At 63.2% G+C, this 57671-nt stretch carries 50 protein-coding genes (2 of these 50 cut by a window edge); 46 read left to right on the top strand and 4 right to left on the bottom strand.

What is annotated here, in order from left to right; translation table 11 throughout:
• The 3 genes from AC1RT2_RS03060 to AC1RT2_RS03050 form a co-directional block, all read left to right on the top strand.
• Positions 1-736, top strand: partial view of an MATE family efflux transporter gene (locus AC1RT2_RS03060; RefSeq protein ID WP_493099355.1) — the 3' portion only. The gene continues 647 nt to the left of window position 1, outside the view; 736 of the gene's 1383 nt are visible here — the last part of the coding sequence; the start codon falls outside the window, past its left edge; the stop codon is at positions 734-736.
• Positions 723-1508 (top strand): 4'-phosphopantetheinyl transferase superfamily protein, encoded by a 786-nt coding sequence (locus tag AC1RT2_RS03055; protein WP_493099353.1) that lies wholly within the window; start codon positions 723-725, stop codon positions 1506-1508. Before AC1RT2_RS03060 ends, AC1RT2_RS03055 begins: the two co-directional genes overlap by 14 nt.
• A gap of 121 nt (positions 1509-1629) precedes the next feature.
• Entirely contained in the window at positions 1630-2157 is a 528-nt protein-coding gene (locus AC1RT2_RS03050) for an Rrf2 family transcriptional regulator (RefSeq protein ID WP_493099351.1), read from the top strand.
• Between the two features lie 6 nt (positions 2158-2163).
• On the opposite strand, the gene AC1RT2_RS03045 is transcribed toward AC1RT2_RS03050, so the two are convergent.
• Together AC1RT2_RS03045 and AC1RT2_RS03040 are read right to left on the bottom strand one after the other, a co-directional pair.
• Positions 2164-2631, bottom strand: coding sequence for an Rrf2 family transcriptional regulator (locus AC1RT2_RS03045; protein ID WP_493099349.1), 468 nt, complete (start codon positions 2629-2631; stop codon positions 2164-2166).
• 153 nt (positions 2632-2784) lie between these two features.
• Positions 2785-4170: a S8 family serine peptidase gene (locus AC1RT2_RS03040; RefSeq protein ID WP_493099348.1), complete on the bottom strand. Its 1386-nt coding sequence runs from the start codon at positions 4168-4170 to the stop codon at positions 2785-2787.
• 109 nt (positions 4171-4279) lie between these two features.
• On the opposite strand from AC1RT2_RS03040, the gene AC1RT2_RS03035 reads away from it, so the two are divergent.
• From AC1RT2_RS03035 to AC1RT2_RS02970, 14 genes are all read left to right on the top strand, one after another.
• On the top strand, positions 4280-4822 hold the full coding sequence (locus AC1RT2_RS03035) for an RNA polymerase sigma factor (RefSeq protein WP_493099346.1): 543 nt from the start codon (positions 4280-4282) through the stop codon (positions 4820-4822).
• Positions 4819-5562 carry an anti-sigma factor family protein gene (locus tag AC1RT2_RS03030; RefSeq protein ID WP_493099344.1) on the top strand — a complete coding sequence of 248 codons (744 nt, stop codon included), beginning with the start codon at positions 4819-4821 and terminating at the stop codon, positions 5560-5562. The genes AC1RT2_RS03035 and AC1RT2_RS03030 overlap by 4 nt, the downstream gene beginning before the upstream one ends.
• Before the next feature lie 155 nt (positions 5563-5717).
• Positions 5718-6398: a TetR/AcrR family transcriptional regulator gene (locus tag AC1RT2_RS03025; RefSeq protein ID WP_493099342.1), complete on the top strand. Its 681-nt coding sequence runs from the start codon at positions 5718-5720 to the stop codon at positions 6396-6398.
• The gene (locus AC1RT2_RS03020) at positions 6349-6885 is read left to right on the top strand and encodes a GFA family protein (protein ID WP_493099340.1); all 537 of its coding nucleotides are present in this window, start codon (positions 6349-6351) and stop codon (positions 6883-6885) included. The genes AC1RT2_RS03025 and AC1RT2_RS03020 overlap by 50 nt, the downstream gene beginning before the upstream one ends.
• Positions 6878-7180, top strand: coding sequence for a DUF6958 family protein (locus AC1RT2_RS03015; RefSeq protein WP_493099338.1), 303 nt, complete (start codon positions 6878-6880; stop codon positions 7178-7180). Before AC1RT2_RS03020 ends, AC1RT2_RS03015 begins: the two co-directional genes overlap by 8 nt.
• Before the next feature lie 94 nt (positions 7181-7274).
• On the top strand, positions 7275-7991 hold the full coding sequence (locus tag AC1RT2_RS03010; protein WP_493099336.1) for a DUF6065 family protein: 717 nt from the start codon (positions 7275-7277) through the stop codon (positions 7989-7991).
• Positions 7992-8169: 178 nt separating this feature from the next.
• Positions 8170-8514 carry a hypothetical protein gene (locus tag AC1RT2_RS03005; protein WP_069062537.1) on the top strand — a complete coding sequence of 115 codons (345 nt, stop codon included), beginning with the start codon at positions 8170-8172 and terminating at the stop codon, positions 8512-8514.
• A gap of 31 nt (positions 8515-8545) precedes the next feature.
• A complete protein-coding gene (locus AC1RT2_RS03000) occupies positions 8546-10024 on the top strand; it encodes an SLC13 family permease (RefSeq protein ID WP_493099334.1) in 1479 nt (492 codons plus the stop codon).
• A gap of 149 nt (positions 10025-10173) precedes the next feature.
• Positions 10174-11349 carry a glycerate kinase family protein gene (locus tag AC1RT2_RS02995; RefSeq protein ID WP_493099332.1) on the top strand — a complete coding sequence of 392 codons (1176 nt, stop codon included), beginning with the start codon at positions 10174-10176 and terminating at the stop codon, positions 11347-11349.
• 183 nt (positions 11350-11532) lie between these two features.
• Positions 11533-12807 (top strand): efflux RND transporter periplasmic adaptor subunit, encoded by a 1275-nt coding sequence (locus tag AC1RT2_RS02990; protein ID WP_493099571.1) that lies wholly within the window; start codon positions 11533-11535, stop codon positions 12805-12807.
• Between the two features lie 10 nt (positions 12808-12817).
• The gene (locus AC1RT2_RS02985; protein WP_493099330.1) at positions 12818-14761 is read left to right on the top strand and encodes a MacB family efflux pump subunit; all 1944 of its coding nucleotides are present in this window, start codon (positions 12818-12820) and stop codon (positions 14759-14761) included.
• 67 nt (positions 14762-14828) lie between these two features.
• The gene (locus tag AC1RT2_RS02980) at positions 14829-16700 is read left to right on the top strand and encodes a sigma-54-dependent Fis family transcriptional regulator (protein WP_493099328.1); all 1872 of its coding nucleotides are present in this window, start codon (positions 14829-14831) and stop codon (positions 16698-16700) included.
• Between the two features lie 151 nt (positions 16701-16851).
• On the top strand, positions 16852-18651 hold the full coding sequence (locus AC1RT2_RS02975; protein ID WP_493099326.1) for an NAD(P)/FAD-dependent oxidoreductase: 1800 nt from the start codon (positions 16852-16854) through the stop codon (positions 18649-18651).
• 102 nt (positions 18652-18753) lie between these two features.
• Entirely contained in the window at positions 18754-18987 is a 234-nt protein-coding gene (locus AC1RT2_RS02970) for a DUF2171 domain-containing protein (protein ID WP_069062544.1), read from the top strand.
• 57 nt (positions 18988-19044) lie between these two features.
• On the opposite strand, the gene AC1RT2_RS02965 is transcribed toward AC1RT2_RS02970, so the two are convergent.
• Positions 19045-19803: a DeoR/GlpR family DNA-binding transcription regulator gene (locus AC1RT2_RS02965; protein ID WP_069062545.1), complete on the bottom strand. Its 759-nt coding sequence runs from the start codon at positions 19801-19803 to the stop codon at positions 19045-19047.
• Positions 19804-20024: 221 nt separating this feature from the next.
• On the opposite strand from AC1RT2_RS02965, the gene AC1RT2_RS02960 reads away from it, so the two are divergent.
• From AC1RT2_RS02960 to fba, 29 genes are all read left to right on the top strand, one after another.
• Positions 20025-20936: a phosphotransferase gene (locus tag AC1RT2_RS02960; protein ID WP_493099324.1), complete on the top strand. Its 912-nt coding sequence runs from the start codon at positions 20025-20027 to the stop codon at positions 20934-20936.
• On the top strand, positions 20933-23374 hold the full coding sequence (locus tag AC1RT2_RS02955) for a GcvT family protein (RefSeq protein WP_493099322.1): 2442 nt from the start codon (positions 20933-20935) through the stop codon (positions 23372-23374). Before AC1RT2_RS02960 ends, AC1RT2_RS02955 begins: the two co-directional genes overlap by 4 nt.
• Before the next feature lie 335 nt (positions 23375-23709).
• On the top strand, positions 23710-24738 hold the full coding sequence (locus tag AC1RT2_RS02950; RefSeq protein ID WP_069062548.1) for a substrate-binding domain-containing protein: 1029 nt from the start codon (positions 23710-23712) through the stop codon (positions 24736-24738).
• A gap of 66 nt (positions 24739-24804) precedes the next feature.
• Positions 24805-26331, top strand: coding sequence for a sugar ABC transporter ATP-binding protein (locus tag AC1RT2_RS02945; protein ID WP_493099320.1), 1527 nt, complete (start codon positions 24805-24807; stop codon positions 26329-26331).
• Between the two features lie 22 nt (positions 26332-26353).
• Positions 26354-27343 (top strand): ABC transporter permease, encoded by a 990-nt coding sequence (locus tag AC1RT2_RS02940; RefSeq protein WP_069062550.1) that lies wholly within the window; start codon positions 26354-26356, stop codon positions 27341-27343.
• Between the two features lies 1 nt (position 27344).
• The gene (locus tag AC1RT2_RS02935; protein ID WP_493099318.1) at positions 27345-28352 is read left to right on the top strand and encodes a sugar-binding transcriptional regulator; all 1008 of its coding nucleotides are present in this window, start codon (positions 27345-27347) and stop codon (positions 28350-28352) included.
• Positions 28349-29344 carry an aldo/keto reductase gene (locus AC1RT2_RS02930; protein ID WP_493099316.1) on the top strand — a complete coding sequence of 332 codons (996 nt, stop codon included), beginning with the start codon at positions 28349-28351 and terminating at the stop codon, positions 29342-29344. Before AC1RT2_RS02935 ends, AC1RT2_RS02930 begins: the two co-directional genes overlap by 4 nt.
• A 12-nt stretch (positions 29345-29356) precedes the next feature.
• Positions 29357-31105, top strand: a complete 1749-nt coding sequence (locus AC1RT2_RS02925; protein WP_493099314.1) for a glycerol-3-phosphate dehydrogenase/oxidase — start codon at positions 29357-29359, stop codon at positions 31103-31105.
• Positions 31078-31920, top strand: coding sequence for a class I fructose-bisphosphate aldolase (locus tag AC1RT2_RS02920; protein ID WP_493099312.1), 843 nt, complete (start codon positions 31078-31080; stop codon positions 31918-31920). Before AC1RT2_RS02925 ends, AC1RT2_RS02920 begins: the two co-directional genes overlap by 28 nt.
• A gap of 78 nt (positions 31921-31998) precedes the next feature.
• The gene (locus AC1RT2_RS02915; RefSeq protein ID WP_493099310.1) at positions 31999-33528 is read left to right on the top strand and encodes an FGGY-family carbohydrate kinase; all 1530 of its coding nucleotides are present in this window, start codon (positions 31999-32001) and stop codon (positions 33526-33528) included.
• A gap of 2 nt (positions 33529-33530) precedes the next feature.
• Positions 33531-35150: a GMC family oxidoreductase gene (locus AC1RT2_RS02910; protein WP_493099569.1), complete on the top strand. Its 1620-nt coding sequence runs from the start codon at positions 33531-33533 to the stop codon at positions 35148-35150.
• A 63-nt stretch (positions 35151-35213) separates the two neighbouring features.
• Positions 35214-36215 (top strand): LacI family DNA-binding transcriptional regulator, encoded by a 1002-nt coding sequence (locus tag AC1RT2_RS02905; RefSeq protein ID WP_493099308.1) that lies wholly within the window; start codon positions 35214-35216, stop codon positions 36213-36215.
• 156 nt (positions 36216-36371) lie between these two features.
• Entirely contained in the window at positions 36372-37406 is a 1035-nt protein-coding gene (locus AC1RT2_RS02900; protein ID WP_493099306.1) for a sterol desaturase family protein, read from the top strand.
• The gene (locus tag AC1RT2_RS02895; protein WP_493099304.1) at positions 37403-37714 is read left to right on the top strand and encodes a MocE family 2Fe-2S type ferredoxin; all 312 of its coding nucleotides are present in this window, start codon (positions 37403-37405) and stop codon (positions 37712-37714) included. Before AC1RT2_RS02900 ends, AC1RT2_RS02895 begins: the two co-directional genes overlap by 4 nt.
• 78 nt (positions 37715-37792) lie before the next feature.
• Positions 37793-38737, top strand: a complete 945-nt coding sequence (locus AC1RT2_RS02890) for a substrate-binding domain-containing protein (protein WP_493099302.1) — start codon at positions 37793-37795, stop codon at positions 38735-38737.
• Positions 38738-38796: 59 nt separating this feature from the next.
• Positions 38797-40002: an NAD(P)/FAD-dependent oxidoreductase gene (locus tag AC1RT2_RS02885; protein ID WP_493099567.1), complete on the top strand. Its 1206-nt coding sequence runs from the start codon at positions 38797-38799 to the stop codon at positions 40000-40002.
• Positions 40002-40832 carry a sugar phosphate isomerase/epimerase family protein gene (locus tag AC1RT2_RS02880; protein WP_493099300.1) on the top strand — a complete coding sequence of 277 codons (831 nt, stop codon included), beginning with the start codon at positions 40002-40004 and terminating at the stop codon, positions 40830-40832. The genes AC1RT2_RS02885 and AC1RT2_RS02880 overlap by 1 nt, the downstream gene beginning before the upstream one ends.
• A 231-nt stretch (positions 40833-41063) precedes the next feature.
• Positions 41064-43358 carry an FdhF/YdeP family oxidoreductase gene (locus tag AC1RT2_RS02875; RefSeq protein ID WP_493099298.1) on the top strand — a complete coding sequence of 765 codons (2295 nt, stop codon included), beginning with the start codon at positions 41064-41066 and terminating at the stop codon, positions 43356-43358.
• Positions 43355-43672, top strand: coding sequence for a hypothetical protein (locus AC1RT2_RS02870; RefSeq protein ID WP_493099296.1), 318 nt, complete (start codon positions 43355-43357; stop codon positions 43670-43672). Before AC1RT2_RS02875 ends, AC1RT2_RS02870 begins: the two co-directional genes overlap by 4 nt.
• 244 nt (positions 43673-43916) lie before the next feature.
• Positions 43917-44948, top strand: a complete 1032-nt coding sequence (locus AC1RT2_RS02865; RefSeq protein ID WP_493099294.1) for an extracellular solute-binding protein — start codon at positions 43917-43919, stop codon at positions 44946-44948.
• A gap of 38 nt (positions 44949-44986) precedes the next feature.
• A complete protein-coding gene (locus AC1RT2_RS02860; protein WP_493099292.1) occupies positions 44987-46414 on the top strand; it encodes an amidase in 1428 nt (475 codons plus the stop codon).
• A 216-nt stretch (positions 46415-46630) separates the two neighbouring features.
• Positions 46631-47353 (top strand): FadR/GntR family transcriptional regulator, encoded by a 723-nt coding sequence (locus tag AC1RT2_RS02855; protein ID WP_493099290.1) that lies wholly within the window; start codon positions 46631-46633, stop codon positions 47351-47353.
• A complete protein-coding gene (locus tag AC1RT2_RS02850) occupies positions 47350-48522 on the top strand; it encodes a PLP-dependent transferase (RefSeq protein WP_493099288.1) in 1173 nt (390 codons plus the stop codon). The genes AC1RT2_RS02855 and AC1RT2_RS02850 overlap by 4 nt, the downstream gene beginning before the upstream one ends.
• A gap of 39 nt (positions 48523-48561) precedes the next feature.
• Positions 48562-49821, top strand: coding sequence for an ABC transporter substrate-binding protein (locus tag AC1RT2_RS02845; protein WP_069062569.1), 1260 nt, complete (start codon positions 48562-48564; stop codon positions 49819-49821).
• A gap of 87 nt (positions 49822-49908) precedes the next feature.
• Positions 49909-50832 carry a carbohydrate ABC transporter permease gene (locus tag AC1RT2_RS02840; RefSeq protein ID WP_493099286.1) on the top strand — a complete coding sequence of 308 codons (924 nt, stop codon included), beginning with the start codon at positions 49909-49911 and terminating at the stop codon, positions 50830-50832.
• Between the two features lie 4 nt (positions 50833-50836).
• Positions 50837-51670, top strand: coding sequence for a carbohydrate ABC transporter permease (locus AC1RT2_RS02835; RefSeq protein WP_493099284.1), 834 nt, complete (start codon positions 50837-50839; stop codon positions 51668-51670).
• Between the two features lie 11 nt (positions 51671-51681).
• Entirely contained in the window at positions 51682-52749 is a 1068-nt protein-coding gene (locus AC1RT2_RS02830; protein WP_493099282.1) for an ABC transporter ATP-binding protein, read from the top strand.
• 107 nt (positions 52750-52856) lie between these two features.
• Positions 52857-55532: a DNA translocase FtsK gene (locus AC1RT2_RS02825; protein ID WP_493099280.1), complete on the top strand. Its 2676-nt coding sequence runs from the start codon at positions 52857-52859 to the stop codon at positions 55530-55532.
• 243 nt (positions 55533-55775) lie between these two features.
• Positions 55776-56819: a class II fructose-bisphosphate aldolase gene (gene fba / locus AC1RT2_RS02820; protein WP_493099278.1), complete on the top strand. Its 1044-nt coding sequence runs from the start codon at positions 55776-55778 to the stop codon at positions 56817-56819.
• A gap of 38 nt (positions 56820-56857) precedes the next feature.
• Here the strand turns inward: fba and AC1RT2_RS02815 are convergent, their stop codons facing one another.
• Positions 56858-57671 carry the 3' portion of an HAL/PAL/TAL family ammonia-lyase gene (locus AC1RT2_RS02815; RefSeq protein WP_493099276.1) on the bottom strand. 674 nt of this gene lie beyond the right edge of the window, so 814 of the gene's 1488 nt are visible here — the last part of the coding sequence; the start codon falls outside the window, past its right edge; its stop codon occupies positions 56858-56860.

Raw genomic sequence — 57671 nt, 5'->3', positions numbered from 1 at the left:
GGTGTTGATGGCGCTGCTGTTCGGGCTCGCCCTGCTGCGGGAGCTCGGGCTGCGCGCGGATTTCCGCAGCCTGAAGACACATGTTGCAACGGTCCGCAGAATGCTTGTCCTGTCGTTCCCGAGTGTGTCGGATTACATCGGCTACGGCTTCTATCAGCTGGTGCTGCTCGGCTTCGTCGCCGGTTTCGGCGTCGAGAGCGTGCTGAGCCGCACCTATGTCATGATCGCCATGTCCTTCCTGGTTCTCGTCATCGTGGCTATCAGCCAGGGCAACGAGGTCCTGCTCGGATATCGCTGCGGGGAAGGTCGGCCGGAGCACGCCTATCGCCAGGCCCTGCGATCCAGCGTGATCGCCACGGCGGTGACGATGGCGCTCGCGACGTTGCTGTGGGTGCTTTCGGAGCAATTTCTCGGATTGTTCGGCCAGGAAGGCACTGTCCTTGCTCTTTCCCAGCGTCTCCTGCTGCTGACGATCTTTCTCCAGCCCGGCTTCGCCTTCAACACGATCCTGCTCCAGTCGCTGCGGGCCGTCGGCGATGTGCGCTGGCCGGTGGTCGCCAGCATCGGCATTACCTGGGGCTTCGGCCTTCCGCTCGCCTGGCTGCTGTGCATCCGAGCCGGCCTGGGCGTGGAGGGTGTCTGGTATGCCTTGATCATCGAGGAGACGATCAAGGCCGGTTTCATGCTGCAGCGCTGGCTGCGCCGTCGGTGGATGTCGCACCATGCCGTCGCCTGAGGTTCTTCCCTCCGACGAGATCCACCTCCACGTCGCGGATGACCCGGCCATCACCGCGCCGGCGCTTCTGGCTCGTTATGAAGCAATGCTCAACCCGGAGGAAACCGCGCGCCGGGACCGTTTTCGTTTCGAGCGGCATCGCCACCAGTTTCTCGTGGCCCGCGCCCTTGTGCGCAGCACGCTGTCGCTCTATTGCCCCGACATCAAACCTGCCGAATGGCAGTTCGCCGCCAATGCGTATGGGCGACCGCGCATTGCAGGCGCTGCTGCCGGCACGCTGGACTTCAATCTCTCGCATACGGACGGCAGGATCGTGCTGGCGGTCTGCCAATCGCAATCGCCCGGCGTCGATATCGAACGGCTCGACCGGCCGGAGACCGTTAGCGACATTGCCGCACAGTTCTTCGCTGAAACGGAAACGCGAGGGCTTTTCGCCCTTCCGCTCTCCATGCAACGCCGCCGTTTCTTCGATCTGTGGACGTTGAAGGAAGCCTATATCAAGGCACGGGGTATGGGGCTCTCCATTCCCCTGCAGGATTTCTCCGTCCACTTTCCGGCGCAAGGCGGGCCAAGCATCCACTTCGCCGATGGGGTCGATGACGATACGTCCCGGTGGCAGGTCTGGTCGCTGCATGCAGGGGAAGACTATGCGCTGTCGCTGGCAATTTCGGATGCCGTTCCCATGCGACCTCGGCAATTCCAAAGCATACCGCTGATGGATATCAAGGAAATCGCCTGCCGAATTCTTGCCCCTGCCAAGCTAGTCCTCTGAGCCTGTTAAACTTAATGGGCGGAATCCCGAGCTTGGTACATTTGACCATGGTCACGACTGACCAGATATGCGACAACCTAACCGTATATTAACCTGAAAGCACCCCCAGCGGGTAAATCCCATGCGTTTGAAACGGCAATCCGAGATCGCGATCGGAATATTGGCGGCCTGCGCCCGAAGCCCGGAAACGAAGTTCCCGGCGCAGCAGCTTGCGCGCGAAGTCGGCGCAACCAAGGACCATGCCTATCAGGTCGTGGCTCTGCTCGTGCGCAACGGCTTCTTGAACAGCGATCGCGGTCCGGGCGGCGGCGTGCGCCTCGCCATGGAGCCGGCAAACATCAAGCTCGTGGATGTGCTGCGGATCACCCAGCCTGAACTCGAAGGCGAAAGCGTCGAAGAGTCGATCGGGTTTCCGGGCACTCAGCCGCTGCTCGACAATATCGTCGCGGCGGCATCGTCCTTCTTCGTGCGCCTCCTCGACCGGTTTACCGTCGCCGACCTCGTGGCGCCGGCAGAGACGGTTGGCCTCGCCTGCCTCGATTGCAACCTCGTGGCCGGCCGACCTGTTCGAAATCTGCGGACACCGCCCATTGCGAACACAAACATTGCCGGGCAACCAGTGGACGACGTGTTGAAAACCAACGCCTGATATTGCTCAATTGCCACGGCAATCCTGCTGTCGTGGGGCGGGGGCGGCCTGCAATGCCGCGCTTCGGCCGCGTGCGGCATGACGACCGGGCAGCGTGCGCCCGTCGAGGAAATCGGCGACCGTATAGCGCTCTGCAAGCCGCAGGAAATTGGACGATGCTGCCTCGACCACGAGATTGAAGACCGTAGCGGCGCGTTTCTTCTCCCTTGCGGGGCGCAGGAGGCTTGGCTGCGTGATGTGCAGCAGTGCACCCAGACTGACGCTTTCGGGATCCACGGCAAGCTGTACGCCGCATTGCGGGTATGGGCTGCGCAACAGGCCGTTTCTGAGCAGCATGAACATGATGCGTTCGACAGATTCCGTGCTGGCAGAGATCTGCTCGGCGATCGCTCGGGAAGAAATGTAGCTGCCGGATTGCCGGGCGCAGAGCGTCAGAATGGAAATGGCAATCTCAGTCTGGCGAGTGAAATACATTGCGTCTTCTCCCAACCTCGTTGCGCGGGGCGGGCGTGCCGATCCGGCCAACCCTGCTTGCATTGCTGAAAGGGAGACGACCGGAGATGCGCTTTTGGGACTCCGGTCGGTAAAATAAACAAACGGCGCCGGCAGGGCATTCCTGTCAGGGGATTAGCCTTGGCAAAGCGCCTTTGCGTTGAGAAGCCCCCATCCATAGACGGGATCCTTGCCCGGCTGGCCGATATCTTCCGTGGATTTCATCAGTTCCGCCTCGATCTCCTTGGGGGTCAGGTCGGGCCTGGCGGCAACCAGGACGGACACCGCAGCCGTCACAAAGGGGGCGGCAAAGGATGTGCCGCTCTTCTGGCGGGCGCCGGAAACGGAGGCTGCCGTCCAGACATTGACACCGGGGGCGGCGATATCGATATGCCCGCCCCGCACCGCGCGACGATAGGGTTTGCGCGCTGCATCGACCGCCGTCACGGCGATCACGTCCTCGTAGGCGGCGGGATAGACCGGCTTGGCATTCGGCCCATCATTGCCGGCGGCGGCGACCAGGATCGTGCCCCGGCCGATCGCCGCCTTCACCGCCCGCTCCAGCAGCAGGTTCGAAGGCCCCGTCAGGCTGAGATTGATCACCTTGATATCGCGCTGCATCAGAAGGTCGAGTGCGCGCACGAGGTCATAGACATTGGCGACGTCCGAAGACTTGTGAAGCCGCTGGAACGCATCGACCGCGACGAGTTCCGATGCGGGCAGGAGGCCGGGCACGCGGCTGCCCGACGCGCCGACCAGAAGTGCCGCGACGGCGGTGCCATGCTGCGCTCCCGATTGCGTGCCATCCATCTCGTCCAGCCGCAGAATTTCCAGCCGTGCCTTTGCCAGGGAGCTGTGATCGGCATTGATGGCCGTATCGATGAGCCCGATGCGCTGCGGCGTCAGGCATCGTGGCCCATCGATATCCGCATCCGTCGGCCAGCCCACCATGTGGCGCACGAGCGCACAGGACGTGCCTGTGCAGGCGGCTTCACCCTTTGCCTGTGGCTGGTAGAAGTGATTGAAGTCCACCGTCGCTGCGGCATTGCGCGCGGCCACCGCGGTGCGCGCCGCGTCGATCGTCATGCCCTGCGGCGCGCGCAACCGCACCATCTCGCCGCCGGTCAGCGTGATCTGCGCGCGCTGTGCGATGACAAACCCATCCTGCGTCAGTGCGGCGATCGAAGCCTCGTCGAGGCCGATTGCGACGATCTCGTTTGGCGCGCGGTCGGGCAGGGCGGCGACGCGTCGTGCCGGCGCCCGCCGCACCTCACGGGAGGGCCAGCGGAAAAGCGTTCGCAGGTCACGCAGTGGCCTGCGCCCACTATCATAGTCGCCGGACCCTCGCCCGCCTCTGCTGCTACCACTGCTACTGCCGCCACCGCCATCGTCGTCGTCATCGTCTGCCAGGGCAACCGACACACTCTGGAACGGCACGGCCGGTGAAACGACCAGCCCGGATGTCGCAACGACGAGAAGGACGGCAAGGCGTCTGGATTCTTTTGCAAGGCGGCGCAGCATTTTCCGTCTCCGGCTGGGACTTTTCTTTCCACGATCCGTTTTGTGACCGCGGCACTTTCGACTTACGTTTGACTCGACAGCTTATTCCATCGCGTGTCAAAGAAATCGCATGACCCATGACATGCCGACGGTGCCGGAACGGCTTGTGGCCTTCCTGCCGAACCTCAGACGTTTTGCGATTTCGCTCTGCCGTTCGCGGGAGCTGGCCGACGATCTGGTACAGGCCGCCTGCGAACGCGCCATCCTGGCTGCCGGCAGTTTTGCGCCCGATAGCCGGTTCGATGCCTGGATGTTCCGCATCCTGCGGAACCTCTGGATCGACCATCTGCGCCGCCTGAAGACCGCCGGTCCGCACGATGATATCGACGAGGCGCGCGACGTTTCCGTGCCGTCCGGCGAGGCCGCAGCCCACGCCCGCATGGATCTTGCCGAGGTGATGGCCGCGCTCCAGAAGCTGCCGGAAGAACAGCGCGAAGTGCTGGTTCTGGTCTGTGTGGAGGAGTTCAGCTATCGCGATGCAGCCGATGTGCTGTCCATTCCGATCGGTACCGTAATGAGCCGTCTCGCGCGGGCACGGAAAAATTTGATGGAGCTGACGGGAATAAGTTTTGGCGAAGGACGTTCGCCCGATATGAAAGGCGGCGCTCTATGATCAAGCAGGAATTCGACGACGAAACATTGATGGCTTTCGCCGACGGGGAGTTGGACGAGGCGCAAAGCCAGACGCTCGAAGAGGCGCTTGCCGCCGACGATGCGCTTGCCGAGCGGCTCGCCGTCTTCCTCGACAGCCGCCGGCTGGTGGGCGATGCGCTGAAACCGCTGATCGACGAACCCGTGCCGGAGGCGCTTCTCGCGTCGGTTCGCCGGATGGCCGAAGATGCCCAGCGCGCGGCGGACAAGCCACAGGACAACGTTGTTGCCTTCCACCCGCGGCCGCAGCAGCCCACGGCACCGGTGGCACGACGCTGGCTGATGCCTCTTGCCGCAAGTGTCGTTGCGGCGATCACCGGCGTCGTCGGCTTTTCGATCGGACGGATGGGGCCGCCGGCCGCGGGCTCCGGTGCTGAGATAGCCTCAGTCCTCGACCGGGAGGCTTCAGGCAAGGACGTCGCGCTCGATGCTTCGGGCAAGGTTCTGCATGTCATCGCCACGTTTCGCGATGAGCGTGGCGACGTCTGCCGTGAATATGAGGTGAAGGAGCCGGCCGGCCGCACGCTCACCATTGCCTGCCGCCAGCAGGACGGCTGGACGACGCGGCTGGCGCTGACGGCCCCGTCGGCCGATGGGTATGTCCCGGCCTCCTCGCAGGAAACGATCGACGCCTACCTGGCTTCCATCCAGGCGGGCGCGCCGCTTTCTCCGGAGGAAGAGCGCAGCGCGCTCGCCCCATAAGCAGGATCACCTCACGCGATATGATCGTGTTTGCCGCGCTTGTGCAAACCGTTGATGGCCAGCGGTTACCGTCAGCCGCAGGGATGGACCAATGGCGAGATAGGTTGATATAAACTTATACTTGACGCATACCAACCGTATGGTATGTTTCCGTCATGCCGAGACCAACGAAACATTCGCCCGAACGCGGCAACGCCCGGATCCGCCTGCTGGAGGCGGCTCGTGACATTGTCCGCGAAAAGGGCTTTGCAGCCACGAGCGTCGACGATCTGTGCAGGGCCGCTGGCGTCACGAAGGGCGCGTTCTTCCATCACTTCGGGAGCAAGGAGGCTCTCGGCGTGGCGGCGGCGGAATTCTGGGCGGAGACGACATCGGCTTTCTTTGCCGCCGCGCCCTATCACGAACCGGGCGATCCGCTGGCGCGGGTTCTCGCCTATGTCGCCTTCCGCAAGGCGATCATCGCGGGCGCGTTGAAGGAGTTCACCTGCCTCGTCGGCACAATGGCGCAGGAGGTCTACGAAAGTGCGCCCGACATACGCGATGCCTGCGGCCGCAGCATATTCGGCCACACGGCGACGCTGGAAGACGACATCGAGATGGCACGAAAGGAACACGGCATTTCGGCAGACTGGACGGCCGAAAGCCTGGCGCGCCACACGCAGGCCGTCATCCAGGGCGGTTTCGTCCTGGCGAAAGCAGGCAATGACCCCGCGCTGGCACGGGAAAGCCTCGATCACCTAGAGCGATACATTCGACACTTGTTTAACGTCACGGAGGATGACGCAGATGAGCAGATTGACCCATATCGGATGCGCCTGCGGGCAGACACGCCTTGAAGTAGCGGGAAACCCGATCCTCGTTTCCGAATGCCTGTGCAGCAGCTGCCGAGCGGCGGCCGGACGCCTGGCGACACTTCCCGGCGCCCGCAACACCCTGACCGCCTACCATGCGACGCCCGCCGCGGAATACCGCAAGGACCGGATCCGCATCCTGTCGGGCGAAGAGAATCTCAAGGAATTCCGCTTGTCACCGACAGCCGGCTCGCGCCGCATTGTCGCCACCTGCTGCAACACGCCAGTCTTCCTGGAGATGAAGGGCGCCCACTGGCTCAGCCTCTACCTGCATCTCTGGCCGGTAGAGACGCGGCCGAAGGCCGAGTTGCGGAGCATGGTTGGCGATCTCGCCGATCCGTCCGGCCTGCCGTCCGACATGCCGAACCTCAAGACCCACACCGTCACCTTCTATGCAAAACTTCTGGCGGCATGGATTGCCATGGGTTTCCGCAATCCGAAAATCGCTATCGGGGGAACAATCGATGCCTGAAAAACCTGAGAAAATCGAAATCGAGAACATCAATGTTCCGGGCCGTACCGAACGGGTCGACCGGACGAAATACATGGCGATGCGGGCGGCTCTTATCGCCGCCCTGCCGGACAAGGCCCCCGGCCTGACTGTTGCGCAGGCACAGGATGCGTTGATGCCGTTCCTGTCGGAGACGGACTTTCCCGAACGACACAAGGCCGGCTGGTGGATGAAGGCCGTGCAGCTCGACCTTGAGGCAAAGGGCGTCATCAAGCGCGCGCCGAAGCGGCCGGTGCAACTCTACCGGCTCACCTGACGCCCATCCGCTCCCGGCAGAAATTTTTCGACCAACCGGGAATAGGACTTCGCCACCGCCGTTCTTCTCGCATCCAATGACGAGGAGAACAGCGATGGCACTTGCCCTTCTGAAGAAACCGCGGCCCCGGCTGATCTTTCTCTGCCGCAAGGAAGACGAGGGTGTCATCCCGGCCCCGATCCGCGCCAAGACCGCCTTGCCCGAATGGTTCCGCAAGCTGCCGCCCGTCGACGAGGCGCATGTCTCGCCGAACAACAGCGGCATCACCGTCAAGCGTTGCATGCCTTTCCTCGATGCCATGGCTGCGGGCTGGGTGATCGGGCTTGCGGCGAGCGTGCGCATGGAAATCTCCGACGGCGGCAGGCAGGTCGATTGCGGCTGGGATTTCGACCGCACGATCGTGAGCAACCATGCCAGCCATCAGGTCGCCGGCAATCCGCGCGAACCGCTGCCGCCGTGCAAGTTCCACAACTACTGGACCATACGCACGCCGCCCGGCTGGAGCTGCCTCTTCGTGCCGCCGCTCAATCGGCCGAATGGCATTTTCGAGATTGTTGCGGGCGTGGTCGACACCGATACCTACCAGTCGGAAATCCACTTTCCGTTCTTCGCCACCGGAGAGGATGGCCTGCACGTACTGGAGCGCGGCACGCCGATCGTGCAGGTCATTCCCTTCCGCCGCGACACATCCGACCTCGATGCGGATATCCGCGCCGAAAGTGAGGGCGAGAGCAGCGTTCGCCAGACGATCCTTCGCAAGACCCTCGCCTCGGATGGCTGGTACCGGAAATTCGCCCGCGCTCAGCGGTAGTCTGGAACCTGCATCAACCATTTTTCACCGCCGTTGCACGTCGCCACGGCGGTGATGCCGCGTGCGCCGGAAAATTCGTCCATCCCATTGAAAATATTTTCAGTTTTGTGGAATAGGTACCTCTCGCGGCCGTTTCTCCCTTGCAGCCAACGAGGCTGTCTTTCAAAGGAGAAACGCCATGAAGAAGGTCATCGCCATCCTGAGTGCATTCCTGGTGGTCGGTGCCGCCGCACCGACGCCTGCCGTCGCCGACGATCCGGTTTTTCGTTTTCTCAAGAAGATGACGCACAGCAGCAAGAGCCAGGCGCGCTACAAACGTGACCGGGACGACGACCGTCGTGGCGGCTGGAGTTCCAACCGCAACTCCAATTCGTCATCGAATTCCTCGCGGAATTCCAGCTCGAATTCGAACTCGAACCGCAGTTCGAATTCGTCGAGCAACTCCAATTCGAACAGTTCGTCCAACTCCTCGAGCAATTCGAGCTCGAACTCGTCCTCCAACTCCTCCTCGGACGACGACTGAGACCCCGGCAGAAAACTGAAAGGAGGGCATCGTGACCCTTTACGCAATTGCCCCTCCCGAGCCCCGCGCCGACCGGCGCGGGGTACCGTCCGCCGCGGCCGTGCCAACCATGCCGCTTGCCCGTGTCCGGCAGATCGTCGCGATGATCGTCCTCGCCTTCAGCGCCATGCTGATCTTTCTGGCGATCGATGGCCTCACCATGCCGATGCGGCTCACACTCGCGGTCTTCGTCGCGGCGATCACCGCCTGGACCATTCTGGAATTGCCGGATACGCCCGTAGCGCTTGCCGGTGCGGCGATCCTGCCGGTCGTCGGCGCCATTGACGAGGACGTGCTTTACCGCTCGCTCGGCAACGAGATCGTCTGGCTGATGCTGGCGGCGTTCGTCGTGGCGGCTGTACTGCGGCAGGTCGGCGTGGTCGAGCAGGTCATCGGCCGTCTGCTCGACCGTATCAACACCGTGCAGAGCCTGTTCTGGGCACTCACGCTCCTGATTTTCGCCACCGCCTTCATCATCCCTTCCACCTCCGCGCGCGCGGCCATCTTGGCGCCGATCTATCTCGGCCTTTCGGCAGCAATCGCCAATGCGCGGGTAAACCGGGCATTGGCGCTGCTCTTCCCGTCGATCATTCTGTTGTCTGCCGGTGCCTCGCTTATCGGCGCCGGCGCCCATCTCGTCGCTGCCGACATGATGGAGCGCGTGCGGGGCGAGGGGCCAGGCTTTCTGGCCTGGATAGCGCTTGCCGGCCCGTTTTCGCTGCTTTGCTGCCTGTTCGCTTGCGGCGTCCTCCTGCATGCCTTCCTGACGCGCGAGGAACGGACACTCGTGCTCGCGCAACGCCAGCAAGACGGAGGCCCAGTACCGGTCACACGGCAGCAATGGACGGTGCTTGCTGTTGCCGGCGTGATGATCCTGCTCTTCGCGACCCAGCCGCTCCACGGTATCGGCATGGCGTTGACAGCCATTGCCGCCGCTCTCGTGCTGGCGACCGAGCGGGTTTCCGGCCTTTCGCTCAAGACAGCGCTGAAAGGTGTCGAATGGAACCTTTTGCTCTTTCTCGCCGGCACCCTCGTCATCGGCGAAGCGCTGCTTGAAACCGGCACGGCGAAGGTGCTGGCTGACCGCCTGGTCGGGCTGCTGGGGCAAGGTGTGGCCGCTTGGCCCGTGGTCGTCATCGGTTTTGCCGCCGTCGTGGCAACGCTCTCCCATCTCGTCATCACATCCCGCACGGCGCGGGCGACGGTGCTCATCCCGGCCTTTGCCTTGCCGTTGGCGGGTCTCGGGGTCGATCCGCTCAATCTCGTGATGGTGGTGACCTTGGCGAGCGGCTTCTGCCAGACGCTGATGGTCTCCGCCAAGCCGGTCGCCCTGTTCGGCGCCATGGATCCTCCACCCTTTGGGCAGAGCGATCTGCTTCGGCTCGCCAGCTTCCTGATCGTGCCGTTCATCGCGTTGCTTCTCATCTTCGCCACGCTCGTCTGGCCCCAGCAAGGCCTGCCTCTGCGCTGAAGCGCCAGAGAACGAGACAAAAAGGTCGCCAGTGGCGGCCTTTTTTTTTATTGAGCCGGCTAAGTTTTTTTCGCCGTTGGTGGAATAGAAATCGAAGCGCGTCGTTCCTCTCCTGTCACAGCATTGTCACAATAGAAAAGGAACGATCCATGTCTTTCACGGTTCTTGTCGCCCCCTCCGGTTTCAAGGAAAGCCTCTCGGCGGACGAAGCCGCCGATTGCATCGAAAAGGGCGTACTCCGGGCGTTCCCCGAGGCCATTGTGCTGAAGGCACCGATGGCCGATGGCGGGGAGGGCTTCACCAAGGCCCTCGTCAAGGCAACAGGCGGCACGCTTCGTCACCTGACGGTAACCGGTCCCGTCAACGATCCGGTCGAGGCGCATTTCGGTTTTCTCGGCGGATGCAGCGAGCCGACGGCGGTCATCGAGATGGCGGCTGCTGCCGGGCTCAGCCTTGTTCCCCGCGACCGCCGCAATCCCTGCCTGACGACGAGCTACGGCGTCGGCGAACTCGTGCGCGCTGCGCTTGACCGCGGTGCCCGCCGCATCCTGCTTGGCTGCGGCGACAGCGGTATCAACGATGGTGGCGCCGGCATGGCCGAGGCGCTGGGTATCCGGCTTCTCGACAACGAAGGCGATCTTCTGCCGCGTGGTGGTGCAGCGCTCGCCGATCTCGCCGCGATCGATCTGTCCGGCCGCGATCCGCGCCTGGACACTGTCCGTATCGATGCCGCCGTCAACTGGCACAATGTGCTGCTCGGCGCGCGCGGTGTTGCCCGGGTTTTCGGCCCCCAGAAGGGTGCCGCACCCGAGCAGGTGGAGGTACTCGCTGCCGCGATGGAAACCTACGCCGCAAGCATCCGGCACACGACGGGCATCGAGGTGGGCACGGCACCCGGTTCGGGGGCGTCGGGCGGGCTTGGCGCTGCCGTTCTCGGTCTGCTCGGCGGCAAGCTGCATCCCCGCTACGATATCGTCATGCAATATCTGGAGCTTGACCGCTTCATTGCCGTGGCGGACCTCGTCATCACCGCGGAAGGGAGCCTCGACGGCCAGACACCATTCGGCAAGGTACCGGCAGAGGTGGCGCAGCGTGCAAAGCGTGCGGGCGTCCCCGTCATTGCGCTGGCCGGCACGATCGGAAAGGGTGTGCGGCTGAATTTCGAGCAGGGTATCGATGCCTTCGCCTCCATTCTGACGCGGCCTTGCTCGCTGGAGGACGCGATTTCATCCGCGCCGAAGCTGCTCGCGCACGCAGCGGAGGACGCCGCCCGCATGGTCATGGTCGGCATGAGCCTGCGAAACCGGGTGGAAAAAGCGGCGTGAGGCAGACGACCTTCCGCCGCCCTCGCGGAGGGGCGGCGCGGTCATCAGGCGCCTCCTGCCAGCGTCCCAATGAGGAAACATTACGAAAATATAATGATCCCAAGGGCTTCAACTTCGGGATAGGCGGTGTCACATGTCTATCAAAGGGACGGCAGAGGCATGACCTCGATCCGTGGAACGCTGATGACCAAGACCGCACGACCGAAGAAAGATGATACGCCCGGCGAAGAGGGTGGCCACGCCAATGTGACCTTCATGCCGGGCGCGACCCCGCCCGTCCGGCGCAAGCGACGGTCGCGCGCCTGGATCTGGCTTCCTGTGATCGCACTCATCGCCGGTGCCGGCTATTATGGCTGGCGCGCCTACGCGCCGGCCGAGACGACGACGGCGATCATCACGCAGCCCGTCGTGCGCGGCGACATCGAAAACGCGGTGACGGCGGTCGGCACGCTGGAGGCCGTGAAGTCGGTCGATGCCGGTGCGCAGGTTTCCGGCCAGCTCAAGGCGATGCATGTCGAGATCGGTGATGCGGTCACGAAGGACCAGCTGATTGCCGAGATCGACCCGGCAACAATCGAGAACCGTATCGAGATCAACCGTGCGGAACTGGCCAATCTCCAGGCACAGCTCGAATCCAAGAAAGCACAGCTCGTCTTCAAGCAGGCAAACATCGCCCGCCAGCGTAATCTGGTCGCCGGCAATGCCGCCGCCCAACAGGCGCTCGACCAGGCTGTCGCCGACCTCGCCGCCGCCGAGGCGGATGTCAACGCGACCGAGGCCCAGATCCGCAAGCAGCAGGCGACGCTCGCCGGCGACGAGGTCGATCTCGGCTATACCAAGATCTATGCGCCCATGGCCGGCACCATCGTCGCCAATCCGGTGAAGGAAGGCCAGACGCTGAACGCCAGCCAGACGGCGCCGACCATCGTCACGATCGGCGACCTCTCGACCATGACGGTGCGCGCCGAAGTCTCGGAAGCGGATGTCGGCCGCCTCAAGGTGGGCATGGAGGCCTATTTCACACTGCTCGGCCAGCCGGGAAAACGCTTCACCGGCACGCTCCGGCAGGTCGAACCGTCGCCGACGGTCGAAAACAACGTCGTGCTCTACAATGCGCTGTTCGACGTGCCGAATGCGGATGGCGAACTGATGATATCGATGAGCGCGCAGGTGTTCTTCGTGCAGGCTGCCGCGCGCGACGTGTTGGTCGTGCCGAGCGGGGCCGTGACGATGAAGCGCGGCGACGGCAAGCCCCGGGCGCAGGTGACGGTCGTCACGGCGTCCGGCGGCAACGACGTGCGCGACGTCGAAACCGGCATTCGCAACCGTGTGAGCGTCGAAGTGAAAAGCGGCCTTGCAGAAGGCGACCGGGTCATCGTTGGCTCCGGTTCTGCCGATGGCGGTGCCGCGAGCAATCGGGGTTCGCGGCGCAACATGCGCATGCCACCGATGTTCTGAGGAGGTTGCCATGACGGCGCTCATATCGCTCAAGGACGTCACGAAGACCTATTTCAACGACGGTTTCGCCGTGGAGGTGCTGCACGGCGTCTCTCTCGACATCGAGGCGGGGGAATTCGTCGCGATCATCGGCCAGTCCGGCTCCGGCAAGTCGACGCTGATGAACATTCTCGGCTGTCTCGACCAGCCGACCACCGGCACCTATCTGATCGATGGCGAGCCGGTTTCCGATTTCGAGACCGACGATCTGGCGGCCCTGCGCCGCCGCACCTTCGGCTTCGTGTTCCAGAGCTACAACCTCATCCCGACGGCCAGTGCCCGCGAAAATGTCGAGGTGCCGGCGATCTATGCCGGTATTTCGGCGCGCGACCGGCAGGAGCGGGCGGACATGCTGCTTTCCTCGCTGAAGCTCGGCGACCGGCTCGACCACCGGCCGAACCAGCTTTCCGGCGGCCAGCAGCAGCGCGTCTCGATCGCCCGCGCGCTGATGAACGGCGGCCGCGTCATCCTTGCCGACGAACCGACCGGCGCGCTTGACAGCCAGAGCGGCGAAGAGGTGATGGCCCTGCTGCACAGGATGCACCAGGATGGCCATACGATCATCCTCATCACCCATTCGCGTGAGGTGGCGGAAGCCGCTGACCGGCTGATCGAGATCCGCGACGGCCGCATCACCTCCGACCGCGCCCGCAAGCCACGCCCGTCCCCGGTTGCGGCAGCCGGCCTGCAAAAGGCCGTCAAGGAAGGTTCTGCCGCGATCGCCGATGTTTCCGAAGCGGTCAAGATGGCGATCCGGGCCTTGCACGCCAACCTGTTCCGCACCGTGCTGACCCTTCTCGGCATCGTCATCGGCGTCGGCTCGGTGGTCGCCATGCTGGCGATCGGCACGGGTGCGCAGAATTCCGTGCTCGACCGCATCTCCTCGATGGGGTCCGACCTGCTGCTTGTGCGGCCGAGCATGGCGAATTTCCGCGGCGCCAGCGGCGGCATCCCGGTGACGCTCATTCCCGCGGATGCCGATGCCATCCTCGATGTGCCGAATGTTACCTTCGCCGTGCCGGAAATGACGAGTACCGTGACGCTGCGCCACGGCAATATCGACTACCAGACGACGGCGAACGGCACGGTGCCGCAGTTTCCGCGCGCCAAGAGCTGGACGGTTGCCTCGGGTGAATTCATCAATGCAGACGACATGGACACCTATGCGCCGGTCGCCGTGCTAGGCCAGACGGTGGCCAAGACGCTGTTTCCGGACGGCGGCAATCCGCTCGGCCAATATGTGCTGGTCAACAAGATCCCCTTCCAGGTGATCGGCGTGATGAGCGAGATGGGGGCGAGCGCCGGCGGCAACGACCAGGACGACGTGATCCTCGTGCCGCTCTCGACCGGCAGCATGCGGCTCTTCGGCCAGCGCAACGTGCGCACCATCACCGTGCAGGTCGAGGACGCCTCGGCGATCGACCTGACGCAGGAAGCCATTCAGACCTTGCTCAACGAGCGCCACAAGGCCGAGGACACGCAGATCACCAACATGTCCTCCGTGCGCGAGGCTTTCACCGAAACCTCGAACACGATGAAGCTCTTCCTCGGTTCGGTCGCCGCCATCTCGCTTCTCGTCGGCGGCATCGGGGTGATGAACATCATGCTGGTGAGCGTGCGCGAGCGAACGCGCGAGATCGGCGTGCGCATGGCGACGGGCGCGCGCCAGCGGGACATCCTGCTGCAATTCCTCATCGAGGCGCTCGTCGTCTCGGCGATCGGTGGCGCCATCGGCGTCGTGCTAGGCTTGTCCGTCGGTGGGCTTGCGCAGGTCTTCGGTCTGCCGGTGAGCTTTACGGTCGGCCCCGTAGCACTCGCCTTCGCCTGCTCGTTCCTCACCGGCCTCGTCTTCGGTTACCTGCCCGCCCGCAACGCCTCGCGGCTTCAACCGGCCGTCGCGCTCGGCGCTGATTGAATGGGCTGATTGAGTGGATTGTCGCAGATCGCCTCCTGTGCCACCATAGGTGCGGGAGGATATCTGGATGGTGTCGACATTGTCGCACATACGGGAGATCGAACGCGTCGGCATGGGCGCGGTCAGCCCGCGCGATGCGCCCGTCGTCCAGTCCTGGCTGCGCTGTCTCAACGACTACAAGCTTGATCCGACGATCGCACAGGAAGCCTATATCGTTCCGGAACTGAAGCTGCGCGAGCACCGCGAGCAGGCGGAAGAACTCATCCGCATCGGCCGCTCCGGCCTCGAAACGCTGTTCAACCAGATTGCCGAGCAGAATTACGTGCTTCTCCTGTCGGATGCCCGTGGCGTCACCGTCGACTTCATGGGCGACCCAACCTTCGATAACCAGTTGCGCCGGGCGGGACTCTATCTTGGTTCTGAATGGTCGGAAAACCGGGCAGGCACCTGCGCCGTCGGCGCCTGCCTCGTTTCCGGTGAACCGGTGATCATCCACCAGGACGATCATTTCGACACCAGCCATATCGGGCTGACCTGCACCGCAGCGCCCATCTTCGATACGCTGGGCGGCCTCACCGCCGTGCTCGATATTTCCCAGCTCCGCTCGCCGACGGCCAAGGCCAGCCAGCAGCTCGCGCTGCATCTCGTCGCCTCCACGACGCGGCGTATCGAGCTTGCCAATCTCATGACCCGCACCCGCAACGACTGGGTGCTGCGCCTTGCCCGCTCACCGGAATTCCTTGATGTCGATCCGGATGCCGCCATCGCGCTCGATGGCAGCGGCCGCATCACCGGCATGACCCATGGCGGGTTTGGTGCGCTCGCCCGCGCGATGGATCTCGGCGGGCTTTCGACGCGCGACGTTCTCGGCCAGCCGATTTCGCAGGTTTTCGATATCGACGTCGACGACCTGCCACGCTTCATGCGCGGCCGGCCGAATGGCGAAAGACTACTTCGGGCGCGCAACGGCCTGGTGCTCTTTGCCAGTGCCATCGCGCCCGCCGTCAACCTGCGTTCGACCGTACCATCGGAGCCGCGCCTGCCGCGGGCGCTGCGCGACCTCAGCCGCGGCGATGCGGCGATGGAAAGAATGCAGGCCCGTGCGGCGAAACTGGCAGTGCGCAGTATCCCGATCCTCATCCAGGGGGAAACGGGCAGCGGCAAGGAATATCTGGCGCGGGCGATCCATGATGGTTGTGGCGGCGACGGCAATTTCGTCGCCGTCAATTGCGCGGCGATCCCGGAACACCTCATCGAATCCGAACTCTTCGGCTACACGCCCGGCGCCTTCACAGGCGCCAGCCAGAAAGGCAAACGTGGCCTGATCGAGGAAGCGAACGGCGGCACGCTGTTCCTCGACGAGATCGGCGACATGCCGCTTGCCCTGCAAAGCCGGCTGCTGCGCGTTCTCTCGGAAAATGAAGTGCAGCCGGTCGGTGCGCTGAAGGCGCGGCCGGTCCGCCTGCGGGTGCTCTCGGCATCCCACTGCGATCTGGCGGAACTGGTGAAGGAGGGGCGCTTCCGGCAGGACCTTTATTACCGCCTGAACGCCGCGACACTCGCTTTGCCCCCCTTGCGCGAGCGGGAGGATCTCGGCTGGCTGATCGACCAGCTTCTCAGCCGCATCGAAAAGGACGACGGCGCGACCTACCGGATCGACAAGGCGGCGCGGGCAGCCCTTCTCGCTCATGGCTGGCCGGGCAATCTGCGCGAGCTTTCCAACGCGCTCCGTGTGGCCGCCGCCCTGTCGGAGGGCGGCGTCATCGATCCTGATTGCCTGCCGGATCATCTTTTCGCCGCGCCGGCCGCCACCGCCGCCGGAGATGACGATGCCTTGCGCCGGGCGCTCGACGACTGCGACAACAACATTTCAGCGCTTGCCCGAAAGCTCGGCGTCAACCGCTCGACGATCCATCGCCGCCTGAAGCGCCTCAACTGATGCAGCCGCTGCAACACCTGTTGCACGTCACGTGTTGCATTCCGCCGCTTCGCAGCCTGTGCTTTCCTTTAACCTGCTCATAAATCAGTGGAAACGGAATTTGGCACGCCGCTTGCTGCTCTCTGTGCGGGAGATAGCAGGAGGAGAAACCATGCTCGACAAAACCCCAACCACCCGCGTCCAGGCGCTTCTCGACACATTCGGCGCAGCGCTTGAAGCCGGCCGTATCGATGACGCCGTCAATCTGTTCGCCGAGGAATGCTACTGGCGCGACCTCGTCGCCTTCACCTGGAACCTCAAGACCGTCGAGGGCCGTGACCAGGTCCGTGACATGCTGCAAGCCCAGCTTGCCACGGCAAAACCCTCGAACTGGCGCGTGGCGTCCGGCGAGGAGGCGACCGAAAGTGACGGCGTGCTGGAAAGCTGGATCTCGTTCGAGACGGCGACCGGGCGCGGCTATGGGCTGGTACGCTTCAAGAACGGCCTCATCTGGACGCTGCTGACGGCGCTTGGGGAACTCAAGGGCCACGAGGAAAAGACCGGCTTCACCCGCCCGCTCGGCGCCCGGCATGGCCAGAACATCGGCGCCAAGACCTGGAAGGAAGAGCGCGAGGACGAAGAGCGTACGCTCGGCTACGAGAAGCAGCCCTATACCGTCATCATCGGTGGCGGGCAGGGCGGCATTGCGCTCGGTGCGCGGCTGCGCCAGCTTGGCGTGCCGACGATCATTCTCGAAAAGAACGACCGGCCGGGCGATAGCTGGCGCAAGCGCTACAAGTCGCTCTGCCTGCACGATCCCGTCTGGTACGATCACCTGCCCTACATCGATTTTCCGAAGAACTGGCCGGTCTTCGCACCGAAAGACAAGATCGGCGACTGGCTGGAATTCTACACCAAGGTCATGGAGCTGAATTACTGGACCCGCTCGACTGCCAAATCGGCGAAATGGAACGAGGCGGCGAAGGAGTGGACGATCGTCGTCGATCGCGACGGCGAGGAGGTCGTGCTCCGGCCAAAACAACTGGTCTTCGCGACCGGCATGTCCGGCAAGGCGAACATTCCGGACTTCAACGGTCGCGCCAGCTTCGAGGGGGAACAGCATCACTCGTCCCAGCATCCGGGGCCGGATGGCTACAAGGGCAAAAAGGTGGTGGTCGTTGGCTCGAACAACTCGGCCCACGACATCTGCGCGGCCCTTCACGAAGCGGGCGTCGATGTCACCATGATCCAGCGCTCGACCACCCATATCGTACGGTCCGACACGCTGATGGATATCGGCCTCGGCTCGCTCTACTCCGAACAGGCATTGGCGAACGGCATGACGACGGCCAAAGCCGACCTCATCTTCGCCTCGCTTCCATACCGTATCATGCACACGTTCCAGATTCCGCTCTACGACAAGATGCGCGAGCGCGACGCGGATTTCTATGCGGCGCTGGAAAAGGCCGGCTTCCAGCTTGACTGGGGCGCGGATGGGTCGGGCCTCTTCATGAAGTACCTCCGTCGCGGGTCCGGCTACTATATCGATATCGGCGCCTCGCAGCTCATCATCGACGGCAAGGTCAAGCTTGCCGCGGGACAGGTCGAGGAGATCACGAAGAACGCCATAAAGCTCTCGAACGGGGCGGAAATCCCGGCAGACGTCATCGTTTATGCGACAGGCTATGGCTCGATGAACGGCTGGGTCGCCGATCTCATCGATCAGCAAACCGCCGACACGGTCGGCAAGGTCTGGGGCCTGGGCTCCGATACGCCCAAGGATCCGGGGCCGTGGGAGGGCGAGCAGCGCAACATGTGGAAGCCGACGCAGCAGGAAGCGTTGTGGTTCCACGGCGGCAACCTGCACCAGTCCCGCCACTATTCGCAGTATCTTTCGCTGCAACTGAAGGCGCGCATGGAGGGGCTTCCGACACCGGTCTATGGCCTGCAGGCCGTCCATCACCGGAGGTAGCCCCAGGGCCATCTGTGGGCTGCGGCAATGGATCAGAAAGGAACCGCGGGCCGACCGCCTGCGTTTCCTCTTTGCAAACCATTACCGAAAAGGAGAACATCCATGGTCGCTGCAAACGAAATTCGCGAACATATGGAAGTCCGTGCCGCCGATGGCCGCCATGTCGGCACTGTCGACCACATGGAAGGTGACAGCCGCATCAAGCTTACTCGGAAAGACTCCGAGGATGGGCAGCATCATCTCATCCCGCTCGACTGGGTCGACCATGTCGACGCCCATGTCCATCTCAACAAGGATGCGGATGAAGTTCGTCGCCAGTGGTCGGCAATGAACTGATATTCCTCTCCATGCAAACGGCTCGGCGGACCTCGCCGGGCCGTTTTTCGCCTGGCGTCATGCAAGCGTTACAGTGACCCCGGCCGTCTTCAGTGCCGCCGAAACGTCGCGCGGAGGCGCCTTGTCGGTGAAGAGGTCCGTGAGCGTGCTGAAGTCGCAAACCCGTACGAGGCCTTGCCGTCCGAATTTCGTATGGTCGGTGACGACGATCGCACGACGGCCTTGTGCGACGACGGCACGGGCGAACTCCGCTTCCTCCAGATCATAGTCCATAATCCCGATCGCGGCATCGATCGCCCCTGTCGAGATGACGGCGTGGCCCACCGTGAAGTGGCTGATGAACTCGATGGCCGATATGCCGAAGGCAGCACCATTGTCGCTGCGCAGCTCGCCGCCCGCCATATAGACGCGGTTGTCGTTGACCGTCGACAGCGTGCGCGCGATGTCGGAGGAATTGGTGACGACCGTCAGGCGGCGGTGGCCGAGAAGCTCGCGGGCGAGATAGCTTGTCGTCGTGCCCGTATCGAGCATGATCGAATCGCCGTCGCGAATGGTCGCAGCCAGCGCAACCGCAATCGCCTTCTTGGCCTCGCTGTTCTCCCGCATGCGCTTTTCGAAAGGCGCCTCGCCGACGATGGAGGGCAGGGCCACGGCACCATGCATCTTCACGACGGTGCCGTTCGTCGTCAGCGGCTTGATGTCGCGCCGCACGGTTTCCAGCGAAACGTCGAGCCTTTGCGCGAGGTCTGCGATCGTCACGGTGCCGTCCTGCTGGAGGAGCCGGAGAATGTCGTTGTGGCGTTTGGAGTGATTCATGATCTTCGGGCCCGCAATGCGTTCTTCCACTTCATAATCCTTCGCGAGCCGACTGGCAAGAAAGCTTCAAAAACGGTCACAAAGGCAGAAAAAGCCACATTTGAGGATTGACAGCCGCTTTCCTCCCGCATGACATTGACGGTGCGCGTCGTCGAGAGAAAACAACCGGGGAACGGCGTGCGAGGGCGGCTCCACTTTATGGGGAGCGCGGGAGGAAATGAATGGATGGGCATGCCGAGCTCAGCCGCACGGTCGAAGATCGCATCCGGGCCATGCCGTGCTGGAGTGGCCACATCGAGATTGCGCCCCTGAAGGGCGGCATCAGCAATGAAAGCTATCTTGTCCGTGACGGCGTGGGGCGTCATGTCGTGCGCTTCGGCAGGGACTATCCGTTCCATCACGTCTTCCGCGATCGCGAACTGATGACCGCACGGGCAGCGCATGCGGCGGGCTTCGGGCCGGCGGTGCACTATGCCGAACCCGGCGTCATGGTCTCCGCCTATCTCGGCGCAAAAACCTTTGGCGCGGCAGACGTCGTTGCTGAGCGGCGGCGGGTGGCGGAGGTGCTGCGTCGTTTCCACACAGAAATGCCCGCGGAAATCAGCGGCGCGGCCTTCCTGTTCTGGCCCTTCCATGTCGTGCGCGACTACGCCCGCACCCTAAAGGCCGGCAACAGCCGCATGACGCGGCATCTGCCCGGCTATCTCGCCCTTGCCGACGAACTGGAGGCCGCGCAGGCACCGCTGCCGATCGTCTTCGGCCACAACGATCTCCTGCCGGCTAATATTCTCGATGACGGCGAACGGCTTTGGCTGATCGACTTCGAATATGCCGGCTTTTCGACCGCGATGTTCGATCTGGCTGGGGCCACGTCGAATGCTGGTCTTTCGCCCGAGCAAGCGGACGACTTTCTCGCGGCCTATTTCGGCGGCGCGCCCGACGCTGCGCTCCTCCACTCCCACGCTGCCATGCAATGCGCCTCCCTGTTGCGCGAGGCGATGTGGAGCATGGTTTCCGAACTGCACCTCACTGCACCCGGCGCCGACTATGTCGGCTACACGAGCGAAAATCTCGACCGTCTCGACCAGGCGCTCGACCATTACAGATCCACATACGGGAAACGAATCAAATGACCCTGCCATCCCATGCCGAGATCGTTGTCATCGGCGGCGGCATCATCGGCTGCTCGACGGCCTATCACCTCACGCGTGATCACAAGGCGAATGTGGTCCTCCTCGAGCAGGGCACGCTTACCTCCGGCTCGACCTGGCATGCGGCAGGCCTTGTCGGCCAGCTGCGCTCCTCGGCCTCGATCACCCGGGTGCTCAAATATTCCGTCGATCTCTACAAGGGTCTGGAGGCGGAAACGGGCCTTGCCACCGGCTGGAAGATGACCGGCTGCCTGCGCCTTGCCACCAACCAGAACCGCTGGACCGAATTCCGTCGCCTCGCCACGACCGCCAAGAGTTTCGGCATGGACATGCACCTGCTGACGCCGCAGGAGGTGAAGGCCATGTGGCCCTTGATGGAGGTCGGCGATCTCGTCGGCGCGAGCTGGCTGCCGACGGACGGGCAGGCGAGCCCCTCCGACATCACCCATTCGCTCGCCAGGGGCGCGCGCATGCACGGTGCGAAGATCGTCGAGAACGTGCGTGTCACGGGCTTCGAGATGAGGGATGGCCGCATCACGCACGTGCGCACCACGCTCGGCGATATTGCCTGCGACAAGGTCGTCAACTGCGCCGGTCAGTGGGCACGGCAGGTGGGCGCCATAGCGGGCATCAACGTGCCGCTCCAGCCGGTCAAGCATCAGTATATCATCACCGAAAAGGTCCCCGGCCTTTCGACCGACGCCCCGACCATCCGCGATCCCGACCGCCGCACCTACTTCAAGGAGGAAGTCGGCGGGCTTGTCATGGGGGGCTATGAGCCAAACCCGCAACCCTGGACGACCGGCGACGTGCCGGAAGACTGGGCCTATCGGCTGTTCGATGACGACTTCGACCATTTCGAGCAGCATATGGCAGAGGCGATTGCCCGCGTGCCGGCGCTGGAAACGGTAGGCGTGAAACAGATGATCAACGGGCCGGAGAGCTTTACGCCGGACGGCAACTTCATTCTCGGCGTCGCGCCGGAGTGCAAGAACATGTTCGTCGGCGCAGGCTTCAATGCGTTCGGCATCGCGTCGGGCGGTGGGGCCGGCTGGGTGCTGGCGCAATGGGTGGTCGATGGCGAAGCGCCGCTCGACCTCTGGGTCGTCGATATCCGCCGCTTCGCCGGCATGCACCGGGATCGCCAATGGGTGCTCGACCGCACGCTGGAGGCTTACGGCAAACACTACACGATCGGCTTCCCGCATGAGGAATACGAAAGCGGCCGCCCGCATGTCGTCTCGCCGCTTTATGAGCGCCTGAAGGCACATGGTGCGGTCTTCGGCTCGAAACTCGGCTGGGAGCGCCCGAACTGGTTCGCGCCTGACGGCATGGAGCCGAAGGACGTCTATTCGATGGGCCGGCAGAACTGGTTCTCCAACGTCGGCGAGGAACATCGCCATGTGCGCGAAGCCGTCGGCATCTTCGACCAGTCGTCCTTCGCCAAGTATGAAATGACGGGGCCGGACGCGTTGAAGGCGCTCGACTGGATCTGCGCCAACGATGTCGGCAAGCCAGCCGGTCGGCTCACCTATACCCAGCTTCTCAACAGCCGCGGCGGCATCGAGGCGGACCTGACGGTCGCGCGACTGTCCGAGGACAAATTCTACATCGTCACGGGCACCGGTTTCCGCACGCATGATCTCGGCTGGATCGAAGATCACATCCCGGCGGGCCACGACGTGACGCTTCGCGACGTGACGGAAGAGTTCGGCACGCTCTCACTGATGGGACCCAAGGCACGCGCCGTGCTTTCGGCGGTGACCGACGCAGATGTGTCCAATGCCGGCTTCCCGTTCGGTCATGTGCGGGAGATTTCGATTGCAGGACACGCGGTTCGGGCGCTGCGCGTTACCTATGTCGGCGAACTCGGCTGGGAGCTGCATGTGCCGATCGGCGCCATCGGAAGCGTCTTCGACACGCTGATGGCGGCGGGTGCTGCCTCCAACATCCGCCCTGTCGGCTACCGGGCGCTGGAATCGTTGCGCCTTGAAAAGGGCTATCGCGCTTGGGGTTCGGACATCACGCCGAACGACACGCCCTTCGACGCCGACCTCGGCTGGGCGGTGAAGCTGCGCAAGGACACCGACTTCCTCGGCCGCCGAGCGCTGGAAACGGCGCAGGGCGAACTGCGCAAAAAAGCATTCGCCGGCTTCACGGTCGACGACCCGAATGTCGTGCTCGTCGGACGCGAGACGATTCTCCGGAACGGCGCGCCCGTCGGTTATCTCACCAGCGGTGGTTACGGCTACACGCTCGGCAAGAATGTCGGCTACGGCTATGTGCGCCGCGCCGAGGGTGTGGACGACGCTTTTCTCGCAGGGGGCACCTACGAGCTGGTCGTCGCTATGGAGCGCACGCCGGCAAAAATCCACCTCGACCCACTGTACGATCCGACGGCCGCTCGGGTGAAAGCCTGAGCTGAGGGTGTCGACGGCGGCTGCGGTATCGGGCTGCCGCTTCCCGCAAACGATATCGACGGGATGGAGCAGACAGGCGGCTATGCGCACCGTCTGTCTGCTCCATCCCTCTTGCGGTTTGGCGCGCCGTGAAAGATATTTCAGCCAGCGGACTTGATTTCATCCGATGCCCATGAAATATATTTCGGATCGTGAATTATATTGACAGGCAATCTCCTTTGCGGTTACCTGCCCATACCGGACTTCGAGGAGGAAGTTCGGGTTCAACGCGATCAGCGGCGTCGTTTCGACGCCCTCGGGCTTTTTGGGAGGGGCTTCGGCCTCGAGGAGGACTTTTGCGCACTTTTCTGACGACGACCGCGATGGCGGTCCTTGCAACAACGCTTTTTGCCGGTTCCGCCGCCGCCGAGACGGAAAACCCGTTCCGCTGCAAGCCGGGCGAAAAATACGTCATGAACGTCATGGTGTCGGGCGTCGAATACTGGTTCCCGGTCTATGAAATGTTCAAGCAGGCCGGCCAGCAGCTCGGCTGCGAGACGGAATATACCGGCACGCCGGAATATGACGTCAACAAGCAGATCGCCACCTTCGACCAGGCGCTCGCCCAGAACCCCGCCGGCATTCTCGTGCATCCGATGAACTCCGACCCGTTCATCGAGCCGATCAACCGCGCCATCGACCAGGGCACGGCGGTCGTGACCTTTGCGGCTGACTCTCCGCTCTCCAAGCGTATTTCCTTCATCACCTCGGACAACACCCGCGAAGGCACCTATGCCGCCGACGCGATCGCCGAGAAGCTGGGCGGTAAGGGCGAATATGCGGTTCTGGAAAATCCGGGCCAGGACAACCACGACAAGCGCATCACGGCCTTCGTCGCCCGCATGGAAGAAAAGTGGCCGGACATGAAGCTCGTCGGTCGCGCCGCCTCCAACCAGGATCCGACGAAGGCCTACCAGGGCCTGTCGAGCCTCATCCAGGCCAATCCGAACCTCGGCGCTGTCTTCATGCCGGAAGCCAACTCCGCCATCGGCGCGGCACAGGCCAACAAGGAAGCGGGCGGCAAGGTCCTCGTCATGTGCGCGGACGTCAACGCCAACATCCTCGACATGATCAAGGCTGGCGAAGTGTTCGGCTCGATCAACCCGAACCAGGGCATGCAGGGCTACATGGGCTTCATGCTGCTGTGGCTCGCCAAGCATCCCGAGCTGATCGACCCGATGAACGACGCCAAGCGCTCCGGCTTCAACCCGATGAGCATCCCCTTCGTCGACAACGGTCTTTCCATCGTGACGGCCGAAAATGCCGACGACTTCTACTGGGACAAGTACCTGAAGCGTCGCGGCACCAAGGGCATCGAGGAGTAATCTCCCAAGAGAACGCCATCCGCGCCTTGCGGCGCGGATGGTCTCGGGAGGAGAGGGAGGAAGACGATGGCCGAGCCGGTGCTCACCATTCATGGCGTGACCAAGCATTTCGGGGCAGTGAAGGCGTTGACGGATGTCGACTTCACGCTCGAACGCGGCGAGGTCCATGCGCTTTGCGGCGAAAACGGCGCTGGCAAGTCGACGCTGATGAACATCATTGCCGGCGTGCTGCAGCCAACCGAAGGCGAGATCCGCGTTGACGGCAAGGCCGTGCGCATCGCTTCGCCCGCCGCCGCCCAGTCGCTTGGCATCGGCCTTGTGCATCAGGAAATCGCGCTCTGCCCGGATGCGACGGTGGCCGAAAACATGTTCATGGCAGCGACCAACCGCCGCCGGACACCCTTCATGAATTATCGCGCGCTGGAACGCGACGCGCAGGCCGTGATGAACCGGCTTGCCGCCATCGACGTCCGCCGCAAGGTCGCAGACCTGCCGATTTCCAGCCAGCAGCTCGTCGAGATCGCCAAGGCGCTGACGCTCGACTGCCGCGTGCTCATTCTGGACGAACCGACCGCAGCACTCACCGAAACCGAGGCGCAGCAGCTGTTCTCGATCATTCGTGACCTCAAGGCGAACGGCATATCGATCATTTATATCAGCCATCGCATGGCCGAGATTTTCAGCCTGTGCGACCGGGTCACGGTGTTCCGCGATGGCCGCTATGTCTGCACCGAGCGTATCGCCGATGTGACGCCGGACGACGTGGTGCGCCGCATGGTCGGCCGTGAGATCACGCAGCTCTATCCGGACAAACTCGGTGCGGACGAGGCGTCCGGCGCCACGATCCTTGAGGTAGACCGCATCGGCGACGATGTGCGTTTCCAGGATGTCAGCTTCAAGCTGCGCAAGGGCGAAATCCTTGGTATCGGCGGCCTCATCGGCTCCGGCCGCACGGAAATCGCCGAGGGCATCTGCGGGCTGCGGCCACACACCTCAGGCACGGTGCACCTGCATGGCGATACGCAGAAGATCAAATCCTATTCGGATGCCGTGAAGGCGGGCATCGTCTACCTGTCCGAGGACCGCAAGGGCTCCGGCGTCTTTCTCGAACTGTCCATCGCACAAAACATCTCCGTGCTGGACCTGAAGGCGCTGACCAATCCAGCCGGCCTGCTGAAACGCCGGGCGGAGACCGCGCTGGCCGAGGATTTTGCGAAGCGGCTCGGGGTGCGCATGAGCGGCGTCGATGCGCCGGTCAAATCGCTCTCCGGCGGCAACCAGCAGAAAGTGGCGATCGCCAAGCAGCTGGCGGTCACGCCGAAGGTCATCCTGATGGATGAACCGACGCGCGGCATCGATGTCGGCGCGAAGACAGAAATTCACCGCCTGCTGCGCGATCTTGCGCGCTCGGGCATCGGCATCATCGTCATATCCTCGGAAATGCCGGAGCTGCTCGGGCTCTGCGACCGCGTGCTTGTGGTGCGTGAAGGACGCATTGCGGGCGAACTCGGGGCGAACGAGATGACGGAAGAGGCCGTGATCCGCCTTGCATCAGGCATGGGTACGGCAAAGGCGGCAAACCATGCCGCGTGAGAAGAAACTGGGAGAGACGGGAATGGCAATCGACACGATGACGGCCGGAGCGCCGAAGACATCGTCTTTCAAACGCCTCGGCACGATGCGCGAAGCCGGGCTGATCGCGATCATCCTCGCACTCTGCGTGATCATGAGCTTCGCCTCGCCGCACTTCCTGACGCTCGGCAATTTCCGCGCCATGCTGATGAGTTTCTCCGTCGAAGGCATCGTCGTTGTCGGTATGACAATCCTGTTGATCGTCGGTGGCATCGACCTTGCGGTCGGCTCCGTCGTCTGCTTCGCGATGGTGCTCTCGGGCTCGCTGTTCCTCGCAGGCCTCGACCCATGGACGGCCTCGCTGATCGGCATTTTGGCCAGCAGCGCCATTGGCGGCGCCATGGGCTTCTTCGTGACTGTCGTCGGCCTCAACCACTTCATCACGTCTCTGGCAGCCATGGTGATCGTGCGCGGCCTCTGCCTCATCATCACCAAGGGCACGCCGCTCTCGCTCTTCACGCTGCCGGCCGGCTTCAAGGCAGTGGGGCAGGGCACGTTCTACGGTGTGCCCTATGTCATCCTGATCTTCGTCGCCGTCGTCGTCCTATTCGATTTCCTGCTGCGCCGGGCGACCGCCTTCCGCAAGGTCTTCTACACCGGCAGCAACGAGAAGGCCGCGCTCTATTCCGGCATCAAGACCAACCAAGTGAAGTTCTGGGTGACGGTACTGTGCTCGACGCTCGCCGGTGTCGCAGGGGTCATCTACATGTCCCGCTTCGGGGCCGCGACCCCCACCTTCGGCGCCGGCATGGAGCTGAACATCATCGCTGCGGCCGTCATCGGCGGGGCCTCGCTCAACGGCGGCTCGGGCACCATTCTCGGCGCCATCCTCGGCATCGCGCTACTCTCGGTCGTCACCTCGTCGCTGATCCTGCTCAATGTCTCGGTCTACTGGCAGGACATGATCAAGGGCTGCATCCTGCTCGCCGCCGTCTCCATCGACCATTTCATGCACAAGCGGAAGGCCGCCTGACATGCCGATCGCCAAGCTGAAACCCAAGACCACGGCGCCGCGCGAGGAGATCGTCATCGCCCGCCAGATGCACCAGGCGCTCGTGCTGCACTTCCTCGAAGGCCTGACGCAGGCGCAGATTGCCGACCAGCTCGGTCTCTCGCACGCCACCGTCAACCGCCTCATCAAGCGCGGCCGCCAGCTTGGCCTCGTCGAGATCAAGATCAAGTCGCCGATGGAACCGTTGGTCGATCTGGAGGAGCGGCTTCTGGCGCTCGGCGGCATCAGCCGCGCCGTCGTGGTGCCGACGGTCTCCGACAATCCGCAGACCGCGTTGCAAGCGGTCGGCGAAGCGGCAGCCCGGCTGCTGCTCGAAGAGATCGCCGATGGCGACACGATCTGCATCACCGGCGGCAAGGGCGTCAGCGCCGTCGTGGCCGGCCTGCAGGCCGCGCGCCGCTTCGATGTCGAGGTCATCCCGGCAACGGGCTGCGTGCAGGGCAAACACTATACGGACGTGAACCATGTCTCGACGCTGATGGCCGACCGGCTTGGCGGGCGCTCCTACCAGATCCACGCACCGCTTTTCGCCGACGACGCCGCGCAGCGCGCGATGCTGATGAACATGCGCTCCGTCGCCGATGTGTTTCAGCGCGGCCGCGAGGCGAAGGTGGCGGTGGTCGGCATCGGCTCGATCCTGAGCACGGACTCGACCTATTACGACCTCCACCCCTCCTCAAGCGAAGACCGCAGCGCGATCGAGCATTCCGGTGCGAGCGCCGAACTCCTCGCCCACCTGCTGGATGGCGAGGGCCGGGTTTGCGACTACAGTCTCAATCGCTCGCTGGTTTCGCTGACGCTCGAGGAGTTTGCCTCGATCCCGACGAAAATCGGCGTTGCGAGCGGCCTCAACAAGGCGGGCTCCATTCTCAGCGTGCTGCGCGGCAACCACCTCGATACGCTCGTCACCGACGAGGCGACGGGTGCTCGTATTCTCGACATTGCATCCCAGGAAGGATTTTCCGCATGAGCGGCGAACAATTGATCCGTGACATCGGACGCTCCGGCGTCAAGGCCTCCGCCGTCGGCCTCGGCACCTGGGCGATCGGTGGCTGGATGTGGGGCGGCACGGACGAGGCGGAATCGATTGCCGCCATCCAGGCCTCGCTCGATGCCGGCGTGTCGCTCATCGACACAGCGCCGGCCTATGGCCTCGGCCGGTCGGAAGAAATCGTCGGCAAGGCGCTTGTCGGCCGTCGCGACAAGGCGGTGATCGCAACGAAATGCGGGCTCGTCTGGCATACGCAGAAGGGCAACCACTTCTTCGATCAGGACTGCAAGCCGGTCCACCGTTACCTGGGCCGCGACTCGATCATCCATGAAGTCGAGGAAAGCCTGCGCCGGCTCGGCACGGACTATATCGACCTCTACATCACGCACTGGCAGGACCCGACGACACCCATCGAGGAGACGGTCGCGGCGCTCGAAGAGCTGAAAAAGGCCGGCAAGATCCGCGCGATCGGCGCGAGCAATGTCAACCGCTCGGAACTCGAACAGTATATTGCTACCGGGTCGCTCGATGCGATCCAGGAGCGGTTCAGCATGATCGATCGCGAGATCGAGGCGGACCTGCTGCCGCTCACTCTTGCCAACGGCGTTTCGACGCTGAGCTACTCCTCGCTGGCACTCGGCCTGCTTTCCGGCACGATCGGACCGGATCGGGTCTTCGCTGGCGACGACCAGCGCAAGGATAACCCGCGCTTCTCGGTCGCCAACCGGCAGAAGGCCAAGGATTTTTCCGAGGCGATCCGGCCTGTCGCGGAAGGCCACGGCGCCAGCATCGCACAGGTGGTGATCGCCTGGACGCTGGCGCAGCCGGGTGTGACCTTCGGGCTCTGCGGCGCGCGCAACCCGGCACAGGCGCTCGACAATGCGCGGGCGGGCACGCTCAGGCTTTCGACAGACGATCTCGCGGCGATCAATGCCGCCATATCGGCGCAACTCGTCACCATGGACGGATAACAGGCTGCCATCATGAACCGTGCAGAGACAATGGACGGGCTTCGCCGGAGCCCGAAGGTGGACGTGTGCGTCCTCGGCGGCGGCATCAACGGGCTCAGCGTCTTTCGCGAGTTGGCGTTGCAGGGCGTCAACGTACTCCTCGTCGAGAAGGACGACTATTGCTCCGGCGCCAGTGCCGCTCTCTCGCGCATGGTTCACGGTGGTCTGCGCTATCTGGAGAACGGCGAATTCAGCCTGGTGCAGGAATCGCTCGTCGAGCGCGACCGCTTGCTCCGCAACGCCCCTCATTATGTGGCGCCGCTGCCGACGACGGTGCCGATCTTCGATATCTTCTCAGGCCTCGGTAACGGTATCGTGCGCTTCCTCGGCCTCACCCGCCGCCCCAGCCGCCGCGGCGCCATTGCCATCAAGACGGGTCTCGGCATCTACGATTTCCTGACGCGCAAACGCGCCCTGATGCCAAAACACCAGTTCCGCGGCCGCAAGGCGACGCTGGAAAAGTGGCCGGCGCTCAATCCGGCGATCCGCAACTCCGCGACCTACTACGATGCCTGGGTGAGCCATCCGGAGCGCATCGGCATCGAGCTTCTGCGCGATGGCCTGTCCGCCAGTTCGAATGCCAAGGCCCTGAACTATGCGGCGGTCGAGCAGAGGGGTGCGGGAGAGTTTTTGCTGCGCGATGGCGTATCCGGCGAGACGTTGTCTATCCAGCCAAGGCTGGTCATCAATGCCACCGGCGGCTGGATCGATATCGCGAATGGCGCGCTGTTCCCCGAGGACGCAAGGCCCGCACCGCTGATGGGGGGCACCAAGGGGTCACACCTCATCATCGACAACGCCGCGCTGCGCGACATGCTTGACGGGCACATGATCTATTACGAGAACGAGGACGGACGCATCTGCATCCTGTTCCCCTATCTCGGTAAGGTGCTGGTCGGCTCGACGGATATCCGCGTCGACGATCCCGGTACCGTGCGTTGCGAGTCGGACGAGCGCGACTATATTCTGCAATCACTCGCCTTCGTGTTGCCGGGCGTAACGATCCGGCCGGAAGAAATCGTCTTCCAGTTCGCCGGCGTGCGCCCGCTGCCGGCCAGCAAGGACAGTTTTACCGGCCGCATCCCGCGCGATCATTTCTGTACAGTGCTCGAGGGCCAGAATGGCGGTCCACCCGTGCTTTGCATGATCGGCGGCAAGTGGACGACCTTCCGCTCCTTCGGCGAGATGGCTGCCGATATGGCACTCGAACGGCTCGGTCTGTCGCGTCGCGTCGATACGGCAGAACGCACCATCGGTGGCGGCCGGGCGTTTCCCAACGATCGCAGCGGCTGGGTTCGCGACCTCGCTGCCTCGACGGGGATTTCTGCGAAGCGCGCGGCATTGCTGTTCGAGCGCTACGGCACGGATGCCGGCGATGTCGCGCGCTTCATCGCCGCTGCACCGGATCATTCGCTGCCGCATGAAGGCTACAGCGTCCGGGAGCTTGTCCATCTCATCCGCTCGGAAGCGGTCGAACATTTGGATGACCTGCTCACGCGGCGCACGACGCTTGCCATCGCCGGCGAACTTTCGCTCGCCATGGCTGACGCCGCTCTCGACGTGCTGGCCGCCGAAAAAGGCTGGCCGACACCGCGCAAAATCGAAGAGCGCACCCGTTTTCTAACCCTCATGCGCGAGCGCCACGGCGTCGCCGAGGAAACCCTTTCCGCAAGGAATGAACAAAGGAGTGAACTATGCGAGACTACCGCAAGGTCCGGATGAACCGGCTGTTCGGCAACGGCCGTTGCCTGGACGTGGCGATCGATCACGGCGTGTGCAATGAACCGTCCTTCCTCGACGGGCTGGAAGACGTGCCTGCTGTCGTGAAGGCGCTGGTCGATGCCAGGCCCGATGCGATCCAGATGAACTACGGCCAGGCCGACCTGTTGCAGGACATTCCCGGTAAGGACAAGCCGGCGCTGGTCATGCGCATCGACATGGGCAACCCCTATAACCGCATCCGCCATCGCGACATGTGGGCCGTGCTGCAGAACGATGCGGAGCCGCTGATCGGCGCGTTGCAGATGGATGCCGCCTGCGTGGTGGTCAACCTCTTCATGCTGCCGGACGAGCCCGACCTCTTCCGTCAATGCGTGCAGAACATTTCTCGCGTGCGCGCCGATTGCGAAAAATACGGCATGCCGCTGATGATCGAGCCGCTCGTCATGCAACCCGTTACGGAGCGCGGCGGCTATATGGTCGATGGCGACGCGGAAAAGATCGTCACCCTGACGCGCCTTGCGCGCGAGATGGGCGCCGATATCGTCAAGGCGGATCCGACGACCAATGCGGAAGATTTCCACCGCGTGGTCGAGGCGGCGCGCTGCCCGGTTCTGGTGCGCGGCGGCGGCAAGGAGGATCTCGGTGCCGTCTTCGCCAAATCTGCCGCCTTGATGCGGCAGGGCGCAATGGGCATGGTCTATGGGCGCAACATCTACCAGCATGCCAACCCGAATGCCGTGGTGCGCGGACTGATGGCGATTATCCATGACGATGCGAGCGGCGAGGAAGCCTTCGCGCAGTATCAGCAGGGTTGAGGTGCTGGAGCAGTTCCGGGAAACCGCAAGGCGGTTTTCCTGGAATTGCGGAAGCTGGAGCCTTGGGAGGGGTTCAGAATGCAGAAATATCTGTTGGGGCTCGACGCCGGCAACACGGTCATCAAGGCGGTGATCTTTGACCTCGCCGGCCAGGAAGTGGCGCATGCGGGGGAGGAGGGGCATAGCCGCATGCCATGCCCAGGCCATGTAGAGCGCGACCTCGGCGAACTCTGGGCCAATGCAAAACGCGTCATCCGCACCTGCCTCGACAAGGCGGGCATCTTGGCGAGCGACATTGCCGCCATCGGCTGCGCCGGCCACGGCAACGGGCTTTATGCGCTCGACCGGGACGGCGAACCGCTGATCGGCATCCAGTCGATCGACACGCGTGCCACCGGCCTCGTCGAGGAATGGCTGGCGGAAGGCGTGGGCGATCGCACCTATCCCATCGCCCGCCAACGCCCCTGGCCGTCCCAGACTCCGACGCTGCTTGCCTGGCTGAAGCGCTACAGGCCGGACGTCTTCAAGCGTATCGGCACGGTATTCTACTCCAAGGATTTCGTCGTCAACCGCCTGACCGGCGAGCGCGTCAGCGAGATGTCGGACATGTCCGGCGCCGGCCTGCTCGATCTCTCCGCCCGTCGCTACGACGAGGCGCTGATGGAGGCCTATGACCTTGGTGACTGCCTGGATCTGCTGCCGCGACTGATCGAAAGCGCCGACATTGCCGGGCGGGTGACGGAAGCGGTGGCCAAGGAGACGGGGCTAGCCGTCGGCACGCCTGTCATCGGCGGGTTGTTCGACGTTGTCGCCTCCGCGCTCGGCTCGGGCGTCTCGCGCACCGGCAGCGCCTCGATCATCGCCGGTACCTGGAGCATCAATCAGGTCATCATCGACAGTCCCGATCTCGACGGTCCGGTTTTCATGTCCTCGACCTTCGACCGCACGCGCTACATGGCGATGGAAAACAGCGCCACCTCGGCGGCAAATCTCGAATGGCTGGTGCGTGAATTCTTCGAAGGCGAGCATGCGGAGGGCGTTTCGCCGTTCGATGCAGCTTGCGCGCTGGCCGCGGCCGTCGAGCCTGCGGCGGATGATCCGCTCTATCACCCCTATCTCTACGGCGCGCAACAGGACGGTCATGCGCGCGCCGGCTTCTACGGCATAGCCGGCTGGCATACGAAGGGGCATCTGATCCGTGCGTTGCTCGAAGGCGTCGCCTTCGGCCATCGTCAGCATGTCGAGACGATCCGCAAGGCGGGCGCGACCTTCGAGGAGGCGGTGCTGTCCGGCGGCGGTTCGCGCAGCCGGCTCTGGCCGCAGATTTTTGCGGATGCGCTGCGCGTGCCCGTGACCGTCGCCGTGTCGCGCGAGACGGGCGCTCTTGGTGCGGCAATCGCGGCGGGCACCGGCGTTGGCCTCTTTGCGGATTTCACCGATGGCGCAAATGCCATGGTGCGCACCGACCGGCACTATAGGCCAAATAGTGCCCTTGCCGCGCACTATGACCGGCGGTACGCCCTCTACAAGGATATCACGGAAGCCATGACACCGCTCTGGCGTCGGCTTTCGGCAACCGAACCCAGAGCAACCGGAGTTGCGGCGTGACTTTGCATGATACTGAAACGCCGGTCGACGAGGGCACCTACGATTTCATTATCGTCGGCGCCGGCTCGGCTGGCTGCGTCCTGGCAAACCGGCTCTCGGCCGATCCGAAGAACCGGGTGCTGCTGCTCGAGGCCGGCGGCACGGACCGCTATCACTGGGTGCATGTGCCGATCGGTTATCTCTTCTGCATGGGCAATCCGCGCACCGACTGGATGATGAAGACGGCCGCGGAAGCCGGGCTCAACGGTCGCGCGCTGAACTATCCGCGCGGGAAATTGCTGGGCGGCTGCTCGTCGATCAACGGCATGATCTATATGCGCGGGCAGGCGGCCGACTATGACGGCTGGCGGCAGGCGGGCAATGCCGGTTGGGGCTGGGACGATGTACTGCCCTATTTCCTGAAGTCGGAAGACAATTATCGCGGTAAATCCGCCATGCATGGTGCGGGTGGTGAATGGCGGGTCGAACGCCAGCGCCTGTCCTGGCCGATCCTCGATGCGTTCCGCGATGCGGCGGAGGAACTCGGGGTTCCGAAGACCGACGACTTCAACGACGGCGACAATGAGGGCTCCGGCTATTTCGAGGTGAACCAGCGCGGCGGCCTGCGCTGGAACACGACGAAGGCCTTCCTGCGGCCTGCCATGAAACGAAAGAACCTCCGCGTCCTGACTGGTGCCGAGACTGAGCGGCTGGAATTCGAGGGCAAGGCGATTTCCGGCGTCCGCTTCCGTCTTGGTGGACGGCTCTGCATCGCGCGGGCTTCCCGCGAAGTCGTGCTGTCGGCCGGAGCCATCAACTCGCCGAAGATCCTGGAACTGTCCGGCATTGGCCGGCCGGACGTGCTCTCGGCGCTCGATCTTCCCGTGCGGCACGCGCTTCAGGGCGTCGGTGAAAACCTTCAGGATCACCTGCAGATCCGCACGGTCTTCAAGATCGAGGGCGCACGCACGCTGAACCAACTCTACCACAACCTGTTCAGCCGCGCCGGCATGGGTCTGCAATATGCCTTCAACCGTTCCGGCCCGCTCTCCATGGCACCGAGCCAGCTCGGCATCTTTGCGAAAAGCGATCCCGCCGTCGCCACGGCCGATCTCGAATACCATGTCCAGCCGCTCAGCACCGATCGGCTCGGCGAGCCGCTGCACCGCTATCCAGCCGTCACGGTTTCCGTCTGCAATCTGAGGCCTGAAAGTCGTGGTACGGTCCATGTCACGGCGCGTAATGCGGCCTTGCCGCCGGAAATCCGCCCCAACTACCTTTCGACCATTGGCGACCGTCTGCTTGCGGCCAAATCCATTCGCCACGCTCGCAGCCTCATGCAGACCAAGGCGATCGATCGCTTCCGTCCGCAGGAAATGCTGCCGGGCCGCGAATACCAGAGTGACGAAGAACTGATCCAGCGCGCTGGCGATATCGCCACGACGATCTTCCACCCCGTCGGCACCTGCAAGATGGGCGACGATCCGATGGCTGTGGTGGATTCGAAGCTTCGCGTGCACGGGATCGGCAATCTGCGCGTCGTCGATGCCTCGATCATGCCGACGATCGTCTCCGGCAATACGAATTCGCCGGTCATCATGATTGCGGAAAAGGCGGCGGAGGCCATTTTGGCGCGCGCATAGGCCAACGTCTTGCGGTAGTTTGGCATCTCATCGCAGCGTTACTCAATCCAAGGCCTTCGCGACGTGAGCAAGCCGAACTACGGGGACATCGCCCGGCATGCCGGTGTCGGGACCGCCACGGTCGAGCGCGTGCTGAACGGCCGCGGCGGGGTGCGGCCCGATATGGTCGCGAAGGTGGTGATCGCCGCGCGCAGCCTGAAATACCCGCGCACGCTGCCCGATACCCATCGCGGCTTGCTGCGCATCGAGGTGCTGATGGTGCGCCCCGAGACCACCTTCTATCGACGGCTTTCCAAGGCGTTCGAACGCATTGCTGCGACGCTCGATCCGCTCGCCGTCGTCCACCGCAGCTTCACGGAGGAGATGAAGCCGGAGGAGATCGCCAAACGCATTCTTTCCACCGAGACGCCCCGCGCCGGCCTGATCCTCGCCGTTCCCAACAGTCCGTTGATCAGCGCGGCTGTGGAGGCGGTCATCGCCCGCGGCGTGCCCGTCGTCCATGTCGTGACCCGAGCGTCCGGCAACAGCGCGGAATTCGTCGGCATCGATAATTATGCCGCCGGCCGTACGGCGGCCTATTTCATCGCGCGAATGGCCAAGGTGGATGGGCCGGTCGTGGCGCTCTGCCATCCGATCTACCAGGTGCACCGCGACCGTATTCGCGGCTTCTCGGACTATTTCCTGGACCACGCCGGCCCGATCGCCTTCGAATGGCTCGGTTACAGTCGGGATGAGGAGAGTTTCAGCGCGGAAACACTCTCCATTGCGCTTGAAAAATACCCGAACCTCGTCGGCCTCTATAACGCGGGCGGAGCGAATTCCGCGCTCATCAGCGTGCTGCGGCGCCATCCACGGGGCCGCGACATCCTGTTCGTCGGGCACGAACTGACCGACTATACCCGCACGGCGCTGGGCGAGGGCATCATGGATGTCGTGCTCGACCAGGCACCCGAGGCACAGGCGCAGCGCGCGCTTGATCTCATCCTGCGCCGCATCGGCCTGACCGAGATCGAACCGGACCGGAATCCCATTCGTTTCATCACCATAACCGCCGAAGGGCTTTGATCTGATTTGATCAAGGAAGCCTTCGCCGTTTCACAGCACTCCTGATAATTTTCAAGTCAGGAGGAGAGCCGGCGTTCCAACCAGAACGTACGGGTAAGGCGCATCACGCGCTCTCCTTTCACGAATTGTGCGGGCCAAAACCCGAAGGAGAGCGCAATGGACGATCTGAAATATGGCAAGCGCAACAAGCGCGGCGACTGGGCGCCGAACGAGCCGGTTGAAACCGCGCCGCTCTTCGTCTTTCCGCCGAAACTGATGGCGGTCCTGAAATGGCTGCCGCATTACTTCTTCCCGTGGAATGCGATCTTTGCCCTGTCGGCGGTCGCCTATTGGGCCTGGGTCATTCCGTCCGTCGAAACCATGCAGACATTGAGCATCGGTTGGGCCGCCTGGCTTTATGCCGTGAATGCGGTCTGCGTTCTCCTCTTCTACGGCGCCTTCGAGGTTCACCTCTATCTGCTGAAGCGGCAGGAAAACCGCTTCAAGTACAATGGAAAATTCCCCTCAGACCAGAAGAACAAGGCCTTCTGGTTCGAAAGCCAGAACCTCGACAACATCCTGCGCACGTTCCTTTCGGGCGTCACTATCTGGACGGCCATCGAAGTGGCCATGCTCTGGGCCTATGCCAACGGCTATGCACCCTGGCTGAGCTTTTCGGAGAATCCGTGGACACTGGCGCTCGTGGCCCTCGTGGTGCCGATCATTCACGAATTCCACTTCTTTTGCATCCACCGGCTCATCCACACGCCGTTCCTCTACAAGTGGGTGCATTCGGTCCACCACAATTCCGTGAACCCGTCGCCGTGGTCGTCGCTGTCAATGCATCCGGTCGAGCATCTGCTCTATCTCGGCACGGCGTTCTATCACCTCATCCTGCCGTCCAACCCGATCCTCATGCTCTACCAGCTGCACTATGCGGGTTTCGGCGCCATCCCCGGCCATGTCGGCTTTGACAAGGTCGAGGTGGGCGAGGACAAGCTGGTCGATAGCCACGCCTATGCGCACTACCTGCACCACAAGTATTTCGAGGTGAACTACGGCGACGCGCTGATCCCGCTCGATAAGTGGTTCGGCACCTGGCACGACGGCTCGACTGAGGGCGAGGCGCAGATGCAGGAGCGCTACCGCAGGCGCAAGGAAAAGCTCGCCGCCCGCAAGGCCCGCGCCGAAATCCAGGGAGCAGCAGAATGATCTGGGTTCCCGCCTGCAAGCTCGACGATATCGAACAGGAAAGCGCCATTCGCTTCGATCATGGCGGCCGCACCTACGCGATCTACCGCGCCCCCGATGACCAGGTCTATTGCACGGCCGGTCTCTGCACCCACGAGGCGATCCATCTCGCGGATGGGCTGGTCATGGATTTCGAGGTGGAATGTCCCAAGCATTCCGGCGTCTTCGACTATCGCACCGGCGAGGCCATCCGGCTTCCCGCCTGCGAGAACCTGAAAACCTATCCAGCGGAGGTCGTCGACGGAGAGGTTCGCGTGGCCCTGACCTAGGGGCGCGCCTTTAGAGACCGGGCCCGACCGGGCCTCCGGAATGCGATCGGGTGAGCCGGCACCCATTGGGAGGATACGATGAAATCGATGTACCTGGCGGCCGCCTTGGCCGCCTTGATGGGAAGTGCTGCCTCGGCGGAGACGATCGGCGTCTCCATGCAGAGCTTCGACAACAACTTCCAGACGCTTCTGCGCGAAGGCATCAGCGCACGGGCTTCGGCGGTGGAAGGCGTCAACGTGCAGATCGAGGATGCGCAGACCGACATTTCCAAGCAGCTCAACCAGGTGAACAACTTCATCGCGGCTGGCGTGGACGCTATCGTGATGACGCTGACGGACACGTCCGCCGCACCCGGCATCAGCGAAGCGGCCGAGAAGGCGGGCATTCCGCTGGTCTATCTCAACCTTGAGCCCGACAATGTCGGCAAGCTACCGGAAAAGCAGGCCTATGTCGGATCGAAGGAAACGGATTCCGGAAAACTGGGCGCGGAAGCCGCCTGTTCGATCCTGAAGGAAAAGGGCAAGGCCAGCGATGCGCAGGTCTATATCCTGATGGGCGATCTCGCGCACCAGGCCTCTCGCGACCGCACCTCCTCGTTCAAGGAAACGCTGGCGGCAAGCGACTGCAAGGGCGTGACATTTGCCGATGAGCAGTCCGGCGCCTGGACGCGCACCAATGCGATGGACCTGACGACCAACTGGATCACCGCCGGCCAGCCGATCGACGTGGTCTTCGCCAACAATGACGAAATGGCGATCGGCGCCATCCAGGCACTCAAGGCGGCGGGTGTCTCGATGCAGGACGTGATCGTCGTTGGCATCGACGCCACGCAGGACGGCCTTGCCGCCATGGCGGCCGGCGATCTCGACGCAACCGTGTTCCAGAACGCCAAGGGCCAGTCAGCAAGCGCGGTGAATGCCGCGGTCGCGCTGGTGCGCGGCGAGCCGGTCGAAAAGCAGGTGTGGGTGCCATTCGAGCTCGTCACACCGAAGAACATGGCCGACTACGCCAACAAGAACTGATCCTCCCTCTGGGCCGGCGCATCTTGCGGATGTGTCGGTCCCTTTCACATGGAGACACCATGGACGGTATCGTCATCATCGGCGCAGGCGAGGCCGGCACAAGGGCGGCTTTCGCCGTACGCGAAGCAGGGTTTGCCGGCGCCGTCACGCTGGTTGGCTCGGAACCGCACCTGCCCTACGAACGCCCGCCGCTGTCTAAGCCGCTCGAAGGCACCGTACAGATGAAGGCGATCTGCGGGGCCGAGGCACTGGAAGCTGTGGGCATCGACTATCTTCAGGGCGTCTCGGCATCGGGTCTTGATGCAGGTCTGCGGAGCGTGACGCTGAGTGATGGTCGTTCCCTGCACTATGAAAAACTGCTCCTCGCCACGGGTGCGCGGCCCAGACAATTGAGCTGCCCCGGGGCACACCACGCGCTCGGCTTCCGAACCTATGCAGATGCGGCGGCGATCTTCTCCCGCGCGCAAGCCTGCGGGCGTGTCGCGATCATCGGCGGTGGTCTGATCGGCATGGAGCTTGCAGCCGTGCTGCGCGCCAAAGGTGTTGCCGTCAGCATTGTCGAGGCGACACCAAAACCGCTTGGACGGGCCGTTCCCCCGCGCTTTGCTGCGAAATTGCATGCCCGGCACGTGGAAGAAGGCGTCCAGTTTCATCTGGGGCAAGGCATTGCGGAAATCACGGCGGGCTCGGTCCTGCTTGCTGACGGCAGTCAAGTGCGCGCGGATATCGTTGTCGCCGCAATCGGCGTTTTGCCGGATATGGCGCTGGCCGAAGCGGCGGGGCTCGCCACCGGCAACGGCATCCTGACGGATGTTTCCCTTCGTACCAGCGATCCGCACGTCTTCGCGGCCGGAGACTGCGCCGCGGTATCCCACGCCGGTGGCGGGCATACCCGGTTCGAGAGCTGGCGAAATGCCCGCAGCCAGGCTGAGACGGCCGGCCGGAATATGGCCGGAGCAAACGAGACGTTTGCCTCCGCCCCGTGGTTCTGGTCGGATCAATATGATCTCGGTTTGCAGGTCGCGGGCTTGCCATTGCCGTCGCATCAGAGTGTGGTGCGGTCCATCGGCGAAGGGGAACTGGAATTCTTCCTCGACAATGGATGCCTTGTGGCGGCGGCGGGCCTTGGGCCCGGAAACAGCCTCGCCAAGGACATCAAACTGGCCGAGATGCTGATCGCCGCCGGAATAAACCCCGATACTGCAACGCTTGAAGATCCCGGTGTGAACCTCAAATCGCTTTTGAAAAGCGCGCGGGCAGCCTGATGCAGACCCTGCTCTTCTTCCAATCCCTCTGGGCCATGGAGCGCCGGCACACGGACGGCCACGAACGCAGTCTTGCGGAAAACGTTGCGATGATCGCCGATGCCGGTTTCGACGGTATCAGCGCGCACTATACCAACCGCGCTGACGTCACGCGCCTCAACAAGGCCATCGTGGAGACTGGCCTGAAGATCGAGGGCGTCTGCTTTCCGCGTACGGTGGATGACCTGCGCCTGCCGCTGGAGCTTGCAGCCGAGTATCCCGTCAGCCACATCAACCTGCAGCCGGATATCCGACTGCGCCGGGTGGAGGATTGCCTGCCGCTGCTCGACGGCTGGATGCGGCTTGCCGAGGACGCGGGCATTCCCGTGTTCATCGAAACGCACCGCGACCGGATGACGACGGACCTGTTCTTCACGCTGGACCTTTTGGACCAGCGGCCAGAGCTGCCGCTTCTCGCCGACCTGTCGCATTTCCTTGTCGGCCGGGAATTTGCCTTTCCGGTCGAGGAGGAGAACCACGCGCTGATCCGGCGCATCCTGCACAATGCGCAGGCCTTTCACGGACGCATCGCGTCACGCGAGCAGGTGCAGATCGAAATTTCCTTTCCGCATCATCGTCCCTGGATCGATCTCTTCCTCGAATGGTGGGACTACGGATTTCGCAACTGGCGATCGCGCGCAGCCGATGATGCCGAACTCGTCTTCACCTGCGAACTCGGTCCCAAGCCCTATGCGATCACCGGCAGGGACGGCAATGACACGACGGACCGCTGGGCGGAGGCGCTCACGCTGCGACAGATGGTGCGCGATCTGTGGAACGCGACGGGGTAACCGCCTTCCACATAAGGGATGAGGGCAACGACCTGTTGGCGCCCTGACGGTAACCGCGTCGTATCTCCTCCCGTCGCGGTTGAAAGGAGAGGGGTGGCTCCCGGCCGCCCCTCTTCTGTCGTCCGATAGGTGCGGCGATGCCGTTCGGTGGCTGCAGGCGATAGGAATTCCCTATCAAGCCATACGAACCGTCCCCTTGATCATTCCTGACGGATCGCAAATACAGGAGGAATGGCTACTACCTTTATCGGCAAAAAGTCCTCCGCAGCCGGCGGCTGGGGAGCGTTGAAGAGTTGCGGCAAGCGGTTGCTCGAGAGCGGCATGCCGATCTCCGGTGCCCGCACCCTCTTGAAGGCCAACCAGCCGGACGGCTTCGATTGCCCCGGCTGTGCCTGGGGCGACCCGGAGCACGGCTCCTCCTTCGAATTCTGCGAGAACGGCGTGAAGGCGGTGGCGTGGGAAGCAACGGAAAAGCGGGCCACGCCGGCCTTTTTCGCCGCACACACCGTTTCGGACCTCCGCAAGCTGACGGACTATGAACTGGAGCTCCACGGCCGGTTGACGCATCCGATGCGCTACGACGCGGCAAGCGACACCTATCTGCCGGTCGCGTGGGACGACGCCTTTGCCGAGATCGGCGCCATCCTCAAAAGCCTGGAAAACCCGGATCGTGCGGAGTTCTACACGTCCGGTCGCGCCAGCAACGAGGCGGCCTACCTCTACCAGCTCTTCGTGCGCGTCTATGGAACGAACAATTTTCCCGACTGCTCGAACATGTGCCACGAAGCGAGCGGCGTGGGCCTGCGCCAGGCGATCGGCGTCGGCAAGGGCACGGTGCTTCTGGAGGATTTCGAGAAGGCCGATGCGATCTTCGTGATCGGCCAGAATCCCGGCACGAACCACCCCCGCATGCTGGGGGATCTGCGCCGGGCGGCCATCCGCGGCGCCCGCATCGTCGTCTTCAACCCCATCCGCGAACGCGGCCTCGAGCGATTCTCCGATCCGCAGGACAAGATCGAGATGCTGCGCGGCGGTTCGACCGACATTGCCAGCCACTATTTCCAGCCGCAGCTTGGCGGCGACATGGCGGCCGTGCGCGGCATGGCCAAAGCCGTGTTCGCGGCCGAGGATGCGGCAGTCGCCGCCGGCCTTCCCGCCGTACTCGACCATGCCTTCCTTGCCGAGCATTGCGCCGGTCTTGCAGACTATCGTGCCGCCGTCGAGGCGACGGGCTGGGGCGAGATCGAGGACCAGTCCGGCCTGACCCGCGCCGAGATCGAACGGGCGGCGGACGTCTACATCAATGCCGAGCGCGTCATCTGCACCTGGGCGATGGGGGTCACGCAGCACCTGCACTCCGTCGCGACAATCCGCGAGATCGCCAACTTCATGTTGCTGCGTGGCAATATCGGCAGGCCGGGTGCAGGCCTGTGCCCGGTGCGCGGCCATTCCAACGTGCAGGGCGACCGTACCGTCGGTATCAACGAGAAGCCGCCGGAAGCTTTTCTCGATGCGCTGGAGCAGCATTTCGGCTTCGCCGTGCCGCGCAAACACGGGCACAATGTGCTGTCGGCGATCGGCGCGATGCTGGATGGTTCCGCGCAGGCCTTCATCGGTCTTGGCGGCAATTTTGCCCGCGCGACGCCGGATAGTGCGCTGGTCGAAAAGGCGCTTCGCAACCTCAAGCTGACGGTGAATATCGCCACGAAGCCCAACCATTCGCATCTGATGCCGGGCGAGGTCTCCTACATCCTGCCGTGCCTCGGCCGGACCGAGATGGATCTCAATTCCGCGGGCCAGTCGCAGCTCATCAGCGTCGAGGATTCGATGAGCATGGTGCACGGCTCGGCCGGCATAAACCGGCCTGCCTCGCCGCATCTCCTGTCGGAAGTGGCGATCATTGCCGGTATAGCGGCGGCAACCGTCGGCGACGGCGTCGTCGGATGGGTGGCGCTTGCCGACGACTATGACCGCATCCGCGATCATATCGAGGCGACCATTCCGGGTTTCGAGAATTTCAACACACGCCTGCGCAAGCCGCGCGGCTTTCTGCTGCGCAACACGGCCGCGCATCGGGAATGGGAAACGCCGGCAGGCAAGGCAACCTTCTTCTCCGGGACGCTGCCTCTGGAGACCGTGCATCAGCGGGCAAAGCGTGGCGGCGGGCGTTTCGCCTTGCAAACGTTCCGCTCGCACGACCAGTACAACACGACCGTCTACGGCCTCGACGACCGCTATCGCGGGGTTTACGGCGAGCGGCAGGTCATTTTCATTCATCCGGAAGACCTGAAAGCCATGGGGGCCGAGGCGGGAGAGCGGGTGGATGTCGTCGGGGACCATGACGACGGTGTCGAGCGCCTGGCGGCGGACTTCCGTTTCGTGCCTTATGATATCCCGCGCGGCAGCATTGCCGGCTACTATCCGGAACTGAACGTGCTGGTGCCGCTCGGCAGCGCCGGGGAGGAGAGTGACACACCGACCTCCAAGTCCGTCATGGTGACTTTCCGCAAGCGCGAGGCGGCGTGAGCGGCGGCGCGCCGGATATCGACCGTTTCCTGGCCTGCGTCGCACGTCTTCAAGCGGAGGCTCCGCGCCTGACGGCGATACAGGCCGGTCTTCTTGTCGCCGCCCATCTCGGCGCCGCATATGACAGCCGCACCTTTGCCCGCAAGCTCGGCCTCGCCCATGCCCTCGTGCTACGCGAATTGAACGCCCTTGCGGAGCAAGGCGCCTTACTCCGCATCGAAAATCGCGATACGCGGACGATGCGCACCGCTTTTACGCCGGGGCCGGGAGCCGGGCGTCTTCTCGCATTGCTTCCATCGGCCCCGGCGTCCTGATCCTATGCATCTCTGAACATGTCGCTGCGAAGTGCATCTTTCTCGCCATAAAACTATTTGACTAAACATTCAGTTTGTTTCTTACTGCGCCGCGAGGCAACCGCGGGGGGCGGGCGCGGGGAGATTTGCCCAGAAGGCGGGATGGCAACGGAGGGTTCGCTATCCATGAAAATCCCGCGCGCAGCAACCCGGCGTTTATTCGCGGACGGTGTGCCTCGTTTCGTCGAATCCAAGGGGGTTTTTCATGCGCATGCTTGTGACTGCCGCCACATCGATCGTCGCCCTTCTTGCCTTCGGGCAGGCCCATGCCGAGGGCGTTCTGAACATCTACAATTGGGGGGAATACACCAATCCAAAATTGATCCAGAAATTCGAGGAAACCTACAAGGTCAAGGTGACGGTCACCGACTTCGATTCCAACGATACGGCGCTTGCCAAGGCCCGGCAGGGCGGCAACCAGTTCGATATCGTCGTGCCGTCCTCGACCTTCGTGAAGATCTGGATCGATGAGGGATTGTTGCTCGCATCCCGCCCCGACCAGATGGAGAATTTCAAGAACATGGACCCGCGCTGGGTGAATGTCGCGTTCGATCCCGGCCGCCGCTATACCGTGCCCTGGCAATGGGGAACGACCGGCGTGCTGGTGGATACCGCGGTCTATTCGGGCGACCCGAACACCTCGGCGATCTTCCTCGATCCACCGCCGGAACTCGTCGGCAAGATCAACGTGCTGCCGGAAATGGGCGACGTGCTCGCGCTTGCCATCTATTACGAAGGCGGCACGGCGTGCACCGACGACCTCGCCATCCTGCGCAAGGTTCGCGACCGCCTCGCGGCTGCGCGCGACAAGTGGGTGGCGCTCGATTATCCAAGCACCGAAAAATTCGTCGACGGCGATTATGCTGCGGGTGTCAACTGGGGCGGTGCCGCCATGCGGGTACGCCTGGTCAGCTCCCGCTATGTCTATGGCTATCCGAAGGAGGGTTATCCGATCTGGATGGACAGTGTCGCGGTTTTGAAGACCGCGCCGAACGTCGAGAACGCAAAACTCTTCCAGAACTTCATCATGGATCCGGAAAATGCCGCGCTGATTTCCGCCTATGCGCGTTACGCGAACGGCATCGTCGGCTCGGAGAAATACATGCCGGAAGAGATGCGCAATGCGCCGGAAATCGTCGTGCCGGCCGAATTCGTCGACAACGGGCATTTCTCGCCGGCCTGTCCGCAGCACGTTACCGACCTCTACACGAAAATCTGGACCGAGGTGCTGAAGTGATGCGCCCTTTCGACAAGACTATCCCACTGGAGCCAAGCATGACCGATATCGACCTGTGTTACCTGCCCGCCCACGAAGCGCTCCGCCGCTTCAAGAGCCGGGAACTCTCGCCCGTGGAGCTGATGGAGGCGACGATCCGCCGGGCTGAGACGCTGAAGGCCTCGGTCAACGCACTGACCTATACGCATTTCGACGAGGCGATGGACCTCGCCCGCAAGGCCGAAGCCAAATACGCCAGGGGCGCACGCACCGGCGTGCTTGAGGGCCTGCCGGTCGGCATCAAGGACGAAAGCGAGATCAAGGGCAAGCCGACGTCGATCGGCTCGCTGATCCACAAGGATCATATCGCGGATCGGACCTCGACGATGAATGCCCGCGTCATGGCGGCGGGCGGCATCGTGCACGCACGCACGGCGACGCCGGAATTCTGCTGTGCCGGCACCACCTGGTCGCGCCTGTGGGGCGTTACCCGCAATCCGTGGAACCAGGATTTCACCTGCGGCGGTTCATCCGGCGGAGCAGGCGCCTCGCTCGCGTCCGGTACATCGTCGCTTGCGACGGGCTCGGATATCGGCGGCTCGATCCGCATTCCGGCGTCGGCCTGCGGTGTCGTCGGCTACAAGCCGCCCTATGGCCGCAACCCGGACGACACGCCGTTCAACCTCGATTTCTTCTGCCATACCGGCCCGATGGCCCGCACCGTCAAGGACGCGATCCTGCTGCAGAACGTCATGTGCGGCCCGAGCCCGGACGACATCGTCTCGCTTCGCCCGAAACTGCACCTGCCGCTGGAATACAAGCCCATCAAGGGCTGGAAGATCGCATTTTCCATGGATCTCGGCATTTTCGAGGTCGATCCGGAGGTGCAGAAGAACACGCTCGCGGCGCTCGATGTCTTCCGCTCGCTGGGCGCGACGGTCGAGGAGGTCGATCTCGGCTGGCCGAAGCACGTTCTCGCCGCCGGCATGGGGTATCTCGAACACCTTTTCGGCGGCTATCTCTCGACCCTTCTCGACACGCATGGCGACGAGATGACCACCTATGCCCGCCAGTTCGCCGAACATGGCCGGGCCTCGAAATCCACGGATTTCGTCGCGAGCCTGGAGGTCGTCGGCGAGATGTACAAGACGCTCGGGCCGATCCTCGAGCGTTACGACGTGCTCGTCTGCCCGACCAATGCACTGCCAGCCGTGCCGGCTGATTTCGACCATTCGACAGGCACGGTCGAGATCAACGGCAAGGTGGTCAACCCCTCGCTCGGCTGGGTCATGACGACGCCGTTCAACATGATGAGCCGTTGCCCTGTGCTGTCGGTGCCGACTGGTCATGCCGGCAATGGCGTGCCGACCGGTCTCCAGATCGTCGGCCGCACCTATTGCGATGCGGATGTCTTCCGCGCCGGCCTAGCCTTCGAGGAGGCGGTTGGCGGCTGGTATGGCGACGCGGCGTCTCGCCCGCGCCTTTAGGCGTACAACACAGATCGCCGGACCAATTTTCCACGCTCCATGCCGTTAAGCTAAGCGGCTTTCTCCCGGTAACGGGCCGATCTTTGGATCGGCCCGTTTTTTATTTGTGATCGATCTGCTCGCCAATGATTGCCGCTTGACAGGCAGGCTTCCCCGCATAATGCTAAGATGTCAGACCAATTTGAGAAGCTGACATCAAACAGGGAACTTGGCGTCATGCCAGCTGATCCGAGCGACAGGCCGCGAATCGAGCCGTTGCCGCCCATCGACAGGGCGCGACAGGTAACGGAGGCTATGGCCTCCTATATCGATCGTGCGAACTTGCAGGCCGGCGACCGGCTGCCGGCCGAGCGCGAGCTGATGGCGGCACTGGCGGTCGGCCGGTCGACGATCCGCGAGGCGATCCGGCATTTCCAGGCGCTCGGCGTCATGGAAAGCCGCAAGGGCAGCGGCACCTATCTCCTGAAGCCGGTGACGAGCGCCACCGTGCACATGCCGCTCTCCTTCGACGCGATACACCTGCGCGATGTGCTGCTCCAGACGCTGGAGGTTCGCCGCGGCATCGAATGCGAGGCCGGCATGGTGGCCGCGCGGCGGCGCACTGCGGAAGACGTCGTCACGATCGAGGTAAAGCTCGACGAGATGGAGCGGGTGCATCTCGCCAAGGGCACGTCCGGCCCTGAAGATCTTGCGTTCCACCTCGCCATCTACGACGCCACGCACAACCCGCTGTTCAAGCAACTTCTCGAGCAGATGCGCGGCGCCTTCGAGCGCTTCTGGGAAAAGCCGTTCAACCGGCCCGATTTCGCCCGCCGTTCCTTTCCGTTTCACCGCACGCTCTTCAACGCGATCGCCGCGCAGGACCCAGAATCCGCCCGCGCCGAAACCCTAAAAATCCTCGCCGTTGTCGAGGAAGACATCAAGGACATGTCCCAATGATCAACGGAGCCGATCCGTTCGACTTTGCCTCTCTTATCGTCGCCCATGACGAGGCGAATGCCTTTGAGGCTGTGGTTCCTCCGATCGTGCAGACCTCGCTCTTCACCTTCGGCAGCTATGACGAGATGGTGGCCGCCTATCGTGGCGAGATTGTGCGGCCGATCTATACGCGCGGCCTCAACCCGACGGTGCGTGCTTTCGAAGAAATGCTGGCGAAGCTCGAAGGCGGGGGGGATGCGCTAGGGTTTGCCAGCGGCATGGCCGCGATTTCCTCGACGGTGCTCTCCTTCGTCGAGCCGGGCGATCGCATCGTCGCGGTGCGCCACTGCTATCCGGACGCCTTCCGTCTGTTCGGCACGCATCTGAAGCGCATGAAGATCGAGGTGACCTATGTCGATGGTCGCGACGAGGAGGCGGTCGCGAAAGCGCTGCCGGGCGCCAAGCTGCTCTATCTCGAAAGCCCGACGAGCTGGGTGATGGAGGCGCATGACGTGGGTGCGCTCGCCGCCCTTGCCAAGCAGCAGGGCGTCGTCAGCGTCATCGACAACAGCTGGGCAAGCCCGATCTTCCAGCGGCCGCTGACGCTGGGCGTCGATCTCGTGCTGCATTCGGCCTCGAAATATCTCGGCGGTCACAGCGATGTCGTCGCCGGCATCGTCACCGGCTCGAAGGATCTGATCGGCCGCATCCGCTCTGAGGCCTATCCGTATCTCGGCGGCAAGCTGTCGCCCTTCGATGCCTGGCTGCTGGTGCGGGGGCTGCGCACCCTGCCGATCCGCATGAGGGCGCATGAGGCGTCCGCGCTCGACATCGCCAAGCGGCTGCAGGCGCTGGATATCGTCGACACGGTCTTCCACCCGGCGCTCGCCAATCGCCTGCCGCCGGGGCTGACCGGCACATCCGGCCTGTTCTCCTTCACCTTCCGCGAGGGCATCGATATCCGCGCCTTCGCCGACCACCTCAAGCTCTTCAAGCTCGGCGTCTCGTGGGGCGGCCACGAGAGCCTGATCGTGCCGGGCGAGGTGGTGTTGCAGCAGAAGGCCCAACCGAATTCCGCGCATACATTCGGCATCGATGCGCGGTCCGTGCGTCTTCATGTGGGCCTGGAGGGAACCGAGGCCCTGTGGAGTGATCTGGAAGCGGCGATAACAGCCGCATCCGAAGCCTGACGTCAGAAATCAGATTCAACCAGAAAAGAGGGAACGACCATGAAGAGACTTTTGACCGCAGCCCTGCTCACCACGCTCATGGCGACGAGCGCGCTGGCCGATACGACGCTAAAACTCGTCGAGGTGATTACCAGCCCCGAGCGCACGGAAACGCTGAAATCCATTGTGGGTAAATTCGAGGCGGAAAACCCAGGCACCAAGGTCGAGATCATCTCGCTGCCCTGGGGTGAGGCGTTCCAGAAATTCGCCACCATGGTTTCGGCCGGAGAAGTGCCCGACGTCATGGAAATGCCGGACACCTGGTTGTCGCTCTATGCCAATAACGGCATGCTCGAAAGCCTCGAGCCCTATCTTGCAAAATGGGAGCATACGCCCGGCCTGACGCCGCGCGCGCTGGAACTCGGCCGCGACATCAAGGACACGGCCTATATGTTGCCCTACGGCTTCTATTTGCGCGCCATGTTCTACAACAAGAAGCTGCTCGCCGAAGCCGGCGTTTCCGAGCCGCCGAAGACCATGGACGAGTTCGCGGAGGCTTCGAAGAAGATTTCGGCGCTGCCCGGCAAATACGGCTATTGCCTGCGCGGCGGCCCGGGCGGTCTCAACGGCTGGGTGATGTTCGGCGCCTCCATGGCCGGCGACAACAAGTTCTTCAACGAGGACGGCACCTCCACCTTCAACAGCGAAGGCTGGGTCAAGGGCCTCACCTGGGTCGTCGATCTCTACAAGAACGGCTATGCCCCGAAGGACAGCGTCAACTGGGGCTTCAACGAGATCGTCGCCGGTTTCTATAGCGGCACCTGCGCCTTCCTCGATCAGGACCCGGACGCGCTCATCGCCATTGCCGAGCGCATGAAGGCGGAAGACTACGGCATCATGACCATGCCGAAGGGACCGGGCGGCAAGACCTTCCCGACGATCGGCTTCGCTGGCTGGTCGATGTTCTCCTCCAGCGCCAACAAGGATCTTTCCTGGAAGCTGATCGAGACGCTCGAAGGGCCGGAAGGCAATATCGAATGGAACAAGCGCACGGGCGCGCTACCGGTCCACACCTCGGCTGAAAAGGACCCCTTCTATGCCAGCGAACAGTTCAAGGGCTGGTTCGCCGAGCTTGAGGACAAGGACGCCGTGCCGACCGTGATGCCGACGCATCTCGAAGAGTTCGCCTTCTTCAAGGATTCGCTGGTCATCAAGACCTCGCAGGAAGCGCTCCTCGGCGACATCACACCGGAAGACCTCGCCAACCAGTGGGCCGATTACCTCACCAAGGCACAGCAAAAGTTCCTCGCCAAGAAATAGGCCGGGGAACCTCCGGGCGGAGAACACGAGGCTCCGCCCGGAACCATCTTTCGAAACGCCGCGCAACCCGAGAACGGAAGCGAGACGATGACCGTTGCCGCCTATTCACAAGCCACCAAACCGCTCAGGAAGCGGATCGCCGACGCTTCGGAGCCCTATCTCTACAGTGCCCCGGCGCTGATCCTCATCGTCACCGTCATGCTGGTGCCGCTGGTGCTCGGCATTTCCTATGCCTTCCGCGATATCCAGCTGTTGAACCCGCTTTCCGGCGGTTTCATCGGGCTCGATCATTTTCGCGCGCTCTCCGAGGACCAGGCCTTTTTCCGGGCGCTGCGCAACACGCTCTGGTGGACGGGCGCTTCGGTCTTCCTGCAATTCATCTTCGGCCTCATCCTCGCGTTGTTGCTGGACAAGCCCTTTGCGGGTCGAGGCCTTGCGCAAGCGCTGGTCTTCCTGCCCTGGGCGGTGCCGAGTTTTCTGGCCGGCCTCAACTGGGCGTGGCTGTTCAATCCGGTCATCGGCCCGCTGCCGCACTGGATGTATGCGCTCGGCATCATGGATGCGCCGAACAACATCCTCTCCGATCCGCATCTCGCCATGTGGGGGCCGATCGTTGCCAATGTCTGGTGGGGCATTCCGTTCTTCGCCATCACCTTGCTCGCCGCACTTCAGGCGATCCCACGCGATCTCTATGAAGCCGCAAGCATCGATGGGGCAGGGCCGGTCCAGCGCTTCCTGTCGATCACGCTGCCGTTCCTCGCACCGACCATCGCCATCACCATCCTGTTGCGCACCGTCTGGATCTCCAACTTTGCCGACCTCATCGTGGTGATGACCGATGGCGGGCCGGCGGACCGCACGCAGATCGTCGCGAGCTACATTTTCACCCAGGCCTTCAAGCGGCTCGATTTCGGCTACGCCTCGGCGATCGCACTGGTGCTGCTGGTGTTGCTGCTCGCCTATTCGATGCTGATCGTCGTGCTGCGCCAGACGCTGCTGAACAAGGGTTGAAACCATGCGCACCAGCAAGCTCCTCCTCACCGTCGCGCACCGCCTTGCCATTCTCGCCTATATTATCGTGGCGCTCTTCCCGCTGTTCTGGCTGCTGAAGGTGTCGGTGACCCCGAACGACCTGCTCTACAGCGAGGGCGTGCGCATGTGGCCGTCGCGCGCGACCTTCGAGCATTACGAATTCGTCATCGCCCACAGCGCCTTCCCGACCTTCTTCAAGAACAGCCTGATCGTCGCCGGCTCCACGGCCATCGCGGTTACCATCCTTGCCTCGCTCGCCGGCTACGCGCTGTCGCGCTTCAATTTCCGGGCGAAATACTGGATCGTCGCGCTGATGCTGATCACCCAGATGTTCCCGCTGGTCATGCTGGTCGCGCCGATCTTCAAGATGCTCTCGCCGCTTGGTCTCACCAACAGCCTCACCGGCCTCGTCATCGTCTACACCGCCTTCAACGTGCCCTTCGCCACCTTCCTCATGCAGTCCTTCTTCGACGGCATTCCGAAGGATCTCGAAGAGGCGGCGATGATCGATGGGGCGACGCAGTTCATCGCTTTCCGCCAGATCATCCTGCCACTGACGCTTCCCGGCATCGCCGCGACGCTCGGCTTCGTCTTCACCGCGGCGTGGAGTGAGTTGCTCTTCGCGCTGATGCTGATCTCTGGCAACGACGCGGCGACCTTCCCGGTCGGCCTGCTCACCTTCGTCTCGAAATTTTCGGTCGATTTCGGGCAGATGATGGCGGCGGGCATCCTCGCGCTCATCCCGGCCTGCCTCTTCTTCCTCCTCATCCAGCGCTATCTCGTGCAGGGCCTGACGGCCGGCGCGGTCAAAGGCTGAAAGGGTTTCTCATGGCTTCCATCGATATCCACGGCATCCGCAAGAGTTTCGGCACCTTTCCCGTCCTGCACGGCGTCGATCTCACCATTCGCGACGGCGAATTCATCGTGCTGGTCGGCCCCTCCGGCTGCGGGAAATCAACGCTGCTGCGCATGATCGCGGGCCTCGAGGGCGTGACATCGGGCGAAATCCGCATCGACGGCAAGCGGGTCAACGACCTCGCCCCGAAGGACCGCGACATCGCCATGGTGTTCCAGTCCTACGCGCTCTATCCCCATATGAGCGTCGCCGACAACATGAGCTACAGCCTGCGGCTGCGCCGCACCGCCAAGGAGAAGATCGCCAGCGCGGTTGGTAATGCCGCGTCGAAGCTCGGCCTCGATCCCCTGCTGGAGCGCCGTCCCCGCGCGCTCTCCGGCGGCCAGCGCCAGCGTGTCGCCATGGGCCGCGCCATCGTGCGCCAGCCAAAGGCCTTTCTGTTCGACGAACCGCTCTCCAATCTCGATGCGCGCCTGCGCGAGCAGATGCGGGCGGAAATCAAGAAGTTGCATGCTGATCTGCGCGCGACCTCCATTTACGTCACGCACGACCAGATCGAGGCGATGACGCTCGCCGACCGGATCGTCGCCATGCATGCCGGCATCGTGCAACAGGTCGGCACGCCGCTCGATCTCTACGACCGGCCGGCGAACCTTTTTGTTGCCGGATTCATCGGTTCGCCGGGCATGAACTTCTTCGAGGGGCGCTATATCGCTTCGGGCGGCGAGGCTGTGCTTCGGCTCGAAAACGGTGTGGCGCTGCCCGTCGGTCCGCGTGCCGGCATCGAATCAGGCTCGGTGGCGACGCTCGGCATCCGTCCCGAACATGTGGTGCTGAGCGATCAGGGCGTTTTGGAAGCGTCGGTCGACCTTATCGAGCCGACCGGGTTCGGCATCATCATGCATGTGACCATCCACAACATTCCGCTGAAAATTTTTACGCTCGATCGCAGCATGCTCAATCCCGGCCCGAAAGTCCGCGTGAACCTGCCGTTGGAGCGGCTTCACCTCTTCGGATCGGAGGGGATGCGGCTGGATTGAAACGGGATTGTGAAGAGGATTTCGGTCCGTTCCAAAGACAATGTTAACCTTCATTTCCTAACCATCTACGCATCCCTATCGGCAATGATCGTCGAGTTTGCAGGTTCATGCGTATTTCCAGAACAAACTTCTATCCCATCCTTGAAGCCGACGTGGAAAGTGACGCGCAAGCGCCACATTATTCTCACGAAAACAACGCTTTGCCGGAAGAGATTCCGCAGGTCGAGGATTGGCATGCGGCCGGAGAGCCGATTGCCAACGACGAGGACTATCGTCCGCGGTTCCGCTCACCCGCGCTGAGGAGCTACGACCCGGGTCAATATACGGACGGAAGCTGGGAAAGCCATTTCTACATGGCCCCGAATGTCCGCTTCACGCGCACCCCCGACAAGGTGGCCGCGAAGATCGAGGAGGCGGCGGCCGAAGAGGCGCAGCACGCCCAGTCGGTCGTCGAACAGGCAGCCCCGGCAACAAAGCTTTCCGAGGCGGCACAGCTCTCGCAGTCGGAACTGCTCCAGCGTCTGCGCGAGGCGCTTGAAGATCGTCGCCGCCGTTCCGAGGAACAGCAGGCTGCGGCCGCGGCACTTTCTGTCGAACCCACGCCGCCGCTGGTCCAGGCCGTTGTTGCCGCCGGCACGACGGGTACACCCGCCGATGCCGCCGTCGTGTTCAAGCCGGCGACCCCGCTGCCGGCGCCTGCGCCCATCGTGCAGGCTGCCCCGATCGCGAAGCCCGTCGTCAAGCCGGACGTGCGCGCCGCGATCAGCCGTTTCGCCCATCTCTCCGACCATGCATTCTGGGAAACGTTTGTTCCGGACGAAGAACCTTCCGAGGCACCGGTACGACGGGCCGCCACCGTCGTGCGCATGCCCATGCCTGCGCCCGCACCGGCTCCCGTTGCCATTGCGACGCCTGCACCCGCAGTCATCGAGAAAAAGCGTGAAGAGCCAGATGCCATCGCCTCGCTGTTCCGCGTCGTCGAATGCCGCCCGGCCGCAACGCGGCAGACCGTCGTCGCCGTTTCTGAGGTGAAGCCGGAGCCGGTCGTCGCTGCTGCAACGCCGGTCATCGAGGCGGTCCCTGTTGCCGTGCCGGTGGCAGTCGAAATCAAGCCCGTGCCGGTAACCATCACCCCGGCCGCCGTCATCGAGCCTGTCCGCGAAGCCCCGTCCTCGGTGCTCTCCCGCGCCAAGCCGTTTCAGGTCACCTTGGCGACACCCGCCGGCGATACCTACGAATACCCGCCGCGCGAACTGTTGCAGGAGCCGCCGCGCACCGTCGGCTTTGTGCTGACGCAGGAGCAACTCGAGCAGAATGCCGGCCTTCTCGAAAGCGTTCTGGAAGATTTCGGCGTTCGCGGCGAGATCATCCATGTCCGCCCCGGCCCGGTCGTCACGCTTTATGAGTTCGAGCCGGCACCCGGCGTCAAATCCTCCCGCGTCATCGGCCTCGCCGACGATATCGCCCGCTCCATGTCGGCGCTGTCGGCCCGCGTTGCCGTCGTACCCGGCCGCAACGTCATAGGCATCGAACTGCCGAATGCAACGCGCGAAACCGTCTACTTCCGCGAGATGATCGACTCGGCCGATTTCACCAAGTCCGGCTACAAGCTGCCGATCTGCCTCGGCAAGACCATCGGCGGCGAGCCGGTGGTTGCCGAACTCGCCAAGATGCCGCACCTGCTTGTTGCCGGCACCACCGGCTCGGGCAAGTCGGTCGCCATCAACACGATGATCCTGTCGCTGCTCTACCGGTTCCGCCCGGAAGAGTGCCGCCTGATCATGGTCGATCCGAAGATGCTGGAACTGTCGATCTATGACGGCATTCCGCACCTGTTGACGCCCGTCGTCACCGACCCCAAGAAGGCCGTCATGGCGCTGAAATGGGCCGTGCGCGAGATGGAGGACCGCTATCGCAAGATGTCGCGCCTCGGCGTGCGCAATATCGATGGCTACAACAGCCGCGTGGCCACGGCGCGCGACAAGGGTGAGACGATCACCATCAGCGTGCAGACCGGCTTCGACAAGGGAACCGGCGAGGCGATCAACGAGGATCAGGAACTCGCCCTCGATCCGATGCCCTACATCGTCGTCATCGTCGACGAGATGGCCGACCTGATGATGGTCGCCGGCAAGGAGATCGAAGGCGCGATCCAGCGACTCGCCCAGATGGCGCGTGCTGCCGGCATCCACCTGATCATGGCGACGCAGCGCCCCTCGGTCGATGTCATCACCGGCACGATCAAGGCGAACTTCCCGACGCGCATCTCCTTCCAGGTGACCTCGAAGATCGACAGCCGTACCATCCTTGGCGAGCAGGGTGCCGAGCAGCTTCTTGGCCAGGGCGACATGCTGCACATGGCCGGCGGCGGGCGCATTTCGCGCGTGCATGGTCCGTTCGTGTCCGACGAGGAAGTCGAAAAGGTCGTGCTGCACCTGAAGGCGCAGGGCCGTCCGGAATATCTCGAAACGGTCACCGCCGAAGAAGAGGACGAAGAGGACGAGAAGCCGGCGAGTGGTGCGGTGTTCGACAAGGGCGACATTGCAGCCGAAGATGGCGACGATCTTTACGAAAAGGCCGTCAAGGTTGTCATGCGCGACCGCAAGTGCTCGACCTCCTATATCCAGCGGCGTCTCGCCGTCGGCTACAACCGTGCTGCCTCGCTCGTCGAGCGCATGGAGAAGGAGGGTCTCGTTGGTCCTGCCAACCATGTCGGCAAGCGCGAGATCATCAGCGGCGAACGCAACAGCTTCCAGGCGCCGGAGCCAAGCGACGACGAATAAGATTTGCTCCGGCGGAGATTGCCCCGCCGCCGGGCATTTGTCCTACTTATTTGAATTGGATGGATTTTCCGGATCCGGCTCGCGTTTGCGGGCCGGATTTTTGCCATGTCCACGGGAAATTTATTCCAAGCCCCGCATTTAATCGATTTGGCTTGTATCGCGGTCTTTCAGGCCTGTTGCATATGGCGGACGATCTGTGAATAGTGCCGCCGACCCGTGAAACTGCATCCAAGGAGGACAGGAATGGCATTGATCACCATGCGGCAATTGCTCGATCACGCAGCGGAAAACGACTACGCACTGCCGGCATTCAACGTTAACAACCTGGAATATATCCAGGCGGTCATGCGCGCGGCGGATGCGACGGATTCTCCGGTGATCCTGCAGGCGAGCCGCGGTGCGCGTGCCTATGCCGGCGACGCTTTCTTGCGCCATCTCATTCTCGGGGCGGCCGAAGAATACCCGCATATCCCGGTCTGCCTGCATCTCGACCACGGCGACCAGCCGTCGACCTGTATTTCGGCCATCACCAACGGCTTCACCTCGGTCATGATGGACGGTTCGCTGCTCGCCGACGGCAAGTCGATCGCCAGCTACGAATACAATGTCGACGTCACGGCGGAAGTCGTGAAGATCGCGCATGCGGCCGGTGTTTCGGTGGAAGGTGAACTTGGCTGTCTCGGTAACCTGGAAACGGGCGCGGGCGAGAAGGAAGACGGCCACGGTTTCGAGGGCAAGCTGACCCGCGAAGAGCTTCTGACCGATCCGGACCAGGCACTCGACTTCGTCTCGAAGACCGGCGTCGATGCACTCGCTGTCGCCATCGGCACCAGCCACGGCGCCTACAAATTCACCCGCGCGCCGGATGGTGACATCCTGTCGATCGAGACGATCGCGAAGATCAACAAGAAACTGCCGAACACGCATCTCGTCATGCACGGTTCCTCGTCGGTTCCGCAGGAGCTGCAGGATCTCTTCACCACCTATGGCGGCGAGATGAAGCAGACCTGGGGCGTTCCGGTCGCGGAAATCCAGAAGGCCATTCCGCTCGGCGTGCGCAAGGTCAATATCGACACGGACCTGCGCCTCGCCATGACCGGCACGATCCGCAAGAACTTCAAGGAAAAGCCGGATAATTTCGACCCGCGCACCTACCTGAAGCCGGCAACCGCCCTGATGGCGGAAGTCTGCAAGGAGCGCTTCGAAGCCTTCCGCACCGCCGGCAAGGCCTCCAGCATCCGCGTCAAGCGCCTGCCTGACATGGCGAAGTTCTACGCGACGAAGTAGGCTTTTGCCCCTCCCGGTTTTGCCGGGAGGGGTTTTCACTATGCGGTGGTCGTACGGAGAAGGTTCCGCACGCTCGCAAGCAGGCCATTGAGCGGCCGGTCGTCGCGATAGATCGGGACCACAGTGCGGACGCGCTCGTAAAGGGCTCCGGTGCCCGTCGCCTTGCCGCTCTGGCTCGGCTGCATGTCATAGGCCTGCGTCGCGCTCATCACCTCAATTGCCAGAACGGTTTCCAGATTGGCGATGATCGCGAGTGCCTTGTCTGCCGCCGGGGTGGCGTGTGTCAGAATGTCTTCCTGCAGGGCAGAGGTAATGCCGCCGTCGAGACTGGCGGGGGCGGCGAGGCGGCGGTTTTCGGCAACGAGGCCTGCCGCCGTGTACTGGATGATCATGAAGCCGGAGGCAACGCCGCTGCCTTCCGCCAGAAAGGCGGGCAGGTTGCTGACGAGCGGGTTGACGAGGCGGTCGAGGCGGCGCTCGGAGATGGCAGCCAGCTCAGCAGCCGCGACGGCGAGCCCATCCATGGCCAGTCCGAGCGCGGCGCCGATGGCATGCGCCTGCGAATGCACTTCGGGTGCTTCGGGCGAGCCGGCCACGACCGGATTGTCCGTGACGCTCGCAAGCTCGCGGTTCACCACGTCGGCAATCTGCGCAATGCTGTCGCGCACCGCGCCATGCACCTGGGGTACGCCACGAAGGCTGAGCGGGTCCTGCGTGCGCGACCCTGCCGATTGCGCGAGCAACGGGCTGCCGGCCAGCAGGCGGCGAAGATTGTCGCCGACCGTCTGTAGACCGGGCGAGGTGCGCAATGCAAGCGGCGCTGCGGCAAACGGGTCCGCCTGTGCGCCAAGA

Source organism: Shinella sp. GW821-FHT11G07 (assembly GCF_058808115.1).
The sequence above is the reverse complement of the archived record's forward strand: the minus strand, read 5'-3'. Positions and strand labels throughout refer to the sequence as shown.

Excerpts from the sequence above, each read along its gene's own strand:
- AC1RT2_RS03055 (WP_493099353.1), top strand. The coding sequence starts at position 723 with ATGCCGTCGCCTGAGGTTCTTCCCTCCGACGAGATCCACCTCCACGTC.
- AC1RT2_RS03050 (WP_493099351.1), top strand. The coding sequence starts at position 1,630 with ATGCGTTTGAAACGGCAATCCGAGATCGCGATCGGAATATTGGCGGCC.
- AC1RT2_RS03045 (WP_493099349.1), bottom strand. The coding sequence starts at position 2,631 with ATGTATTTCACTCGCCAGACTGAGATTGCCATTTCCATTCTGACGCTC.
- AC1RT2_RS03040 (WP_493099348.1), bottom strand. The coding sequence starts at position 4,170 with ATGCTGCGCCGCCTTGCAAAAGAATCCAGACGCCTTGCCGTCCTTCTC.
- AC1RT2_RS03035 (WP_493099346.1), top strand. The coding sequence starts at position 4,280 with ATGACCCATGACATGCCGACGGTGCCGGAACGGCTTGTGGCCTTCCTG.
- AC1RT2_RS03030 (WP_493099344.1), top strand. The coding sequence starts at position 4,819 with ATGATCAAGCAGGAATTCGACGACGAAACATTGATGGCTTTCGCCGAC.
- AC1RT2_RS03025 (WP_493099342.1), top strand. The coding sequence starts at position 5,718 with ATGCCGAGACCAACGAAACATTCGCCCGAACGCGGCAACGCCCGGATC.
- AC1RT2_RS03020 (WP_493099340.1), top strand. The coding sequence starts at position 6,349 with ATGAGCAGATTGACCCATATCGGATGCGCCTGCGGGCAGACACGCCTT.
- AC1RT2_RS03015 (WP_493099338.1), top strand. The coding sequence starts at position 6,878 with ATGCCTGAAAAACCTGAGAAAATCGAAATCGAGAACATCAATGTTCCG.
- AC1RT2_RS03010 (WP_493099336.1), top strand. The coding sequence starts at position 7,275 with ATGGCACTTGCCCTTCTGAAGAAACCGCGGCCCCGGCTGATCTTTCTC.
- AC1RT2_RS03005 (WP_069062537.1), top strand. The coding sequence starts at position 8,170 with ATGAAGAAGGTCATCGCCATCCTGAGTGCATTCCTGGTGGTCGGTGCC.
- AC1RT2_RS02995 (WP_493099332.1), top strand. The coding sequence starts at position 10,174 with ATGTCTTTCACGGTTCTTGTCGCCCCCTCCGGTTTCAAGGAAAGCCTC.
- AC1RT2_RS02990 (WP_493099571.1), top strand. The coding sequence starts at position 11,533 with ATGACCAAGACCGCACGACCGAAGAAAGATGATACGCCCGGCGAAGAG.
- AC1RT2_RS02985 (WP_493099330.1), top strand. The coding sequence starts at position 12,818 with ATGACGGCGCTCATATCGCTCAAGGACGTCACGAAGACCTATTTCAAC.
- AC1RT2_RS02980 (WP_493099328.1), top strand. The coding sequence starts at position 14,829 with ATGGTGTCGACATTGTCGCACATACGGGAGATCGAACGCGTCGGCATG.
- AC1RT2_RS02975 (WP_493099326.1), top strand. The coding sequence starts at position 16,852 with ATGCTCGACAAAACCCCAACCACCCGCGTCCAGGCGCTTCTCGACACA.
- AC1RT2_RS02970 (WP_069062544.1), top strand. The coding sequence starts at position 18,754 with ATGGTCGCTGCAAACGAAATTCGCGAACATATGGAAGTCCGTGCCGCC.
- AC1RT2_RS02965 (WP_069062545.1), bottom strand. The coding sequence starts at position 19,803 with ATGAATCACTCCAAACGCCACAACGACATTCTCCGGCTCCTCCAGCAG.
- AC1RT2_RS02960 (WP_493099324.1), top strand. The coding sequence starts at position 20,025 with ATGGATGGGCATGCCGAGCTCAGCCGCACGGTCGAAGATCGCATCCGG.
- AC1RT2_RS02955 (WP_493099322.1), top strand. The coding sequence starts at position 20,933 with ATGACCCTGCCATCCCATGCCGAGATCGTTGTCATCGGCGGCGGCATC.
- AC1RT2_RS02945 (WP_493099320.1), top strand. The coding sequence starts at position 24,805 with ATGGCCGAGCCGGTGCTCACCATTCATGGCGTGACCAAGCATTTCGGG.
- AC1RT2_RS02940 (WP_069062550.1), top strand. The coding sequence starts at position 26,354 with ATGGCAATCGACACGATGACGGCCGGAGCGCCGAAGACATCGTCTTTC.
- AC1RT2_RS02935 (WP_493099318.1), top strand. The coding sequence starts at position 27,345 with ATGCCGATCGCCAAGCTGAAACCCAAGACCACGGCGCCGCGCGAGGAG.
- AC1RT2_RS02930 (WP_493099316.1), top strand. The coding sequence starts at position 28,349 with ATGAGCGGCGAACAATTGATCCGTGACATCGGACGCTCCGGCGTCAAG.
- AC1RT2_RS02925 (WP_493099314.1), top strand. The coding sequence starts at position 29,357 with ATGAACCGTGCAGAGACAATGGACGGGCTTCGCCGGAGCCCGAAGGTG.
- AC1RT2_RS02920 (WP_493099312.1), top strand. The coding sequence starts at position 31,078 with ATGCGAGACTACCGCAAGGTCCGGATGAACCGGCTGTTCGGCAACGGC.
- AC1RT2_RS02915 (WP_493099310.1), top strand. The coding sequence starts at position 31,999 with ATGCAGAAATATCTGTTGGGGCTCGACGCCGGCAACACGGTCATCAAG.
- AC1RT2_RS02900 (WP_493099306.1), top strand. The coding sequence starts at position 36,372 with ATGGACGATCTGAAATATGGCAAGCGCAACAAGCGCGGCGACTGGGCG.
- AC1RT2_RS02895 (WP_493099304.1), top strand. The coding sequence starts at position 37,403 with ATGATCTGGGTTCCCGCCTGCAAGCTCGACGATATCGAACAGGAAAGC.
- AC1RT2_RS02890 (WP_493099302.1), top strand. The coding sequence starts at position 37,793 with ATGAAATCGATGTACCTGGCGGCCGCCTTGGCCGCCTTGATGGGAAGT.
- AC1RT2_RS02885 (WP_493099567.1), top strand. The coding sequence starts at position 38,797 with ATGGACGGTATCGTCATCATCGGCGCAGGCGAGGCCGGCACAAGGGCG.
- AC1RT2_RS02880 (WP_493099300.1), top strand. The coding sequence starts at position 40,002 with ATGCAGACCCTGCTCTTCTTCCAATCCCTCTGGGCCATGGAGCGCCGG.
- AC1RT2_RS02875 (WP_493099298.1), top strand. The coding sequence starts at position 41,064 with ATGGCTACTACCTTTATCGGCAAAAAGTCCTCCGCAGCCGGCGGCTGG.
- AC1RT2_RS02865 (WP_493099294.1), top strand. The coding sequence starts at position 43,917 with ATGCGCATGCTTGTGACTGCCGCCACATCGATCGTCGCCCTTCTTGCC.
- AC1RT2_RS02860 (WP_493099292.1), top strand. The coding sequence starts at position 44,987 with ATGACCGATATCGACCTGTGTTACCTGCCCGCCCACGAAGCGCTCCGC.
- AC1RT2_RS02855 (WP_493099290.1), top strand. The coding sequence starts at position 46,631 with ATGCCAGCTGATCCGAGCGACAGGCCGCGAATCGAGCCGTTGCCGCCC.
- AC1RT2_RS02850 (WP_493099288.1), top strand. The coding sequence starts at position 47,350 with ATGATCAACGGAGCCGATCCGTTCGACTTTGCCTCTCTTATCGTCGCC.
- AC1RT2_RS02845 (WP_069062569.1), top strand. The coding sequence starts at position 48,562 with ATGAAGAGACTTTTGACCGCAGCCCTGCTCACCACGCTCATGGCGACG.
- AC1RT2_RS02840 (WP_493099286.1), top strand. The coding sequence starts at position 49,909 with ATGACCGTTGCCGCCTATTCACAAGCCACCAAACCGCTCAGGAAGCGG.
- AC1RT2_RS02835 (WP_493099284.1), top strand. The coding sequence starts at position 50,837 with ATGCGCACCAGCAAGCTCCTCCTCACCGTCGCGCACCGCCTTGCCATT.
- AC1RT2_RS02830 (WP_493099282.1), top strand. The coding sequence starts at position 51,682 with ATGGCTTCCATCGATATCCACGGCATCCGCAAGAGTTTCGGCACCTTT.
- AC1RT2_RS02825 (WP_493099280.1), top strand. The coding sequence starts at position 52,857 with ATGCGTATTTCCAGAACAAACTTCTATCCCATCCTTGAAGCCGACGTG.
- fba (WP_493099278.1), top strand. The coding sequence starts at position 55,776 with ATGGCATTGATCACCATGCGGCAATTGCTCGATCACGCAGCGGAAAAC.